Source organism: Calothrix sp. NIES-2098 (assembly GCF_963875125.1).
Taxonomy (GTDB): domain Bacteria; phylum Cyanobacteriota; class Cyanobacteriia; order Cyanobacteriales; family Nostocaceae; genus Aulosira.
This window is the reverse complement of the sequence record NZ_CAWNKJ010000001.1, coordinates 896,372-954,042: the sequence shown is the minus strand read 5'-3', so window position 1 is coordinate 954,042 and position 57,671 is coordinate 896,372. Positions and strand designations below refer to the sequence as shown.

Genomic DNA, 57,671 nt, shown 5'->3' with positions numbered 1-57,671 from the left:
GTCAACTGTTTTGAAACTTTAACTGGCGGTGCAATGGTCATACGATTAATTACCTTGCACGTCCCAAGTATTGATAGCTTGGGGTTGCCACCTATCCTCAAAAATATTGTTAATAAAAAACAAGGATTAATTTTAGTTACAGGCCCGACTGGTTCGGGTAAATCTACGACGATAGCGGCAATGATTCGCTATTTGAATGAGACAAAACAAAAACATATCATCACTATTGAAGACCCTATTGAATATGTTCACACTTCCCAAAATTGTTTAATTAGTCAACGAGAGGTCGGTTTGCATACCCATGATTTTCATGAAGCTTTGCGGTCGGCGTTGCGCGAAGATCCAGATGTCATTGTAGTGGGAGAAATGCGCGATCGCATTACTGTTGATACTGCCCTAAAAGCAGCACAAACAGGTCATTTAGTCTTAGGTACTCTCCACTCTAAAGATACGATTGGTGTTGTTAATCGCTTACTCAATCTCTATAATCCTGACGAGCAAGCAGTAATGCGGGTGCAAATTGTGGATTCCCTAGTTGCAGCAGTAGCCCAACGCCTACTCACCACAACAGATGGTGGTCGGACAGCAGCTATGGAAATCTTGATCAACACGCCTACCATGCAGGATTACTTACTCAAGGGTGAAGAAACAGCAGCCTATGAACTGATGGAAGCCAGCAGCAAAGACGGTATGAAAGTTATGAATGATGCCCTTTGCGAATTGATGTTAAACGGTCAAATTAGTATTGAGGATGCCTTTAACAATACTCCAGATATTGGTGATTTGCGTCGTCGTTCGCGCAACGAAGGTCTAGATCCATCTCATACCACTGGACGTAGTTTTTTCACAGCTTATAGCTACGGTTCACGCTGATAGCGGAAATTAGGTGGAGGCTGATGGAGTAAGAATTTTCTTACCCCGTCAGGTAAACTGCCTCTATTTAGACTTATGCCTTCTGTTTGGTCAGACTGCTCAAGATTGCTGTTTTATTCTTCTTGAGCATTCTGATACATTCTACTCATGTGTGCGGCGTTTTCATCATCTTGTCTGCCATGTATACTTGAAAACAGCATTTCCCAACCCTGGTAATGACCATCAAACCTCAGAAAATCCTGATATTAGCTGCAAATCCCAGCAATACATCACGATTGCGCCTTGATGAAGAATTGCGCGATATCAAGGAAGGTTTGCAAAGGTCGCTAAATCGAGAGAACTTTGACTTACGCTATGATTTGGCTGTACGTCCGAGGGATATTCGCCGTGCTATTTTGGATTATCGACCAAATATTATCCACTTTTCTGGGCATGGTGCGGGTATACAAGGACTAGCTTTTGAGGATGAAACGGGAAAAACACAGCTAGTTACGGGGGAAGCATTAGCTGGATTATTTGGACAGTTTTCTAAACAAGTAGAATGCGTGCTGTTGAATGCTTGTTACTCGCAGGTGCAAGCTGAGGCTATTTCCCAACAGATTAATTATGTTATTGGGATGAATGATGCAATTGGGGATAAAGCCGCAATTGAGTTTGTTGTCGGTTTTTACGATGCGCTTCTAGCTTATAATCCCGAATATGATGAAGGTGCGCCTGTAGAGTTTGCTTTTAATATTGCGCGAAATGCAATTCAGTTAGCTGGTGTATCTGGTGAGTTGATTCCCGAACTTAAAAAAAAACCAATTTAACCCCCCATCACCAAGCTTTAGCCAATCTAACCAACGTCCCAGAGTTACCACCGCACTTTTTACCCCGACCTGAAGAACTTGCACCCTTAAAACAAAAAGTATTATCTTCAACAAAGCAACCTGTGGGTATTACAGGTAAAACTCGCCGTGTTGGCGTGCAAGGCATGGGTGGAATTGGCAAAACAGTCTTAGCTACAGCTTTAGCGCGGGATGAAGAAGTTAGACAAGCGTTTCCTGATGGAGTGTTGTGGATAACTTTAGGACAAACGCCCCAGATTTTAACTTGGCAATCCTATCTGGCTTCAGCGTTGGGCGACAAGCAAGCGGCGTTTACCGAGGTGGGATTGGCGAAAGCGCAGTTGCGGGAGTTGTTTGCACAGAAAGCTTGCTTGCTGATTTTGGATGATATCTGGCGTTTGGATGATGCGACGGCGTTTGATGTGTTGGGGGAACGCTGTCAAATGTTAATTACCACCCGTGATGCGGCGATAGTTACAGGGTTGGGAGGGGAAGAATATCAGCTGGCGGTTTTAGGTAAACAACAGGCGTTAGAACTGTTGGCGAAATGGGCAAACCAGCCAGAGATATCGCAATCCAGCCCGCACAATGATGTCGCCTTGCAGGTAGTGCGAGAATGTGGCTATTTGCCATTAGCATTGGCGATGGTTGGCGCGATGATGCGGGGAAAACCGCATCATCGCTGGCAGAATATTTTAGAAAAACTCCGCAGTGCTGATTTAGAGAAAATTAAACAACAGTTTCCTAATTATCCTTATCCAAATTTACTCAAGGCAATTCAAGTGAGTGTGGACGATTTGGATGAGGATTGCCAACAGCGATATTTAGAGTTTGCGGTATTTCCGGAAGATACACCTATACCCGAAGCAGTTTTGCAGACTTTTTGGCAACCCTTGGGGTTGAATCAGTCTAAGACCCAAGATGTTATTGATGAATTGGTGAATAAATCTCTGGCTTTGTGGGATGAAGCGGGAAATTTGCGGTTGCATGACTTGCTGTTTGATTATGTGAGGAAGCAGTACGCGACATTAGCAACTGAAAGTGAGGGGATAAGATTTTTACATAATCGCTTATTAAATGCTTACAGTGAAAAATATCCCCAAGGCTGGCATAGTTTAGACAATGACGGCTATATTTGGGAGAATTTAGCCTATCATTTGCTGGCTGGGGGAGGGGAAGAAGAATTAAAACAACTGCTGTGTGATTTTCGCTGGTTGCAAGCGAAGTTGGAGAACATCAATATTAATGCTTTGCTAGCAGATTATGATTTTTTGCCGGAGGATGAGAATTTACAGTTAATTCAAGGTGCATTGAGGCTTTCGGCACATGTTTTGAATGAAGATAAACAGCAATTTGCGGGGCAATTATTAGGGCGGTTGCTGGGTTTTGAAAGAGAAGAAATTCAGAGATTGTTAACGCAGGTGCAGCAATGCAAAACCCCTGGCTTATTTCCGCAAACAGCAAGCTTAACTTCCCCTGGCGGTTCCTTAGTACGTACCTTAGTCGGTCATAGTTCCTATGTAAATGCGATCGCCCTCACCCCTGATGGCAAGTATGTGATTTCTGGTTCATATGACAAGACCCTCAAAGTCTGGAATTGGCAAACTGGTGAACTACTGCGGACTCTCAAAGGTCATAGTGACTCGGTAAATGCAGTTGCCCTGAGTGCTGATGGCAAATACGCGATTTCTGGTTCCTCTGACACCACCTTCAAAGTCTGGAATTGGCAAACTGGCGAACTACTGCGTACCATAGAAGGTCATAGTAGCTGGGTAAATGCAGTTGCCCTGAGTGCTGATGGCAAATACGCGATTTCTGGTTCCGGTGACACCACCCTCAAAGTCTGGAATTGGCAAACTGGTGAACTACTACGAACTCTCAAAGGTCATAGTGACTCGGTAAATGCAGTTGCTCTGAGTGCTGATGGCAAATACGCGATTTCTGCTTCCTCTGACACCACCCTCAAAGTCTGGAATTGGCAAACTGGTGAACTACTACGAACTCTCAAAGGTCATAGTGACTCGGTAAATGCAGTCGCCCTGAGTGCTGATGGCAAATACGCGATTTCTGCTTCCTCTGACACCACCCTCAAAGTCTGGAATTGGCAAACTGGTGAACTACTACGGACTCTCAAAGGTCATAGTAGCTGGGTAAATGCAGTTGCCCTGAGTGCTGATGGCAAATACGCGATTTCTGGTTCCTCTGACACCACCCTCAAAGTCTGGAATTGGCAAACTGGTGAACTACTACGGACTCTCAAAGGTCATAGTGACTCGGTAAATGCAGTTGCCCTGAGTGCTGATGGCAAATACGCGATTTCTGGTTCCTCTGACACCACCCTCAAAGTCTGGAATTGGCAAACTGGCGAACTACTGCGTACCATAGAAGGTCATAGTAGCTGGGTAAATGCAGTGACCCTGAGTGCTGATGGCAAATACGCGATTTCTGCTTCCCTTGACTACACCCTCAAAGTCTGGGATTGGCAAACTGGCGAACTACTGTGTATCATACAAGGTCATAGGGAATCGGTAAATGCAGTCGCTCTGAGTGCTGATGGCAAATACGCGATTTCTGCTTCCCTTGACTACACCCTCAAAGTCTGGAATTGGCAAACTTGTGAACTACTGCATACCATAGAAGGTCATAGTCGCTCGGTAAATGCAGTCGCTCTGAGTGCTGATGGCAAATACGCGATTTCTGGTTCCAATGACACCACCTCCAAAGTCTGGAATTGGCAAACTGGCAAACTACTGCGTACCATAGAAGGTCATAGTAGCTGGGTAAATGCAGTTGCCCTGAGTGCTGATGGCAAATACGCGATTTCTGGTTCCTCTGACACCACCCTCAAAGTCTGGAATTGGCAAACTGGGGAACTACTGCGGACTCTCAAAGGTCATACTGGCTCGGTAACAGCAGTCACCCTGAGTGCTGATGGCAAGTATGTGATTTCTGGTTCATATGACAAGACCCTCAAAGTCTGGAATTGGAAATCTGGGGAAGTAATTGCCAGTTTTACAGGGGAAAGTGCAATATTATGCTGTGCTGTTGCACCGGATGGGGTGAGAGTTGTTGCTGGGGATAAATCAGGACGGGTGCATTTTTTGCGGTTGCAAGCCACAAAAGAGTAATTCGTAATTAGGAAATGCGGATTTTGTTTGAGTCAGTTGTGGCGAATGGAGATAATATAGAGTCCGGTTAGGCAATTTTCATGGCTAGTGTTGCAAAACAAGCCGCGAATTGTGCGATCGCCTGTTTTAATTTCCTTCCCATCACCATCACTGTTGCTAATTCACTCATTAGCCGCCATCAAAGTGCGATCGCTCTTGCTCAAACGTGCAATTTCGAGGATAAAAGCTGCAATTGCCAGGCTCAAAGGCGCAACTTCGAGGATAAAAGCCGCAACCGCCAGCCTCAAAGGTGCAACTTCGAGGATAAAAGGTGCAACCACCAAGCTCAAAGGCGCAACTTCGAGGATAAAAGCCGCAACCGCCAAGCTCAAAGGCGCAACTTCGAGGATAAAAGCCGCAACCGCCAAGCTCAAAGGTGCAATCGCCAGGTTCAAAGGTGCAACGTTCACCTTCAGAGGTTTAAATTTCAACCTGAAAGCACAATTTTTACTCTTCTGAAGTAGACTGATGCGCTCAAATAGGAAATTGATTCCCCAAAGAAAGCGAAGAGGCAAGATTTTCAGAACTTTTGTGATGTTGGCAGTACCAACCCTCAGGATAAACTACAGATGCACAAGTGCGATCGCAGCTAAAATCAACATCACTGAAACTGCGTAACAATTCCAGCGTCAACTGTAAGGATAAAATATTATCTCAATATCCATCTGTTCGAGAAGCAGCAAGTAGCGTACTAAATGTAAATAGAGTGAAATTCTCCAAATATTTTTTATCACTCAGGTAGTGAGATAATTAAACCAAATTATTAATTACAAATTAGTAATTATTTGGAGAGATTTAGCTTATGCCATCCTTATCAGAACGGCTAGCTTGGGAAAGAAATCGCAAATTTGTTGGGCGAGAACAAGAGATAGCCTTATTTCAAAAAACGATTACTAAAACCGACTTACCTTTTAATATATTGCATATTTTTGGCCCTGGTGGTGTTGGTAAAACTAGCCTCGTACAACAATTTCAACGCCTATGTACGGAGCTTAAAATTCCATCTATTCATATTGAAGCCCGGAACTTGGAAGCTACACCAGAATCTTTCATCAGTGCTTTAAATGCCGACATGGGTTTACCAGAGAGTGATTCTCCCCTACAAATACTTGCGGCTAATGAAGAACGTCAGGTGATTTTTATCGACACTTACGAAAATATTTCCGCATTAGACGAATGGCTGCAAGCAGAATTTCTACCCCATTTATCTCTAGATACATTAATTGTTTTAGCTGGGCGGAATTCTCCTTCTGCAACTTGGCATAGCGATCCTGGTTGGCAAGCTTTAATTCATGTTTTACCTTTACGCAACCTCAGCCCAGAAGAAACTTTAGCTTATTTGCACACAAGAGATATTCCCGCTAACCATCACCAAGAAATTCTCAATTTTACTTACGGATATCCTCTGGCTTTATCCTTAGTTGCAGATGTCTTAGCACAAGGACAGGAAATTTCTTTTCCATTGGAAACTGCGCCAGATATTATTAAAACCTTACTAGAAAGATTTATCAAAGAAGTACCCACACCAGCACATCGCATGGCTTTACAAGCTTGTGCTGTAGTCAGGCTAACTACCGAAGCTTTACTTACTCAACTCTTAGAGTTACCCGATACTCACAATTTATTTGAGTGGTTGCGAGGACTTTCTTTTATTGAAACAGGACTATTCGGTTTATTTCCGCACGATTTAGCTAGAGAAGTTTTAATTGCGGATTTGCGTTGGCGGAATCCTGATATTTATGCCCAATTGCATCACCAAGCCCGTAGCTATTACAGCAAACGTTTAGGACAAACTCAAGGAGTAGAAAAACATCGCGTTTTATTTGATTATATTTTTCTGCATCGAGATAATCCGGCGATTCGTCCCCGTTTTACTTGGGGCGAAAATAGCAGTTTGTTAACAGATTCACTTAAGGAAAATGATAAAAATACAATTTTAGAAACCATCGCCGCCAATGAAGGCGAAGCATCAGCCCAAATTGCAGCCCATTGGTTACAGCGTCAACCACAAAATGTATTAGTATTTCGCGATTCTCAGCCTACCCCAGCCGGATTTGCAATTATGGTGGCGTTACATGAAGCGAGTAGCGAAGACATCAATATCGATCCTGGTACTATTGCAGCTTGGGAATATCTGCAAAATTATGCACCCTTACGCCCGCAAGAAGGCGCGACAATTTTCAGGTTTTGGATGGCGCGGGATACCTATCAAAGCGTTTCACCTATTCAAAGCCTGATTTTTGTCAATTTTGTGCAATATTTCCAAAAAACGCCAGGATTAGCCTACACTTTTTTACCCTGCGCCGAACCAGAAGAATGGACACCAATGTTAACATACTTCGATTTAGCGCGATCGCCTGCTGCTGATTTTACAGTCGGCGGACGAAATTATGGCGTATTCAGCCATGATTGGCGCGTAGTATCCCCCATTGCATGGCAAGAAATGTTAGCACAAAGAGAAATAGCTGCATCTGAGGTAGCCCCAGCTACAACTCCCGCTAGCCAACCACTATTAGTTCTCAGTCAATCTGGTTTTCTCGAAGCTGTACAAGATGCTTTGCGTAACTTTACGCGCCCCGATATATTGCATCAGAATCCTTTGTTGCGTTCTCGTTTAGTAGAAGAACAGGTTCCAGAATCAGGTAGTGTAGCCAAAAAAGTTGCAGCTTTACAAACTCTCGTCAAACAAGCAGCAGAATCTTTGCAATCATCACCCCGTGACGAAAAATTATATCGCGTCATCCATCGCACCTATTTGCAACCCGCACCAACCCAAGAAACAGCCGCCGAGTTATTAGATTTGCCTTTTAGTACCTACCGCCGTCACCTCAAAGCGGGGATGACGCGCATAGCAGAGATACTTTGGCAAAGGGAAATTAGTTAATTGTCATTTGTCCCCCTTGTCTCCCCACACTTCCCACACTCCCCACACTCCCTTATCCTCCTTCCCAGTTCGCTTGATTGAGCAAAAACTGAGCAAAAGTTGGACTGTTAAGTAAACAACGAAGCCAGACAAACTATAACTATCGACACAATCAGCACTTTGCAAGGAGAAATCAAATCATGATGAAAAAACACCACGCTGTAATTTTAACTGCGATCGCCACCCTCGGAATCTTTGCTAGCAGTACTTTACCCCTAAAAGCTTCTGCCCAAGAACTTAGCGACAGTGAGACTCAAGAACTCAATCAAGCCTTACAAGAGTTAAATCAAGCCTTACAAGAACTCAATCAATCTCTAGAAGCCAGTCAACAACCTTCTCAGCCACAAACTAATCTCAATTCTCCTCGCCCAGCTACAAAACCACAGCAGACATCAAAAGGTAAACAATGTCGAACTGTATTGCAACCGCGCACGTTTCTCGGTAATGGAGGGTTGTATGGTGCGCCATCTGTCACCTTTCAAACATACACAGTTCCAGTAAAAGTCTGTAAATAGAAATTTGGCAGATTATTGAGAAATCAAAGCCACTCGGATCGCATTGGCTTAATTCGTAATTATTTATTTTGGAGAATATCATCATGTCATCAGAAGTAATTCAGAAAGTTATTGCTGAGTATTTTGCTGCTACCCGCGCAATGGATTTAAACACTTGGTTATCAACTTTTGCCCCCGATGCTATTAGTTATGAACCGGAAAGACCAGCACTTACTAATCACGACGCTTTGAGCAAATTGTTTCAAGATATTGCTGGTTTATTTGAAAAAGTGGGATTGCAAGAAGAGAGTATTTTTATTACAAATAATCAAGCTGCTGTAAAATGGACTGGTTATGGCATTGGTAAAAATGGTCGTGAAGTGACATTTGAGGGAATAGATATTTTTGAGATAAACGAGCTAGGTAAAATTCAAAAAATGTGGGCATATTGGCATCCCGCCGCAATGATTGCGCAATTACAAGGTAATTTCTAAATGAAAAATTATCGTAGTGGGGGCTGAAGTTCTCGCTACGATAGCATATTAAAAAAATATAATTATGTTTCATAAATCTAAAAAAATTTTATCCTGGCTGGTAATCTTCCTGAGTATCATCAGTTTATTTCTCAGTTCTTGGATTATTATTCCGGCTCCTAATATGTCTTTACTACCCCTAGGGGTAGGAGCGCCAGAAGTCAGTCCTTGGTTATTGATATTAAATTTATTTTCTTTTTTATTAGCTTTTTTCTTTATATATCAGCGTCAACTGAAGCGTTTAGCTTGTATTTTTAGCTTAATCGGATTACTGATTTGTAGTTCCGTTTTAATAAAGATTGCCCCAACCGAAACACAAATGGCACAAGCCATGAAATTAGAATTAGGTGAAAATTATTTAGCGCAAATACCTCCACAAGTCAGCGCTAAAATGCAATCTCAGCCCTTTTCTTTAGTTAACAGCTTTCGAGGTATTTCATTAGAAAAAATCCGTCACAAAAGAGAGATTATATTTGCTACACCTGCGGGAGTTCCTTTAGAAATGCAAGTTTACCAACCGCCAAAAGTAGGGAAATATCCAGCATTAGTAGTAATTTATGGTGGAGCCTGGCGAAGTGGAAATCCTAGCGCTAATCCTGAGTTTAATCAATATATGGCGGCTCGTGGATATACCGTATTTGCAATTGATTACCGACACGCACCTGAATATCAATTTCCCGCACAGTTAGATGATGTGCGTACAGCCCTCAATTTTATTCGCCAACACGCCACAGAATATGAAGCCGACACAGAAAATATGGTACTTTTGGGACGTTCTGCTGGCGCACACCTCGCAATGCTAGCGGCTTATCAACCAGATGCACCACCGATTCGTGCTGTAGTCAGCTACTACGGGCCTGTGAACTTGACTGAAGGCTATAATACACCACCGCGACCTGACCCCATCAATACCCGCGCTGTATTAAAAGCTTTTATTGGTGGTTCGCCGCAAGAGTTACCACAGCAGTATCAAATTGCTTCGCCAATTAGCTACGTAAATCGCTCTTTACCGCCAACATTATTAGTTCACGGTAGTCGCGACCATTTAGTAGAAGCCAGATTTGCTAGACAGATGTATGAAAATTTACATAGATTGGGTAAAACTGCGATTTTGTTAGAAATACCTTGGGCGGAACACGCTTTTGATGCTGTATTTAATGGTGTGAGCAATCAATTAGCGTTATATTACACCGAAAGATTTTTGGCTTGGGTGTTGTTCAATCGATAATTTGATTATCAACAGAACCATTTACTAGAAATAATATAAATGCGATCGCACTTGGATAAATCTTCTCCCACTGTATGTTGATATTTGGGAAAAGAGATCCAAGTTATAAATTTTGGCGTATATCGCTTTCAAAATATTGGATTCCTAGCATTATTCTAGGAATCTCGAAAATATTGCTGCAAGGGTATAGGGACAATTATTCCCTCATATCCCTAGATTCTCATGCTTTGGCATGATTCTCAACGAACAAAAGTAAGTAAAAAGTGAACAGTTATTGGTCTGGAAAGTGAGCAGTTAAATTCAACACAATACAACTATCAAATCAATCAAGTTTGATTTTGAGCAGTAACTAACAACATTTTATCGGAGAGAAAAACATGATGATTGGCAAAATGAAAAAAATTGCGGGTATTGGTTTATTAGCTCTAGGCTTAACGGTGAGTTTAGCGACTTTAGCACCAAAATATGTGACCGCTTCCGACCATGATGATGGAGAAGTTGACACCAAAGGTCGCAATGTGAATTTAACTGATTTGTATGTTTTCCGCGAACAAGACCAAAACCCAGCAGCTCGTCAAGATGACTTAGTATTTGTGATGAATACCAATCCGCGATCGCTGGCTCGTCAGCAGTATTATTTTAGTACTAATGCGCTGTACGAATTCAAGGTCAGCCGCGTCGCTCATAAAGATGCAACTCCCACGGGGAAGGAAGATGCAATTCTGCAATTTCAATTTAGCGCCCCTAACAGCAAGGGAGAACAAGAATTTAAATTAACTGCGATCGTAGATGGTAAAAAAAGATCGGCTACAGGTAAAACTACACCATTAAGTACAGATCCACAAAACCCAACTGTTAATAAATTATCTTTAGGTGACACTCAAGTCAGCGTGTTTGCTGGGTTACGCGAAGACCCCTTCTTCTTTGATGTGGAACAATTCTTCCGCGTGCGTGCAGGTGCTTTGGGTATTGGCCCCGCCGTCGGTTTCCGTCCCGCCAACCAAGCAATTGATTTTGCCAAAGGATACAACGTCAACTCAATTGTGGTGAGAGTACCGCGTTCCTTTTTGGCAGGACACTCCAAAACTACAACTTTCGATGTTTGGGAAACTATCTCTGTCCACAACCCACGTAATGGTAAATTTCAACAAGTTGAGCGCCTAGCACGACCGGGTATTAATGAAGGCTTGATTGTCACCAACGATTTTCTCAACGCTTTTAACAGCATTCCTCCTACTGCTGATTTAAGTTCCGCCGCCGCACCTGTGGGAGCAGAAGCGAAAAAGACACTTAAAGCTTTGGGTAACGACGACAAACGCGCTGATGCTCTCCTCGGCGCATTCCTCCCCGATGTTATGCGAATTGATACCACCGTACCTAGTGGTTATGCTAACGCTCTCAATGCTAAAGGCAGCCCTATAGCTGGCCGCAAAATTACAGACGATGTTATTGATATCACTCTCAGCGTCCTAACTAACGGTGCAGTCAAAACCGATAATGTCTCTTATGAAGGTACTCCCGGTAATCCATCTCAAGGACATAAACCGTTAGAGTCACAATTTCCTTACTTAGCATTACCCAACTAGGAAGAGGCAGGAGGTAGGTGAGTCCACTTGCCGTCTACAGCCCTTCGGGCATCCTTCGGCGGGCGGTTTCCGTCACGATGGCAAAGTGGCGTTAGCGCAGCGTAAAGCCTTCGGCATAGCTTCGCTTAGAGCGACGAAGGAGCGTCACCCGAAGGGGAGCAGGGGGAAAAGAAAGCGGCATTGCTGAATTAAAGTATGAAATTTTCAAAGTTCTCATCAATCAACAACGCCAAAAATTTTACGAACACCTGTAATCTCTCCCCTACCTCATCTCTGCGTTCTCGGCGTCTCTGCGGTTTAAAAAATTAGCACTTAACTATGACATCAACTGTTCACAAATATCAACCAAAGATTTTCAAAGCTCTATGGTTGCTGCTTATTCCAACGCTACTAGTACCCATATTTCCATTTTTACATTTCCCATCTGCCAAACTAGCAGCACCCTATGGCTATCCGTTTTCTCCATCCTTACCTGGGACTGATGACCGTCGTGCCAACTTAGAAGCGGAAATCACTTTTTATCAAGAAAAAGTTCGCCAAAATCCCCAAAGTGGCTTGAATTTAGCATCTTTAGCGCAATCCTACTTGAAGATGGCAAAAGCTACAGGCGAAAGTAACTGGTACTTACTAGCAGAACAAGCCGCCAAGCGATCGCTCTCCAATTTACCTTTTAATAATCATAGTGCGGCGATCGTGCTTGCCCGTGTAGCTCAAGCTAGGCATGACTTTACTGAAGCTATTCGCCTATCTCAGCAAGTATTAAAGTTGCAGCCTCGTAACGATAATGCCTTGGCTATTTTAGTCACATCTAACTTGGCAATGGGTAAGTTGTCAGAGGCGAAAATTGCCGCCGACGCTTTAGTCAACAAAATTCCCACCCAAAGCAGTTTGACTTTACAAGCTTTGGTACTGACTGCCCAAGGTAAAGATGAAGCCGCAATTGATACATTTAAATTGGCTTTATCAGTAGAGGAACCGGGCGAAATCGGCAGTTCAGCATCAACACGAGTGTTACTCGGTCAGTTTTACTACAAACACGGACAATTAGAATTAGCCGAACAACTCTATCAAGAAGCACTGCGGATTTTACCTCGATACCCTCTAGCATTGCTGCATCTGGCAGAATTAGAAACACGCAAGGGAAATTACCAAAAAGCAGCCAGTCTTTACGCTCAAGTTTTGCCGAACAACCAAAAAACCTCAACGATTTTTGACCATGCTGTGTTGCGAGGTCAAGCCAGAATTAAGCAGTTACAAGGTGATACACTCGCGGCGAGTAACTTGTTAAACCAAGCAGAAACCTTACTCCGTCAGGAAAACGCCGCCGGACACACTAACGGTTCCTTCGGTCATCGTCGCGAATTGGCACGATTGTTATTAGATAAAAACCGTCCCCAAGATATAGCGGAAGCGTTATCTCTGATGCAGGCAGAAGTCAGTATTCGCCGCGATGCTCAAACTCTAGATACCTTAGCTTGGGCGCTTTTCCGTTCTGGACGTGTCAAAGAAGCTCAAGAAATTATTCAAGAAGCAGTGCGATTGGGTACGCAGGATGGCAGTATATTCTACCGTGCTGGCATAATTGCCAAAGCCTTGGGCAATCAAGAACAGGCTGTCAGTTATGAAAAGTTAGCGCAGAAAGTTGACCCGACCTTTGATGAACAGGCGCGGCGCACTTTGGGGTTGGGATTAGAAAGTTTAGGATTTTAGAAAGATGAAAACTACGTGGCGCAGATATCGGCTTTTAATTGTCTCTTTTTTGGGCGCACTGTTATTATCAATTACTTGGGCTACTCCCAGTCAAGCACATTGGGCAGATTTAGCAGTAGCGGAAATAGCGGTAGACAAGACACAAACCGCAATGACGCTGACATTTCCTACAGGCTTGGTAGCTTCAGCTGATGATAACCGTGATGGACAACTCTCTGATGCGGAAGTTTCTCAACATCAAACAGAACTTGAGCATTTTTTAGGCGATCGCATTCGTCTGGTTAACGAACAAGGACAAGCGGGTGTAGTTGCAGTTACCTCATCTAACAATTTACCACCAAATATTCAAAGCAATGCCAACACTCACACTACCTTAGAACTCACCTACACTTGGACACAAGCAGTTACCGGACTGACAATTAATTACAATTTATTTTTGCCCAATGTTCCTACAGCTCGTTGTCTAGCTACTGTCATCCAAGCAGGAAAAACTCAAAACTTAGTATTTACACCAGAAAAACATGAGTTTTCTTTAATTAGTGGTTCATTATGGCAGCAAGTTAGCAGCTTTGTTGTATTGGGTGTAGAACATATTCTTTCTGGTTATGACCACGTTTTATTTTTAATTAGTTTGTTAATGGTGGGTGGTGGGTTAGGCTATTTATTAAAAGTAGTAACTGCTTTTACAATCTCTCATTCTGTCACCCTATCGTTAGCGGTACTTAATATTGTCACCCTACCCGTACAATTTGTCGAAAGTGCGATCGCGCTGACTATTGTTTATGTAGCAGTGGAAAACTTTTGGTGCAAAAGTTTAAGGTGGCGCTGGTTACTTACTTTTAGCTTTGGACTCATCCACGGACTTGGTTTTGCAGGTGTTCTTAAGGAAATTAATATTCCCCAATCCAATTTGGCTGTATCGCTAGCTAGCTTCAATATTGGTGTAGAAATTGGTCAACTAGCTATTGTATTAACCGCGTTTTTCGTACTACGAGTATTGCAAAAACAACCTTGGGAATTAACTTTTCGCCGCTTTGTATCTGCCTGTATTATAGCTGTTGGGTTATTTTGGTTTGTCCAAAGAGCTTTTGGGTTATCCTAGGCGGTAATATCGGGTTATTAACTAATTTTCCGTACTCCAACCTAGAGATGTGGCTATTTGACTCGCTAATTCTAGCGGATTGAAAGGTTTAGCGATCGCATTTGCCATTCCCATCTGTGCATAACGACGGCGATCCGCAGCCTGGATTTTCGCAGTTAACAAAATCACGGGAATATCTTTAGTGGCTGGATTTGCTTGTAATTTCTCAAATGTAGTAATCCCATCCATATCTGGCATCATCACATCAAGAAGAATGGCATCTGGTTGCCAAGTTTCGGCTTTCATTATGCCTTCTTTTCCCGAACTCACCGTCATCACTTCCCAAGCGGCGACGGTTTCCAAGCAAATTTTGGCAACTTCTTGAATGTACTCTTCGTTATCAACCACGAGAATTCGCTTTGTTTTCATTGCTACCACCTTATTGTTGATTTTGTGTAATCCGCTGAAGTAGCTCCATTACGCGCTGTTCAAATTCTTGGGTTGTCACACGTCCTTTGGTTAAAAATTCTGTATGTCCTAATTTAAGTCGATTGCGTTCCGACTCATCCAGATCGGTAGCTGAATAAACCACCACAGGAGTGCTACAAAGTCGATTGTGCTGTTGTAACCAATCTACGACTGTAAACCCATCGCTTTCTGGCAGAATTAGGTCGAGAATAAGTAAATCTGGGTTGATTTCTTGGCTGAGGTGAATTGCTTCTCGTCCAGTTTGGGCGAGGAAAGTTTCGATGTCGTGTCTCTCAAACAGGGTGATGAGCAATTGTGCCAAATCGTTGTCGTCTTCGACAATGAGAATGCGAAATCGTTTTGAGGATTTAGCCACTACTTGTCTGAGTGACTGCAATAGATTACTTTCTTGAACTGGTTTACTTACCCAATCAACAAAGTCTGCACTGGGTTGACTGTTGAGGTTTGGTTTGTAGACACTACAAATCACAATCGGAATGTCCTTTGTATCTGCCTGCTCTTTTAATACTGCCATTGTTTCCCAACCATTCATACCAGGCATTAATAAATCCAATACAATTACATCTGGACGTAGAGTTGCGGCTAAAGCGATCGCTTCTTGACCGGTAGGCACTGTGACTACGCGATATCCTCCTGATTTCAGTAAATTTTCTAGCTCTTTACAAATTACGGGATCGTCATCACAGACTAGCACTAGCCGCGATTGCTCAGTCCGCAATTCAGCAGAGCCATTGTAGTGCGCAGCTTGTTTGAGCAGCTGGCGTTGCTGAGTTGTATATGCGAAATCTGGAGTCTGGGGCGATCGCTGGATGGGTAGGGTGAAGTAAAAAGTACTACCTTGTTCTAAAGTACTTTCAACCCAAATGCGTCCGCCATGCTGTTGGACAATGCTTTTGCAAATTGCTAAACCCAAACCAGTACCATCATGGTTGCGGGAATCGGAAGAATCAACTTGTTGAAAGCGCTCAAAAATACTGTCAAGCTTGTCGGCGGGAATACCGCGTCCGGTATCTTTGACTGTAAATACAACTTCATCGCCTTGTTGTGCTGTTACCAACCAAACTGTTTGTCCCGCAGTCGAGAATTTAATGGCGTTACTCAGCAGATTCGTCAGAGTTTGAACAATGCGATCGGGATCTACCCATAGTTCAATGGGTAAGCTAGAAATCGAGAGTTTTACCTTGGCTTTGTCGGCTAGGGGCTGCATGATATTCACTGCTGACTCAATCAGATCGGGAACAGTGCAGGTTTCTCGTTCCATTTTCACCCGACCCGACTCGATTCTTTCGATATCCAGAATGTCGTTAATTAGCCGGACTAGGCGATCGGTACTATCAGTAGCAATTTGTAGTAGGCGTTTTCCCTGCTCCGATTCTGCTGGAAGCAAACCACTGGCTAACATTCCTAAGGAACCGTGAATCGAAGTTAGGGGCGTGCGGAGTTCGTGACTGACAACAGAGACAAACTCATCTTTCATACGTTCGATTTGCTTTCTATCTGTAATATCTCTTAGAATTACAGTATAATAAAATTCATCTCCATTATCCACTTTCGAGATCGAAGCTTCTGCAGGAAATTCTGTACCATCCCGACGCCGACCAAATATTTCCTGGCGTTCTCCCATCCGCCGGGCTAGGCTGGGAGATTTGCCAAAGTCAACGACATGGTGACGATGAGCCTGAGCAAAGCGCAATGGTAAGAGTAAATCCAGCGATTGCCCGATCGCTTCTGGGGCAGAATAGCCAAAAATCTTCTCTGCACCTTGGTTAAATAAAATAATTTTTTGTTCGGCATCGATAGAAATAATGGCATCATCAGCAATATCTAAAATGCGGGCAAATTTTGCTTGCGAGATCCGCAGTTGTTCTTGTATCCGCAGGCGTTCATTCAGTTCTGCTTGTAATTTGCGATTGAGGCTAATTAATTCAGCAGTCCGTTCGGCAACTCGCAATTCCAATTCATTATTAGCTTTATGCAGCAGTGCTTCAGTCCGTTTGCGTTGAGTAATATCGCGAGCAATAAATTGAGCTGCTGGTTGACCTTGATAGGTAAAGGCTGCGGCGGCGATTTCGAGGGCGATCGCAGTTCCATCTAACCGCAGAAATTCTTCTTCATGCAAAGAAACTGACTGTTGCAGTTCTTTGAGGAGTCGCAAATATTCCGCGATCGCCTTCTGGGAGTTGGGGTGTACGAAGTCAAGTATATTTTTACCCAGTAATTCTGCCGCGACTGTGGCACCAAAAAGTTTGATTGCAGCACTGTTGACAAAAACGAAATTACCGTCAAGTTCAATAAAAATTGCTTCTGGACAAAGTTCTACTAGCTGTTGATAGCTTTGCTGACTTTGTTTAAGTTCCGTTTGCGCGAGTTGGCGATCGCTGCGATCGCGCAATGCCATAATCCCATAAGCTAAATCTGCGGCTAGTGCTTCCAGTAATTGCACTTCATCCGGATCGAAAGCTTCTGGTTCGGTGGCGTAAATATTCAATGCTCCAAATACTTCACCATTAGCGATTAAAGGTAAAGCAATTGATGCTGCATAGCCTTGCTTAGTTGCCTGACATCGCCAAACTTCGTAATTGGGATCGGTTAAAATATTCTGGATAATCGAGGTTTGACCTGTGCGGATCGCTGTTCCCGATGGACCTCTACCGTGAATTGTATCTGCCCAGGTGAGGTTGAGCGATTGTAAATATCCGTCTTCATAACCTGCTTGCGCCACTGGGCGAATAGTTTTTTGCGCATCGCGTTCGGCAAAACCAACCCACGCTAGACGATAGCCGCCAACTTCCACAATCATTTGGCAGATTCTCTCAAGCAAATCTAACTCTTCCTTAGCGCGTACCAGCACTTGAGAGCAATTACTCAACGCCTGAAGTGTTCGATTTACCCGCCGAATTTCCGTTTCGCTGCGTTTATGTTCTGTAATGTCTCGCGTAATTGCTAACTGCACAATTGCACCATCTGCTTCGTAACGCAGAGGTACAGCGTGAGTTTCCATCCACCGCCGATGACCTTGGCAGTTAATTATCTCGAACTGTATAGTACCCTTATTACCCTGACAAATACTTGCGTGGAATTGGCGAAATGCTTCTCGATCTTCTGAGGCAATTAAAGAATAAACAGACTTACCAATTACAGCAGCAGTACTCTCAGCCTCTAGCATTGCCAAACCTGCTGGGTTAATTTCCAACAAAGTGCCATCAGCAGCAATCAATTTGACGCATTCTCCCTCGGCATCAAAAATAGCACGCCAGCGATTTTGTTGTTCGGTAACTCCTGCCTTTTGGCTATTAGTCACGCGCCTTAATAACTTAATTCGCTCTAAGCGATTAATAATCCGGGTAACGAGTTCTGGCCCGACTATCGGTTTACTCACAAAGTCATCAGCACCAACACTAAATACGCGATCGACAATTTCAGCATCGCTATGAACGGTGAGAAACAAAATTGGTAACTCACTCCAATGGGGATCGTTGCGTACTACTTTGCACAATTCAATTCCATTGGTATAAGGCATTTCCACATCTAGAATCAGCAAATCTGGAGAAACTGCTTCCAAAGTTGACCAAAACTGTCGCGGATCTTCCAGCCCAATTACTTTTAGCCCCCAAGGACTGAGTAAAGTTTGTAACAATGCCAGAATTTGCGGATCGTCGTCCACAGCTAATATCTTCGCTTCCGCATGGGGAGATTGTTGCAGTACTTGAGTAATTGCCTCTAACACCTGTGACGCAGGCATGGGCTTCTGCAAAAATGTGTGTCCGCCGTTACGAGCCAGTTGCAAACGGTTAGTAAAATCGCTCTGTTCGGTAATAACTAACACTGGTACAGGAGGTTGGTGTTGGGAAAGTTCTGCAAGTAGGCTCCAACTTTCCTCTTGATTGCTAGAAACACTGGGATCGAGCAGCACTACACTAGGATGCTCTCGGTAGATTATATGGCGAGCATTTTCCAGACTGGTGGCAATTGTAACTTTAAGTTTCCATTGAGCAGATTCTTTTTGGAGATTTTCTGCTAAAGTAGGGCCGCGATCGATGACTAAAACTAAAGGAACGTCTTCGGCCGTAGCTAGCGGCAATGTCGATTCGTCTTGTTTACTCTGAATTTCTTGACGTAATTGCTTCACCCAATTTTGTAATTTGCCAATCTCTGATGGCGTGAAGGTTTTTTCAGATTTCAGTAGTTGTTCAATTTTACGCGCTAGTTTCGAGCCGAGGGGCAAGCCAAATGTACCCAAAGATCCTGCCAAGGTGTGGGCTTCTTGAGCTGCTTGCACGCGCAATTCTGAATTTAAAATATTGTGGATGTATTGCTCTATTAGCTGCACCTGCGAGTCCACTCGTCCTTGAAATCGCTGCCAAATTGCAGCGACGGCTGCCAGTGTTTGTTGCTGTGATTTATTATTAGTACTTGCAGATTTTGCCCGATCTATTTCTGCTTTATTTCCTGGCTCTTCTGCTGTTTGTGGTTTGAGTCGATAGCCAATACCATAAACTGTTTCGATTAAATCGTTAGGCGCTCCCACATTGCGGAGCTTCATGCGCAAGCCTTTGATATGAGTGCGAACTGCTTCTTCACCAGGAGTATCATCATAAGACCAGAGATGTTCCAAAATCATGCCGCAACTAAATACCCGGCGACTGTTGCGCAAGAAAAGTTCTAATAAGGCGTATTCTTTTGGCGTTAAAGCAAGTAAATCTCGCTCGTAGGTGACTTCACAGCTACTAGGATCGAGGCGTAAATTGCCCCACTCTAGTACGGGTTGCGATGTTTTTCCACCCCGACGTAATAAAGCACGCACGCGAGCCACTAACTCTTCTTCATCAAAGGGCTTAACTACATAGTCATCTGCACCTGCATCTAGCCCAATTGCCTTTTCGTGGCTGCTATCACATCCTGTTAATAACAGGACTGGCATTTGCAAACCTTGGGAACGTATATGACGACAAAGACTGATGCCATCTAGCTTAGGTAGCATGACATCCAAAAGCACTAAATCATAGTCGTAAGTTTCAATTAAATCCTGACCAGCGATACCATCAGTAGCAACTTCGACTGCATAGTTTTGGTTAGTGAGAATTTCGCTGAGTACCTCTGCAAGTAACTCGTCATCCTCTACAACTAAAATCTTCATATCAAAAGCTTTTTTGAGATCGGTGTTTTTTAGATAACGAGCAAAAAAAGTTAAATTTAAAATAAAAAAATTAATATTAATGTTTGGCTTAAACGAATATTAAAGGATAAATCTTAGAATAATTTACTTTGAGGTAACAAATATCAACATTTATCAATCTCTAGAATTTTTTAATTAACTTTTAGATACCAAATAGGCCATATTGTCAGCAAACGCCTGGATGTTTCTATCTTAAATTTTAGATAAATATAGAAATTTTGACATTAGGAATACAAAAGTAGAAAAATTTTATCTAAGTGGGAGTATAGCCTGCGATCGCCAAGCCCATATTGAGAACTATTTTCATAGATAATGCCCTTACTGTTGTGTAAGGGCATTAAAATGAGTCTATTTTTGGAAAAATCTCTCAAACTATGCTGTTCGAGAAGTTTTTTGTCTCTTGCGCTTAATCCACCACCCGAAAGCGCCAGCAACCACCGTACCACCAAGAGTTAGGGGTTCTGGAACCGATGATGATTCCAGCGCAATCGAAGTAGTAATTGAGAAATTAGACTCTGTGGTGTGGCGTTCTGCAAAGAAGAGATTAAAATCATAGGTTTTCCCAGGTGTCAGACCCAGAGTATCAAGATTCACGCTTTGGGACTCGGCTTTGTGAACTCCGCCAAGATCTATAACAAGTTGTTTATTCAGGAAAACCCACAGATCGTCATCTCCAGTAAATTCAAAGGTTTGTCCAGGTTGATAAGTAAACTGGGAAGCGATCTCATAGGTAAAGTGATAGTTATGTACGCGCCCCTGATTGCCGAATAGCTGATTATCAATTGGAAAAAACGAATTACTGCTATAAGTGTAAAGACCACTATTTCCAATTTCATTCAGTGTAATTGTATGCTGCTTGCTAAGATTTACACTAGGAACATCTCGATACCATTGGTCAAAGGCAGCTTGACCATGAGTTGTTGCAGTACCTAGGCCTCCAGCATAGACTGGCTTATTGTCTGCACCAAGTATTGATTGCACAATACCTTTATCGGGGCCAAGTTCCTTTTCAAAGTCTGGATGGGTATCGTTAAAGTCTCGAATGATTCCTGTCAAGTTGATAGTCGCCGCGTTAGCTGAAGAGGTAGCGAACATCACTATCAGACCTGCACCCAAAGCTTTCAGTAATACAGTGGGTTTCGTCATAACTTAATTTCTCCAAAGTGGTGATGGTTGAAAGCAGGATCGAAATTTTGGTAGCACCTGGAAAAAAATATCTCAGACAAAAAATTACTAACTGGAAAACATTGAGGTTCAGCAATGAAACAGTCAGCATTTGCAAGAACACTGTTCTTGTAAACCTTTTGTGGGATCAAAGGACTGTGTCCGCAGAACGATCTCAAGACTCAGGCTCAGTATAAGCCCCCAGAGATAAGTTTTTATATATAGCTGCTAGTTGCGATCGCCAGATATGATTCCTGTATTGAAATACACTCCCATAGATGATTGAAAACTAAGCAAATAGGTTTTTAGTACCTTACTTTTAAGTTGTATGTATGACTCACAATGAACATCGCGTAAAATTATACACGTATATTACGGTATGCCTCTGGTATATTACTAGTTGATTTTATGGATAAGATGCTTGGTAAACAATAGAAAACAATAAGTATATAGTTTTTTCATAAAAAGATACATAAACTTTTTCTACTAATAAAAGATTTAATAATTCAAATTTGGACAATATTCCGATAAAGCGATCGCCTAAAAGCTTAGTCAATAACTCATTCGCAATTGCAAATAGTATTACTATCTACTGTTTAAAATATATAGAAAAGTAAAACGGGCATCGCCACCAAAACGCTGATGTGGCAATGCCCGCCCGATATTAAAAGTTACAAAAGTTAATCTAGGTAGTGCCTAACTGAGTATTCACTGCCAGATATAAAGCAGAACAAACAAAACGATCCAGATAACATCGACGAAGTGCCAGAACAACGAAGTTGCATTCACACCGAAGTGGCCAGAATCGTAATTACCAGGAATAAAGGAGCGAACTAGAATAATTAGTTGCAACAAGATCCCAGTAAGCACGTGCAAACCGTGGAAACCTGTCAGCAGGTAGAACATCCCGCCAAATACACCGGAAGTAAAACCAAAGGCGAGGCTGTTCCATTCAATCGCCTGTCCTACTAAAAAGTAGCTGCCCATAGCCATTGTAGCTAAGAGAAACAGACGAAATTTCATTAAGTCATGACGCTGGAGAGCGCGTTCTGCTAGGTAAATCACAAAGCTACTGGAAACCAGAATCGCGGTGTTAATTGCAGGCTCTTTGATTTCTAACCCAGAAACACCAGCTGGTAGCCAGTTAGGAGTTGTGATTTTATAAACAATATATCCAGCGAAAAAACTCAGAAAAATGACGCTTTCGGAAATTAGGAAGACAATAAAGCCGAACATCTTATTGCCTTCTTCGTCGTGGGTATGTTCGCTACCTGTGTGGTGTAACTCCCCAGATGAAAGATAACTGTCCATTGCTAAAATTCTCGTTGACGTTGCAGAAGAGGGTTGAGGTAGAGAGGGAAAAATAAACGAACCACAGAGAACGCAGAGGGCACAGAGAAGAGGTAATTATTAAGTGCTTTAGCTAAACTCTGCGCCCCATTGCGTTTAAAAACTTACTCCTTTATTTCCTCTGCGCAATTAAAGGTTCCGACTTACCGTAGCCGTAAGGTTCGCTAATCACGGTAGGAATTTCTTCAAAGTTTTCTACTGGGGGGGGTGAAGAAACTAACCATTCCAACCCAATTGCCCGCCAAGGATTATCAGGTGCTTTCTCACCATGCATCCAGGAAACTACCATATTGAAGATGAAGGGCAAGGTAGACATTCCTAACAGGAAAGAACCAAGGCTAGCGATGATATTCCAGAATTCATACTCTGGGGCGTAGGAAGAGACGCGACGTAGCATCCCTTGCAAACCTAAGGGGTGCATGGGCAAAAAGTTGAGGTTAATACCAATGAATGTCAACCAGAAGTGCAATTTGCCCCAACCTTCGTAGTACATCCGACCGGTCATTTTCGGGAACCAGTGGTAAAAGGCTGCATACAAGCCCATTGTCACCGTACCGAAGAGTACATAGTGGAAGTGTCCCACCACAAAATAGGTGTTGTTGACGTGAACATCAACAGGTACGGAGGAAAGCATGATCCCAACGATGCCTGCAAAGACGAACAAAATCAATGCACCGAGGGAGAAAAGCATGGGTGTAGTTAGTCGCAGCTTACCACCCCAGATAGTTGCAACCCAAGCAAACACCTTAATACCAGTGGGTACAGATACCAACATCGTTGTCAGCATAAATAGCATCCGCATCCAAGCAGGTGTACCGCTAACGTACAAATGGTGTACCCACACAATGGCGCTAACTGCTGCAATCAAGATCGATGAAATAGCAACTACTTTGTAACCAAATAGAGGTTTACGGCTATAAACAGGGAAGATTTCTGAGAATATGCCAAAGATAGGCAGAATAATCACATAAACAGCAGGGTGGGAATAGAACCAGAAATAGTGTTGGAACATAACTGGATTCCCGCCTTTACTGGGATCAAAAAAGGCAGTACCAGCAGTCAAGTCTAGTAGCAGCATGACTGCACCAGCAGTTAAGGCAGGTAGACCGAATAGTTGGATAATCTGAGCGCTAAATACAGCCCAAACGAACAGAGGCATCCGGAAGAAGGTCATACCTGGTGCCCGCATCTTAACGATGGTGGTGACAAAGTTAACTGCCCCCATAATTGAGGAGACACCAGATACTGCCACTGCCAATAACCAGATGACTTGACCGTTAATCAAATGACCTGTGGGGTTTTGCAGACTGACTGGTGGATAAGCCCACCAACCTGCTTGGGCTGGGCCGCCAGGAACTAAAAAACTACCCATCAATAAAATCCCGACTACTGGCACCATCCAAAAAGCAACGGCGTTGAGGCGGGGAAAGGCCATGTCTCGCGCCCCAATCATCAAGGGCACTAAATAGTTAGCAAAACCAACAAGTGATGAGCGTACAAGGGACATCCACAGATCTTGTAAGATGAAAACTTGAGTTCCTTTGACATCAAAAGTATATTTATTCTTGAGATAAAGATACTTTCATATACTCCATAGTTGAATTCTTTGAGTATTAATAAATGGTGATTCCGTTCAGGATAAGTTAACCCATATTTTGAGAGAATATTCGATTTGCGCTGCTTATCGTTACCTCAATTCTGACAACTATCTATGTCATTTTGAAATCTTACTGAGTTTTTATTAACCCAAGTTGCTAGTTATAGGGAAGAGCGATCGCTATGTGTCCATAAAGCAATAAAATCCCCTCCAAGAACCCTTTGGCTAGCAACCAAATAATTTGATAATGTGTTTGCAAGGGCAGGTTGTTTTGCTTGGCGGTATCGTCTCTCCAACTCATCAATACTAAGATGCTCTTCGATTTTGATTCGTTTCGGCATTGCGATCGCCCTTTGACTGCACCTTTCTCTTTTATTATGGTTGATTACCCGGACTTCATATTATATCATGTCCGTTTTAATACTTGTCATTGCGACCGTAAAGCCTTCGGCATAGCTTCGCTTAACGCTGAAAGCGTTCCCCGCCGTCAGGCGTTCTCGAAGAGTAGGGTAGGGAAGCAAGCGCAGAGACATTGTGATTGCTACTCTACCCTTCGGGAACGACTACTCTGCGAGAACGCCTCCGGCGAACGTCGAACGAGAAGCCGCTAGCCTGCGGCAACGCTTCGCGAACGCGTCTACGTTCCACTCGCGGCGGACATATCGCAACTAATTTAGCGAACATGATATTACTACCTGATTTCCCAGCCTGTATCCCTTCGTTCTGGGCGGGATGTCGGTAGATCGCATCTTAATTTTCTAAAATCCTCTTGCCTACCTGAGCAAATAATGTCAGGAATCAAACCAGATTCCTCTATAAATTTACAATTATTTTTATCGCGATTTGTTAAAAAAATCTGACATAAATCACTCTTGAGAGTTAAGCCTAACGAGCGATCCCCGGATGACAAATTTAGTTGTTAAAGAAAACACCGCTTTTTTACGGGAGATTCCATCGCTTTATTTATAATAACTCTCAGCAAAATCTCACAGTAAATCTCACTAATTTATGGGAAATTAATACAAATTATCGGTAAACATATCGAGATAGTAAACTTATAAAAACCCTTATAAAACCCTATTGACTGTTAAAAACTATCAGTCTAACGTGATAGATAAGTCCTCCCAAGGACGAGTCACAATACATCAGCTATTTAGGAGGTTTTCCTATGATGATGATGATGATGAACGAATCCATGACCACTGAAATGCAATCTTGCATGGACGCTTGCATGGAATGTCATAAAATGTGCATGGAAGCTATGACCAGCTGTATGTCTATGTCTAAAGGCAAACAGATGGACATGAACATGATGAGCATGATGGGCATGATGCGCGATTGCGCTGAAATGTGCATGATGTGCATGAACATGATGATGAGTGGTTCCGAGTTCATAGGACGCACTTGTATGTTATGTGCCGAAATGTGCGATCGCTGTGCAATGGCTTGCGAACAAATGAGCGACAATCCTAAAATGATGGAATGCGCTGCCGCCTGCCGCAAGTGTGCTGAAGCCTGCCGTTCGATGCAAATGATGCCTGCTTAATTTTCATAACTCGCAGAAGTTACTCTGCAACCTAATATTCAAGCGCTCAGGCTCAACGAGTCTGGGCGCTTGAAGTATATTTAGAAGAATGAAACACCTTAAATCGCGTTCTCAAGATTTGCGGAGTTTGTTTGAGAACAACATCACAATTGAATACGTCGCAGAACCCCTCAAAGCAGTGTCGGCAGAAGCTGAGGTAATACAAGTGTTGCAATGGATGCAAGCACGAGACTTTGATGTAGTTGGTGTGGAGTTGGGAGATACTATCACTGGCTATGTAGAACGCGCCAGCTTGCTCAAAGCCACATCAGGGAAGACATGCAACGACTATCAGCGAGTATTTCATCCTAGAGAACTCATTGCTATTTCCACCCCACTGATGAAATTGCTACCAATTCTACAACAAACTCCCCGATTATTTGTGCTTGACTGTAATCAGGTGACAGGAATTATTACCTGTGGCGATTTGCAAAAAGCACCTGCACGAATGCTACTGTTTGGCTTAGTCACGCTATTAGAAATGAATTTGCTGCGACTTGTGCGACTTTACTATGCTGATGATACTTGGCAGAAAGTTTTAAAGCCAGAACGTTTACAAGTTGCGCAAAGATTATGGCGTGAAAGTCAAGAAAGAAACGAAGCTACAGATTTGTTAGATTATCTGCAATTTTGCGATAAACGCGAGTTAGTTTTAAATCAACCAGAACTGCTTGAGCAACTTGGACTAAAATCAAAGCGATTTGGAGAGCGTTTTCTTAAATCTGCCGAACAGCTACGTAATCGATTAGCACACGCACAAAATTTAGTTAGTGGTTCCTCTTGGATAGAATTAATTTCCCTCGCAGAAGCAATGGAAACATTATTAATTCGCTGCGAGGAAATTGAGTGATATTAATAATTCGTAATTCTTAATTACAAGGGATAGACAAATCATCGTGAAAATTGTAAGTAGGGGCACGGCACCTAAAATATTTTTCACAACTAGACAATCTTACTAGCGCCGTGCCCTTACAAAGACCGAACTATATTGGGCTATAGTTGTTTTGCAATGTAGAAAATTCAACGCTAGCACTAATTTTAAAAGATGCTAAGGGCACGGCAACTACAAACTTTTAGTATATCAAATTATCTTACTAGCGCCGTGCCCCTACGAAGAATTGATGTGTTGCAAACATTATTTGAATTGGTATTATTAATGAACAAAATTGTTATGTAGAAATAAAGAAGGGAAGAAGACGCAGGGATACAGGGAAATAATAAATAACAAATGACCAATAACAACTGAGGATAACTATGGATGCTCAACTAACCAGTAATGAAATTAATGCGACACGGGAGTTATTGGCAAATTACGCTCCCGGAAAGCACGCATTAGATATTTTAGAAAAACACAACGGTAATTATGATACTTCCTTCAATGAATTGTGGGTAGAGAAAAATGGGGTGCTAGTAATGCCAGAGGGTAAATCGCTTTGGCAGACGACGCTGAAAGTATTGCGTCAGGAACTCTGCGGTGATGATGGCTTTCGCGGACAACTCAAAGAATACACTAAAAATCCGGGAAGTGCGCCTTTGCTGACAGGGTTGATTGTCTCCCTAGTGGGTGTAGCAGCAGCGCATGGCTTACCCCTCGATCCTGCCATTGCTACTGTTATTGTTTTATATATTCTCAAAGTCGGACTCAATATATTTTGCGACTACACCGAACCACCTGCTGGTAATTCTGGCACTCTCCCGCCTGCAAACTAATGTGCTGACATACCGCACAGTTAGCGGCAAAGTTGCCTGTTCTGGCTCAACATTCAGAGTAATTATAGAACGTAAGTAGCAAAAGTCTGGGCATTCATGGCAAACATCTTGAGGTAATTGAGCGATGAGTTCATGTTTGTCATCAATATCTTGGTATTTGTGGCAAATGTCTTCATCTTTTCGATAAATAAGACGATATTCATAGTAAAGACGATCGCATTTATCGTAAATGAGTCGATCTTCTTGATGAATAAGACAATATTCATAATAAAGACGATCGCATTTATCGTAAATGAGTTGATCTTTTTTATGAAGAAGACGATATTCATAATAAAGACGATCGCATTTATCGTAAATACGTTGATCTTCTTTATGAATAAGACAATATTTATCGTAAAGACGATCGCATTTATCGTAAATGGGTTGATTGAGTTATCACTCCAAATCTTCATTACCTGACTCAAAACGCTGCTGCACTTCCTCTACCGACACCCCCAAAATCTCGGACACGGCTGCTAATAAACTCTCATCCTGAGTAACTTGGTAGAAACGGGCAAGATTACGAAGACAAATTCCTAAACTATGCTCATCATTAAACTCGACAGAAATCTGTAAAGCTTGCAGATAATTCGCTTTCGCTTTTTCCAGTTCCCCTAATTCTTCTGCAAGTGTACCAAGGTTAAAATAGGTGCTGGCACACTCATAGCGATCGCCAAATTCGATTTTAATATCCAAAGCCTGTTGATAATTGCGCCTCGCCTCTTCAAATTCCCGCAAATTTTGGGCAACAATTCCCAAATTGTGGTATATCCTAGCACAATGATAGCGATCTCCATATTCGATACAAATATCCAAAGCCTGTTGATAATTGCGCCTTGCTTGTTCAAATTCCCGCAATTCTTGGGCAACTACTCCCAACTGGTGGTGTGTGCTGGCACAAGCATAGCGATTGCCATATTCGATTGTAATATCCAAAGCCTGCTGATAATTGCGCCTTGCCTCTTCAAATTCCCGCAATTCCTCGGCAAGCCTTCCTAACTCGTGGTAGGTGCTGGCACAATTATAGCGATCGCCATATTCGATAAAAATATCCAAAGCCTGTCGATAATTGCGCCTTGCCTCTTCAAATTCCCGTAAATCTTGGGCAACACTTCCTAAGTGGTGGTAGGTGCTGGCACAACTATAGCGATCGCCATATTCAATTTTAATATCCAAAGCTTGTTGATAATTGCGTTTTGCTTCTTCAAATTCTCGCAATTCTTCGGCAAGTTTTCCCAACTGGTGGTATGTGCTGGCACAATTATAGCGATCGCCATATTCGATACAAATATCCAAAGCCTGTTGATAATTGTGCCTGGCTTGTTCAAATTTATGCAATTCTTGGGCAACTCTTCCCAACTGGTGGTATGTGCTGGCATAACCATAGCGATCACCATATTCGATTTTAATATCCAAAGCCTGTTGATAATTGCGCCGAGCTTCTGCAAATTCCCCCAACTCTTGGGCAATAATTCCCAATTGGTGATAAGAAACAGCCTGCCAAAGTTGTTTTTGTTTTTCTTCAACACTCTCTAAGGCATCACAAATTTCCAAAGTCTTTTCATAAGACTTTCTAGCTTGTTGGTACTGCTGGGCATTCAGTTGACAACTACCGAGTCTTTCAATTGCAAATGTTATTTGATAACCTAATTCACCTTTGATAAAGGCTGAGGGATAATTCTCTAAACGCTGACAAACTGTTTCTGCCAACTTCAGGTTACTTTGGTTATCACTAACTAAATCAAAGTACTGCTTTAAACAAAAATATATGCTAATACTTTCTTGCTTCTCTAAACAAATCTGCAACGCATTGTAGAGATTTTCATATTCCAGCCTACAAAAACCTATCCCCAATTGTCGTTCTTGAGCATTTTTAGAATCCATCAACTGCTGATAGAAACTTGCCAAACCTTGATAGTGGTTTTTAAATCCCTCACGCAAAGCTGCACGAGTTGCTTCATCGAGAGTTTCTAACTTGGTCTTCAAAAAATACGGAAAAACAGGTTGAATCGTCAACAAGCGCGGTTCTTCATCCATTGGTGAAAGCAAACCCCAGTTAATCGCCTCTTGAATTGCATCAGTAAATTTATCAAAGGGATAATCTTTTAATGGCTCAAAACTTTTTAAGTGCTCAATATACTGGGGAATATATAGAGCGCAAATAAACTTACTAAACTGAGCCAAACACAACAGCAATTTTTGCGCCTCTGCCGATAAATTACTGTGAGAATATTCTACACACTGCAAAATACTTTTAGTCTTATCTTCACTCCCCGTATCTAAATCCACATCCCCAGCTTGCAACCCCTGCAAAATCTCCTGTGGCGATTGCTTTTGCAAATTTGCTAACACAACTTGCATCGCTAAGGGATATCCTGCTAACAAATTCATCAATTTCTGAAAATCCCCATCTTGGCGAATATCAACAATGCGGTGTGGCGGTACATTCCGTTCTAAAATCTTCTCTGCTAATTCCGTCCTGGCTTCTTGATCTAACCCTCGCAACTCATAAACATTTTGTTTAAATGTGGTAGCTTGCAACCAATCTTCCCGACTGCGTGAACCTAAAATTACCTTGGTATTTCCACCTTGTAAACGCCCTAAAAAATCGCGGATTTGATTGCGTTCTATCTCTGGTAAAGTATTTTGAATTGCTAGTTGTTGCCCTGTCACAGATTCTAAGTTATCTAAAATCAAAGCGTAAGCTTCAGCCCGCAGTTTTGCGACTAATTTTTGTACCTGCGCCGCCTGACTCATTGCTTGAAAATTAGCTTGTTCAAATCTGCCATATACCTGCTTACCAATTTCAAACAAAATTTGTGTGAGTGTCCACGCTTTTTCGTCATAGCCAAAATAAAAGACATTCTTGACAAAATTGGTGCGTTGCCACCATTCCCGCAGATAAGTTAATAGGGTAGTTTTGCCCGTTCCCCCCATTCCCTGCAACAGTAAAATGTTATGCCTGAGTACAGCTTTCTCAATTTTGAGAATCTCTAAATCCCGCCCGACAAAACCATATTCTGGCAAGAGGAAACGATACTGACTGCCAAAAGTTTCCCAATATTTTTCTTCTTCCTCTGGTGTAAACTGGCGTAAATTAAAATTCACTGTCTGATTGCAATACACCACAGGTAGCAACCAATCTTCTAAATCAATCGATTTATTAAAATAAGCTTTGCGCGATCTGTTATTAAATAATTCCCGCCTACTCAAGCGAATCGCCTCGGTGATGGGTTGGTTATTAAATAAATGGCGATAAAGCTGTTCCATCATCAACTTAGCCGCCGACACGGTGACAGAATAGCCCATCGCCACTACCATCTGCATTCCCGCTGTCATTAACCGACTTCCTAAGCTGGTTTCCCGGATATCTTCGTCGGGAGTGGAGTTCTTCACCTGCTTCCCTGACTGACAAGCATTGAGAATACAAACCGGAATTCCCTTCCCTGTGAGTAAATCTGCTAACTCCTGCGCCTCGACCAAATCAACTTTTCCCTGAGTCTCGCCCTCAAAAGATAAAAACGCCCTCACGCCGTCAAATTTCTGCAAATCATTCCGCCCATAGCGCCTTTGATATAAATAGCGTCCGGGTTTGCTGGGTTTTTGTGTCTGTTCATAAGTCATCAGCGCCCCATGACAATCTAAATGGATGACATGGTAATATCCCGCACCTTTAGCTTCTAAATGCTGCGATAAAGCTTGGTAAGTCCCTGGACGCAGCAATTCTACATTCACCCGCAAGTGGCTATTTTCAATCAACTCTATCAACGGGCGAGAAATTGTCCGATAACCTACGTCCTGTTCTTCATCTGGACGCGCCACCACTACTAACAAATTAATCACTGGGGAAGTTTGCACTTCTGCATAGATGGGTGCTGGTTGGTTACGCTTACGCACCATCACACAATTCACTGCTAGGGGACGGGGTAAATCTTGATCGCGCAATGCTTCCCAATGCAGTGCTTGAAATTCTGGTGTTTTACCGACAATCTCAATTTGTAATTGACTTAAATTACTCCGTAAGCGTTGATAGGCGCTGTAAGCATTGAAATCAACTCGAAAAACTTGCTCAAATAGCTGTTCTCCGTAAGTTTTAATACTAGCTGCTGCTGCTTCTGCTTTTACCGTATCCAGCAGGGGAAAAATCAACCATTCCTCAAAATACCACTCTAGTTGTTTTTCTACCTTGGGTGTAAAAGGGTCAGTAATTTTGACTAGATAATCTCCTCTACCATCAAAACTGAGAATGGCATTAAATCCACCTTCTGTTGTCGATTCTTCCCGAATAGTGATAATTGGCATGGTGCAGTCTGCTTGATGCTAAATGCGATTCGCCTAGTCATATACTACACAACAGATTTAGCGATCGCCTTTGGGTACTTTGTAGAACGATACCGTTCAGTTAAGGATAAATGTAGATAAATGTAGGTTGGGTTGAACGAAGTGAAACCCAACAAAGCGCCGAAAATGTTGGGTTTCGTCCCTCAACCCAACCTACGCCAAATCAGTTTTTTAACGCTAACTGAACCGTATTGCTTTATTTATGTTTAACTACTTATTAATACAACTTGATACTTTATAAACACCCTCTAATTACGAATTACGAATTATGTTGACTTTCCCTGTTTATATCGGGATAGGTTCGTTGCGAATTCATCCGCATATTTTATTTGAATCTTTAGCTTATACTACTGCCTTTCGATTATTAATTCGCCGCGTTCGCAAAGATTCTATTGCACCTAGCCAACGTAGTTCGGTAATAGTTGGTGGTATGGTAGGTGCTTTAATTGGAGCCAAAATGCTTGTTTGGCTGCAACATATTGATTTAATTTGGCAAAATCAACAGCAATTACTTTTACTATTACTGCAAGGTAAAACAGTTGTCGGCGCACTTTTAGGCGGGTTGATTGGTGTAGAAATTACCAAAAAAATTTTTGGTATTCATCAATCTACAGGTGATGTATTTGTTTATCCTTTAATTTGGGGAACAGCGATTGGTAGGATTGGTTGCTTTCTGACAGGGTTGAGCGATCGCACTTACGGTATCGCTACAAACCTACCTTGGGGGATAGATTTTGGCGATGGCGTTCACCGTCATCCTACACAATTATATGAAATCTTATTTTTAGGATTATTAATTTTATTTTTGCACTTTCGCAGCCGCTATCAATATCACAATGGTGATTTATTTAAATTTTATTTAGTTTCCTATTTAGGCTTTCGTTTTCTGGTAGATTTCATTAAACCTGAGTTTCATCCTTTCTTAGGATTGAGTGCTATTCAACTTGCTTGCCTATTAACTATTTTGTATTACCGCCGCAGTATTACCCAGATGTTTCAATTTAAAAATTGATTGCAGATTATACATTATTTTCAATAATCGTCAGGTGCGCATTGCCCACCCTACAAAAACTACCATGCCTACTCGCAATTATCTATTTTACGGTTTAACTAATAGTGTTTGCTCCAAATGTTTAGTTAAAGTAGAAGCCAAAATCATTTTTCAAGATGATTGTGTTTACCTAGTTAAACATTGTCCCACTCACGGACGGGAAGAGGTTTTAATAGCTGATGATATTGAATATTATAAAAAGTCATTAGAATTTATCAAACCTGGGGATATGCCCCTCAAGTTTAATACTCCTATCAAATATGGCTGTCCTTATGATTGTGGACTTTGCCCAGATCACGAACAGCATAGTTGTTTAACATTAATTGAAGTGACAGATCGATGTAATCTTTCTTGTCCAATTTGTTATGCTGATTCTGGCGCGGAAGAAGTTTCCCAATTATCTCATCAACCACGAAAGCATCGCAGTTTAGCGCAAATTGAAAGCATGATTGATGCGGTGGTAGCAAATGAAGGCGAACCGCAGATAGTGCAATTAAGTGGTGGGGAACCAACCATTCATCCTGAGTTTTTTCAAATCTTGGATATTGTCAAAAATAAGCCGATTAAGCATTTAATGATCAATACCAATGGCGTGATGATTGCTAAGGATAAATCTTTTTGCGATCGCTTGAGCCAATATATGCCAGGAATTGAAATATATTTGCAATTTGATAGCTTTGAAGCCGACGCTTTAAAAGAGTTACGCGGTGCAGATTTACGGAATGTGCGCGAAAAAGCAATTGCCCATCTCAACGAATATAATATCTCCACTACTTTGGTTGTCACCTTGAAAAAAGGATTGAATGACAACGAAATTGGTAAAATTATCGAGTATGCTTTACAACAAAAATGTATCCGAGGCGTGACTTTTCAACCGATACAAGCCGCCGGAAGATTAACAGGATTTGACGCCAAACGAGACAGATACACCTTAACAGAAGTTCGTCGCTCAATTTTAGAACAAAGTCCTTATTTTAAACCTGAAGATATTCTTCCAGTTCCCTGTCATCCCGATTCTTTAGCGATGGCTTATGCATTGAAACTCAATGGTAAAGTTATACCTTTGACTGGGTTAATTAATCCAGATGTTTTTGTCAAAATCATGCCGAACAGCGTGCTTTACGAACAAAATGAAGACCTGAAGCAGCAAATTTTTCAATTATTTTCTACCAGTCATTCACCAAACTCTGCGGCTTTATCACTCAAGCAACTTCTATGTTGTTTACCAATGATAGCCGTACCAGAAGGGATTAATTACTCCAATGTATTTCGAGTAATGATTGTGCAGTTTCTCGACCCTTTTAATTTTGATGTTCGTTCGGTTAAGCGCTCTTGTATTCATATTGTGCATCCAGATGGTAGGATTATCCCATTTGATACTTTCAATATGTTTTACCGCGAGGGTAGCGCTGGATCTCACTTTGTGAATAACCGTCCCTCGTGAATTTAATCTATCGGCGTCATCTACAGGGCTAAATTAATGTCTCAAGGAAATGAAATTTTAAATATTATTTTAGGGATATTTCTTTTATTTGGGCTACATTTATTAGCAGTAGGTATAATCTTTTTGCTAGGCTGGGGTTATGGCTTAATATTTGGCTACAGTAATTATTATTATTTAGGAATTTGGATTATTGGTAGTTGGGGATTTTTTCTCTGGCAAATGTTATATGTCATTCCCCTTTGTATTTGGCTAAGACGACAACAGCGTTTGGCAATGATGAAAGGGGTAATTATTGGTGCAGTAATTACTGCTTTATTGAATGGTACTTGTTTTTTACTACTATTTACTAATCGTTAAGCGTCTGTAGGTTATATCATATTCGTTCAAACGCCTGTCATTGCGATCGGAGAAAAGCAATCTCAACAACACTGCGAGTGCTTCGTTCCACTGCTTTTCACTCGCAATGACGTATCATAAGTAATTTGCCAGCCATCATAATTAGTCCTGATTACGAATTTAGATTCCCGACTTTGTAGAAAAGTCGGGAATTTTGCAGCCTATCAAAATTAATGACATGACGCAATAGGTGAGAATTTGGGATAGTGAGGGGTCTGATAACAAGAGTGTCACGCTAAGTTGACACAAGCGAACAACTTTGTCACCTTACCCATCGTCTTGATTGCTAGAAATCATCCAACCTAATATCCTTCCAAATTTCCGAAACCTGCCAGCCTGTGTTACCAACTGATAGGACTACAGGATTGTCGCGTAAAGGAATATAGTTAGGTTCTCTATTCTCTACATCCAGTACTGGTCTGTTATCCTCCACCGATTCCGGAAAATCGATAGTATCATCCTGAAGATTTTGTTCTTCTGTTTCCTCCATAATCTTAATTTTCTTGAGTAGGAGTTTTTCAGATTTTTTGATCAGTTTCATCATTTATCTACTTAGAATTTTGAAACATGGACACTCAGAAATGAGAATCTTCTTGATTCTGAAAGAGGATAACATAATCTTTTCAAAATCTTCAGAAGATTCGCAAAAAATTTTATGGGGTATATTGTTGAATAATTTAACCAAGACTAACTAGGATACAGCAAATTTGAGAAAAATACGAGCATTTTTCTTAACAATGGAAAAGCAACGTTTCCCCAATCTTTAGGACTTAAGCATGAAACGAAAAATCAATGGCTTTGGGTTCTATGAGATTCTGCAATAGCCAATGTTGGAGGAGAAACAAAGCTGCTAATGCCGTTTCACTTTAAATAATGATACACGTAGGCAAGCAGGGGGGCAGGGAGCATGGAGCAGGGGGGAAAGAATTAGAGATTCATCATGTGTATCAGATATTTCGGGAAATGGTATAAGCTTTTTATCTATCGATCGCGTTTGAGCGATAGGCATGATTTGCTGTCAATCTTTCACTTCATTCGCACACCTAAGAACCTGAGGTGTGTGACAGCATCAGCATCCCAAAATTTTGTGATGGCTTTTTAATTGCTTATGTAAAATTAACTTTACATAATCTTTACTTTGCATAAGCCTTTCACTAAAGGTTGATAAGTAATTAAATGTATTGCAAATACTTACTACTTCGGTGATTCAGGCAGCCAATTTCAATTGAAGTTAAAACCTAGCAACTATACCGCAGAGCATCAATATTTAATTACCTGGATTCGATCGTCTCTTGGCTTTGATATCAAAAATCTAGTTGATAAAGCCGAAAAATACGATGTTTGTTTTGGAGTTGAGATCGGTATTGATTTTGGAGTTTACATAAATTAATGAACCTCAACATAGATAAAATCTTTTCATTGCTCATGAGTCCAGCACTCAATGAGTTTCAGATATGGGCTTTGCAGCGCCCGAATAAAAGCATTAGCAAAACAATCCTACCAATTATTAGTTTTGTCGAAGGCCTAATTGCTAATGAACCCACATACCTAGATGCCAAGCGGCTGGCTTTTGGATCTAACTTTTGCTGTGCTGGACAGGTAGTATTAGGAGAATTCAATACCCTAGAAACGGCGCTGACTTCACCGCAAGCACGCACATGGCAACTGGGAACTTCAGTACTAGATGCAGATCAAGCTCCTAACCACGATGTTGATGAAAGAAATGTTTTCTTACTTTCTTTATCGGACGAGGAGGCTGGCGGTAGTAGCGACCATAAAGCTTTTAGGCAATGTATGCAAAAATACACCCTAAATGCTGCGACAACAGAGCGTCAACGCGATGCGATCGCCAAAAAATTGCTCGATAAGTTAGCAGCAGATTACTTAGAAATGCCGCATGGTATGGGTGGAGAGTTTTTCTCTGACGAAAAGCGGGGTTGGATGGGGTTTATAGTGCGATATATGCACTATGTGCTTTTTGGGCTTAACCCGGATGATGAACAGTCAATAAATTTGCTGACGGATTTATACTACACGCGCATGAGTCCGTTGCATTATTTGGCTGGTATCGGTAGCCTGTTGCAGAGTCAAAGCCTGAAGGGACATGGGAATCTCTTCGATCTGATCGAGCAGGCGGCGACTATTTATGAAAATTCTCCCGCCCTAGCAGACTTTGAGGAGAACAATCCCGAATACAACAATATGACTCGGCGCGAACTGGCGAAGCTGATGACAGCTATCATGGGTATCGCCGCGCTGCAAGGCCCGTTGCATCTTGGTTACACGGCGATGGGTTATCGTCCCCTTCCTAACTATAAAGGCAGACAGACAGCCGATATTGATTTGACCCGTTATTGGGATGAACTCGATCTAGACGATCGCGAAGCTGTAAAGCTCTATCTTTTAGAGTGCGCCCGACTTTGGGCACCTGTAAGCGCTACGCATCGGATAGCAACTGAATCCTTCACAGTGAAAATAGCTGGCAAAAAACGGACGTTCCCCGCAGGTACTAAGGTACTGATACCAATGAGTTTGGGGCTGCTGGATGAAGGGTTTTGGGGATCTACAACCTACGAATTCAATGCACAACGCCAGAACCTTTGCCCCTTCCACATGGGCTTTCATGCTGTAGGCGATCGCAGTGCGGGGCGCATCTGTCCTGGTAAAGATGTGGCGCTAGATATGCTTGTGGATGTCATAACTACTCTCGGTAGAGTGCGCCGTTCTTCTTCATCTAATTCTTTGGCGATCGCAGTAGAATCTCCCGAAAGTAACAAAACTGCCATATTGACCAATTAAAGTTACGGGATTCTATTAATCCAACCTGATTTGTATATCAATACTTTCGCCAAAATCAAACTGTGCGAACCAATACTATTTCCCCAGCCTGTAAGGATTTCATCTGACGCAGGCAAGTTCTGTAAGTTTACCCTAGGCTTTCAGCTGCGGGTGTTGCCTAAAATTGGTGAAGGTATTGTTATATACAACGCCAAAGGCTCGATCTAACTTTTAACTTTAAATTAGCAAAACTATCATGACTTCCAGTGCAAATCTACCGTTGAAAACACCTGAGTTTAGCCAAGAATACCGTTTAGGGTTGGTCGTTTACGGAGGCGTTTCTCTAGCTATTTACATGAATGGTGTATGCCGAGAATTTTACAACGCAGTGCGAGGTCGAGGCATATATAAGCTAATTAAAGCACTGACAGATTCTGACATTATTGTTGATGTAATCTCCGGGACATCTGCTGGGGGTATTAATGGTGTTTTGTTAAGTTATGCTCTCACCAATAGCGATCGCGAACTTGTAGTGGATTTTCAGGATTTTGCAGAGATTTGGCGAGAGAGTGGTGACATTAACCAACTCTTACGAGATCCTAATTCTCAAAAAGACATTAATTCTATTTTAGATGGTGAGGGATATTATCAAGATCAACTCACCAATGCTTTCAATCAAGCATGGGAAAACAAGAAACCTGCACCTAAAAAAGATGAGTGGTTTTCTGATTCTAGCGAACTAGATTTATTTGTCACTGGTACAGATACATTAGGTAAAGTATACACAGCTTTTGATAATACAGGTTCCTTGATTGAAGTTAAAGATCATCGCGCTGTATTTCAACTCAAATATCGTCGCGGTCGCAAGCATCCCTTCTTACCTAAAAAATCACCGGCTGCTCACACCGCATTGGCGAAACTATGTCGAATCACTTCTTGTTTTCCTGTGGCTTTTCCTGTAGTTACTGTTGAGTTAGATAATCCAGATTTACAAAGTATTGACACAGAAAAATTAGCTGCTATTCTCCAAGATACTCAACATCAAGATTATAAAAAATATTTTAATTATGCAGTAGATCGGCATTTGGTGAAATGGGGACAGCTTGATAATCGAGAACTACCTGCTATTAAGGATACTGAGAATGGTCATCGCCTTCATTTTGTAGATGGTGGAGTTTTAGATAATCGTCCTTTTAGTTATACAATTCGCGAAATTTATTATCGTACTGCTCATCGTCCAGTAAAACGTCGCTTATTCTATATCGATCCTACTCCCGATCAATTTTTGGGTAGTCCTAAATTTAAGAAAATGGCTCAACCCAATATTTGGAAAACAGTTTCTGATTCGCTAGTGGGATTACCTCGATATGAGAGTATTTCCAATGATTTGCAAGAAATTAAAGAGCAAAATCAGCGAGTTTTACGGTATAAATTCTTGCGTGCTACTGCTGAACGAATGGGAGAACAAAGACGAAATACTGTACAATTCAAAGATTATCAACCCTCTGGTGATGAAGAACGCCGACAACAAATTTACTTGCGGTGTCGGCTTGTGGGGTTACGCGATCGCATTCTACCTTTACTCTTGAGAATCGATCGAGTCAGCACTTCTGCTGAAAACGGTCAGCAAAATCACAAAAAACAAGCAATTTTAGAGACTGCTGCTCAAATTCTGACTACATATATTACAGATCGGGAAAAGCAGGAAGAACGTGAAGCTTTTCTGCATGATTTTGGCATTCAAATTCGTAATTTAGATGTTGATTACGCTCTTAGGAAACACTTCTATCTGCTAGAAAAAATCTGTCAGTTTATGGTTGCTCCTCAATATCAGCAGGATGCACCAGTGCTCAAGCAATTAGCAGATAAATTGAGTCATCAGGTAGAACTTTTAGAGATTATTCAAGCAGCTTTAGAAAGAATGCTGCAATCAGAGCCAGTGAGTCAAAAATTTTACAGTCTGATTGCACAGGCGCAAGGAAATCGAGAGCAAGCACGCCAGCAAATTTATAACTATTTATTGGGGTTACATCGGTTTTTGTTGGATACCCAAGATTTACCGGAATTCATACCAACAGACACATCAACTTATACGGCTGAAGATATTGATGAGTTAGAACAGCCAGAAAAAATTGTCAAAACTGACTTTTTTAAAAATTTACCCTATGCCCTTATTCCAGAACAAGAGGAATTAAACGAACAAGATAAAAGGCTAATTTCCGATAAAGTATCTGATGTCTACTCTCGACTTAAACACAGAGCAAAGTTAGTAGAACCAAACAAATTAGCAGAAGATAATTCGCCATACAATTTAAATGATGAGTTTAAAAAAAACAAAAGCTTTGAGAATAATGGCGTCCCCTATTGCAGTATTTTGTTTAAGGTAGAAGAAGCAACAGAAAAATTGATTAACTCCAGTCAAATTGCTCTTGTTAAAGAGTTACTTGGCTATTTTCAGGGTTTCCGTTATATGGATGAGGAAGTTTATTCCTATGAATATCTTTCTAATATTCAAGCCAAAGAACAACTCGAAATTATCAGAATTAGTCCTGATGTCGCTCAGTTTGGTTTTGGTAAAGGTAAAGGATTAGAAGAAAAATTAGCAGGCGATCAACTATATGCTTTTGGTGGCTTTTTCAAAAAATCCTGGCGTTCTAACGATATTTTATGGGGACGTTTAGATGGATTAAACCGCATCGTAGAAGCCTTGCTAACCCCAGATGCTTTACAAAATTTCTCTGGTTTCTTAAGTCGTCAACTAAATGATAGGGAAGAGACAACCCAACAATATTTGAGTCAGCTAGTGGATGAAGCGCTACCAGAAGCAACACCATCGGAAAAAGCAAGCATTATCCATTATTTAACAAAGCTAGCTGCGCCAAATCAAACCCTAAAAGGCGAAGAATTATCCAACTTCCTAGATACGATTGTGACAGTCGGACACAGAGCAATTCTCAAGACAGATTTAGAAAAAGTATTGGAAGATGCGAACCAGCAGATATTAAAAGAACCAGAAAAAATCGATGATTATTTTCGCAATCAATACCATATTGGCTTAGAAAAACTAACTAAGAGTATTCCGCCAATTATTCTAGAAGATTTAGCAGCAAGAACAGGCTTAGTTTTACGCAATATTCTTAAATCACCGCCCAGTGGTCGCTACCTTAAGAACAGTAGTTCTTTTCGATTTATCACTCGGCTACTACAGATATATTATTTTTGGGTGCAAACCAAGAAACACAAAATTTCATTACTCTCTACTCGTTGGCGATCGCTTACTTCTGTTATGAACAAATTACCATTTCTTGTGCTTTTTCTCGGAGGGACTTTTGCTATCCTGAAGTTGCTTCAAAACTAATGTCTTTTGACAAAAGTCAACAGTTCAGACATATATGTAGAGTGGGCAATTTCCACTCTACATATAGATTTTTTAAATAATCGCAGAGAATTATTATCTTCAAAAATATTCGAGTTGGTCAAATTCTCAGTCAGAAATTATGCTGCACGCGTAGCTTAAACAAACTACACAATTAGTATTTATTCTACTCAAATAAAATTAAACTGACGCTCTAGACATCATAATTACTTCATCATAGTTTCAAGCTGCAATTACAATTTTGTGGTTTTAGCTATATCTTTCTTATATAGTGGAACTAATTACTACCTCTAAAGTCGTATTTATTTATAAAAAACTTCAGGAATCAGCGAATAAGATATGAAATTTTCACTTATTAATACAGCAGTAGTCTTAGCCTCGATCGGTATAGGGTTGTCACAAACTGCTGACGCTAAAATTCCCAGCACAAACAACGGACAATTACTACAAGAAGTTGCGGTACTGCGATCGCAAGGGCCACGCGGTTTAGATAAATTTCTTAACACTCACGCCCAGGAACTTAAAAATCCTTCACCACAGATGCGCGAGGCGTTAGATAAGCTTTGCCAACAACGGGATTGTTATGCTTCTAAGCTTTATTGGTACACCGATTTAGAACAAGCTAAAGCCGCCGCTAAAGCGAGTAATAAACCTATCCTCTCACTACGTTTGTTGGGCAATCTCGACCAAGATTTAAGCTGTGCTAATAGCCGCTTCTTCCGCGTTTCTTTATATCCCAATGCGGAAATTTCCCAATTTTTACGCGATCGCTATATTCTACACTGGCAATCTGTACGTCCTGTACCCAAAGTCACTGTAGATTTTGGCGACGGACGCAAGCTAGAACGCACCCTTACAGGTAATAGCATTCACTACATTCTAGATAGTTCCGGTGAGCCAGTTGATGCGATTCCCGGTTTATACGGGCCGCAAGCATTTTTACGTCAGTTAGTCGCTGGCGAGAAAGCAGTTAAAGAATATAGCAATTCAAGAGGTGTAGTACGTGCTGGCTTTTTGCGTGACTACCACCGTCAACAATTAGCTTCTACTCAACGCCAATGGGGAGCAGATTTAGCAAAATTAGGTATCAAAAACCTCCCTCGTCTTGTGGAAATGCCTAATGAGAATGAAACACCTAGTGCTAGCGTGGCTGGTACGCTAGCTGTTAGCAAGATGCGAGTTGAATCTCCTCTACTACGAAACATCACATCTGCTAATAATAATCAAGTCGCACTCCAAGACATTACTGACTCGGCAACATGGCAGCGAATTGCCCAACTCTACACCAAAGATGCAAAGTTAGACAATAACAGTATTTCATTAATACGTAACAAACGTTTTCAAGGAAGCAATTCTGATAATTTAAACCGTGTTGTTGGTAATTTTGAGGCAGCAATGGCATTAGATTCTGTGAGAAATGAATATACATTGCACAGCCAAATTCATCAGTGGTTTATGCAAGGTAATGAAACTAATGATGTCAGTAAGCTGAATGAAAAAGTTTACAGCGAATTATTTTTAACTCCTAATTCAGATCCTTGGTTGGGGCTGATGAGCAGTGAAAGTTACAGTGCGATTGATAATGATGGCATTCGCAAGTAGTTAACAACAAACAAGATAAATTTTGTCAGGGCACAATATGATTGTTGCCCTTACTCTTATCTTGATAAATCTCTCACTTATTTGTTATGAGTGATGCGTGTATAGTCAGATATAAATATTGCTTTGTGTTTACACACAAAATTAATGCAATACTTCTACGTTGATAAAATAAGAAATACAAACATTCTCTAGAGTGAGGAGAATAGAAAAATGAAACTCGAAGAGTTAGAGCAACATCTTCTTGCTCTGAGTCCTAGTGAAAAAGTGCAAGCTATTCAATTATTAGCTCAAAGTCTTGGGAGTAGTTGGCAAGGGATTGAGAAAACTCCTAGAGTTTGTGGTGGAGAAGCTCGCATCGCTAAAACTCGTATTCCCATTTGGGTACTTGTGGAAGCTCGTCGTTTGGGATACAGTGATGCCGACCTTTTAACAAGCTATCCAAACCTTACTAGTACCGACTTAGCGAATGCTTGGACATACGCAGAGGCTCATGCTGATGAAATTGAACTGGCTATTGTCCGTAATGAGGCTGCCTAGCTAATGGCACGTTTTTATACAGATGAGCAATTTCCATTTCCCGTCGTAGAAATATTACGTACTTTGGGGCATGATGTTTTGACAGCCCAAGAAGCAGGCAATACAAATCAAGGAATTCCAGACGAAGAAGTGTTAGCTTTTGCTATCAGCCAAGAACGCTCAATTTTAACCATTAACCGTGATGATTTCATCCGCCTGCATCGCCAAAATTATAACCATTCCGGTATTATTGTTTGTACTAATAATCGTAACTGGGAGCAGTTTGTAGGATGCATTAATGAAGCTGTAACAGCAGAAGAAACTTTAAAAACAAAATTAATTCGTGTTGTTCGCCCTGCAATTTAAGCGAAAAATTTTGTAATAGAAAGAACATTCTTTTTATCTAGATATCTGCTGCTTAACCCAAGTGCGAAAAGCACGCATTGTCGCGATTTGTCCAGATTTTTTGCTTTCTATAATAAAGTTAGGAATCTCCTTAACTCGCACGGGAACAAAGGTAGGGCTAATTTCAGCTTCTAAATATTTGTTACCAGAAAGAGTGTAGATTCGCAATACTGTTCCGTTGTATCTCCAGAATTCAGGAACACCCATAGAAGCGTAAAGGCTAAATTTATCAATCTTGGGTTTAGAATATTCAACTTCCAGAACTAAATCTGGAGGTGGATCTAAAACTAAATCTATATGTTCTTTATTTCTGACTAGCAATTCATTCTGAATATAGTAGCTGCTATCTGGTTCTGCACCATGTTCCAACTCTTCTCGCGTCATTGTTAAAGAACCAGTGCTTTTAACTTCTAAACCCAATTCTTCACACAGCACAAGAACAAAGCTCTCTATTAAACGATTTGAGTTCTCATGCGGCATTAGTGGGGTCATGATTTCTAATATACCTTTTTCATACGCTAGCCTAGTGTTGCGCTCATTTCCCATATCTGCCAACATGGCTTTAAAAGTCTGCCAACTGATACCTTGCAGTAAAACCCTACTTTCTGCTGGGGTTACTATTGCTACCATGTTATGATGACCATTGCTTCATGTTTATTCAATTTTAAACTCCAAAAAATTATAGTAGGCAATGCTATCTCTAAACATTGCCTAAAAGCGCCTCATCTCAATATTTGAAATCAAGTTGGATGCTTGGGAATATCTTAACTCGCTGCTAAATTACCCCAACCTACATAAGGTAGCTTTGCCGCAGTTTCCCGAACTTTATCGGCATTAGCTACTAACTGACCGCAAGCATCCCAAGTCCCAGAAGTGAAGGTGCTTCTTGTACCTTCATTAATAGATATGGGAGTAGTGTAATCATCAATTTGTACTTGCAAGGTTTCCAGATTTACTGTCACCGATACTTGGGGATTGTTAGCTACTAGTTCTTGCAGCTTTTTGATGGTGGTACTATCAGCTGTTACGCAAGGAATACCCATCGCCACGCAGTTACCGAAAAAGATTTCAGCGAAGCTTTCACCAATTAAGGCTTTAATTCCCCATTTCGCAAGCGCTTGGGGTGCGTGTTCCCTTGATGAACCGCAGCCAAAGTTGCGGTTAACTATTAAAATATTCGCACCTTGGTATTGTGGTCGATCGAAGGGATGTTCGCCTTTGAGTGCTGTGCGATCGTCGATAAACGCACCTTCACCTAATCCATCAAAGGTGATGGCTTTTAAATAGCGGGCGGGGATGATGCGATCGGTATCTATATCATCGCCTACTAAAGGTACGCCGCGCCCGGAGACTTGTTTAACTTCACTTACCATAAATTTATTTGGAAACGAACCGCGAAGGACACAAAGAACACGAAGATAGAAGAATTGCAGAGAGTTGTGGTATTAGTTTTTTAGGTTATGTTATGTCGGATTTAGATACCCGACTTCTTGTAGAAGTCGGGTATCTGGGCAATTAAATTAATTAAAGCAACTCTCGCACGTCGGCGACTTCGCCTTTAATCGCAGCAGTCGCAACCATCGCCGGACTCATCAGCAGCGTGCGGCCAGAAGCTGAACCTTGTCTACCTTTAAAGTTGCGATTGGAAGAAGAAGCGCTGATTTGTCTTCCTTGCAGTTTGTCTGGGTTCATGGCTAAACACATAGAACATCCTGGTTCGCGCCATTCAAATCCAGCTGCTTGGAAGATTTTATCTAATCCTTCGGCTTCTGCTTCTTTTTTGACTCTCTCGGAACCAGGAACGACAAAGGCTTTGACTCCCTCTGCAACGTGGCGACCTTGGGCAATTTTCGCCGCTTCCCGTAAATCGCTGATTCTACCGTTGGTGCAACTACCAATGAAGCAGACATCAACTTTAGTGCCTTTGATCGGTTGACCGGGAAACAAATCCATGTAATTGTAAGCTTCTTCCGCGACAAATCGGTCTTCTTCTGCCAGTTGGTCGGGCTTGGGTATCAATTGGTTGACGCCGATACCTTGACCGGGGGTAATTCCCCAGGTAACTGTGGGGGGAATTTCCGCAGCATCGAATACCACCACATCGTCGTATTCAGCATCGGTATCACTCTTAATAGATTCCCACCAAGCCACAGCTTTATCCCAATCTGCGCCTTTGGGTGCGAAGTCTCTACCTTTGAGGTAGTCGTAGGTGACGCGATCGGGGTTGACGTAACCACAACGCGCCCCGCCTTCGATCGCCATATTGCAGACGGTCATCCTCTCTTCCATATTCATTTGCTCAAAGGTTGTACCTGCGTATTCGTAGGCGTAACCTACACCACCTTTAACGCCTAAGGTGCGGATGATATGGAGGATGACATCTTTAGCGTAGACACCAGGGTTGAGAGTGCCATTAACTTCAATTTTGCGGACTTTTAATTTCGACAGGGCCAGGGTTTGGGAAGCGAGAACATCGCGTACTTGGCTAGTACCAATCCCAAATGCGATCGCCCCAAATGCACCATGACTAGAAGTGTGACTATCACCACAAGCAATGGTCATTCCTGGCTGGGTAAGTCCTTGTTCTGGAGCGATGACGTGGACAATACCTTGACTGCCAGAACCTATATTGTAAAAAGTTATGCCATTTTCTTGACAATTCTGCTCTAGCGCCTGGATCATTTCCTCTGCCATCTTATCGACAAAGGGACGTGCCTGATTATCTGTAGGCACAATATGATCCACCGTAGCTATAGTGCGCTGAGGAAACAGTACTTTTAAACCTCTTTCCCGTAACATCGCAAAGGCCTGGGGACTAGTGACTTCATGGATGAGGTGAAGCCCGATAAATAGTTGCGTTAGTCCTGATGGCAGTGTGCCAACGGTATGTAAGTCCCAAACTTTATCGAACAGGGTGCCTTTGCTCATACATCAATCGTTATTTAACGAGTCAGAGTTTTTATACTATCAAAAAAGCGTTAAGCTTTTGCTAGCTAATTGTAGGTTAGCGTACATATTTATTGTATTTATTATTGGTTAAGGTAAGGCAGAGGCTGCCGATCGCTTAAATAGTCTGAAAGCAATTGTACTTACATCATCGATTGTTGTTATCCATAATTATCTTGAAAGCGCGATCGCCCACTTTTAAAAGTGTCAAAATCAAGTAGGCGATTCTGAAAAACCATCTGGAGAGCAACTTGCCTAACTCGATTCAATCCATCCAACCACCACTAAAATTTATTCCGCCGCGCTTTCACGCAGTCATACTCCAGATTGCTAAGTGGTTGCTGCCATTGATGTTGCGTTTGCGGCTGCGACCCTGGTTGCCAGCAGGTATTATCCAGATTGAAGCTAAAAATGCTGAGGTGTTAGCCCAGCTATATGAAAAGTTCCAAGCGGGCAAAATTCGCTTTTTGCTGGCGTTTCGGCATCCAGAGGTAGACGATCCTCTGTGTATGTTCTATTTACTTTCGCGGATTGTGCCAAAAGTCGCGCGTCAGCAAGGAATCAAGTTGCAATATCCGGTTCACTCGCACTTTCTCTACGATCGCGGTATGACTTTGTGGGCTGGAGACTGGCTGGGTTGGTTTTTCTCTTTGCTGGGAGGTGTCGCAATTCGTCGAGGTAAGCGATTAGATAGACAAGCGATCCAAACAGCACGAGATTTATTTGCCAATAGTCAAATGCCAATCTCAGTTGCACCTGAAGGCGGTACTAATGGTCATAGTGGCATTGTGAGTCCCTTGGAACCTGGTGTTTCTCAACTGGGGTTTTGGTGTGTAGAAGACTTAGCCAAAGCCAACCGTCCTGAGACTGTGTTTATTGTACCGATCGCTATCCAGTATCGCTACGTTAACCCACCTTGGTCAAAACTGGAGCGCCTGTTAACTAAATTAGAAGCTGTTAGCGGTTTACCAGCCTTACCAGTCGAGAATGGTATGAATGGGGAGTCAGAAATTTACAATCACCGCCTTTGTCGGCTGGCTGAACACGTTATTTCTGAGATGGAAGAATTTTATCGCCGTTTCTATCATCAAAATCTCCCTGCTGTTCCCGATCGAGATATAACTTCCCGTCTGCACCGCCTGCTAGATACTGCTTTACACGTGTCCGAACAATATTTTAATATCCAGCCACAGGGAAATTTTATCGATCGCTGTCGTCGTTTAGAAGAAGCTGGTTGGAGTTACATTTACCGGGAAGATGTCGCTGATATCGCGGCTTTATCACCCCTCAAACGCGGTTTGGCAGACTGGATTGCCCAAGAAGGAGATTTGCGAATGCGACATATGCGCTTAGTCGAAAGTTTTGTCGCCGTCACCGCCAGCTATATTCAGGAACAACCAACTGCCGAACGCTGTGCTGAAATCACGCTACTGATGTTTGATATGCTATCGCGAATTAGCGATCGCAAAACCCCCGCACGTCCCCGCTTAGGTTGGCGAACAGCACAAATTAATGTAGGCGAACCAATTTCTGTTACAGAACGCTGGGCAAATTCTCAAGGCGATCGCCAAGCATCTCGAAACGCTACGAGTCAGTTAACACGAGACTTGAAAAATGCTTTAGAACAGTTAATTGCTTAGTCGAGAGTCAAGGGTCAATTGCAATTAATTAAAATCCCTTTTTGTCAACATCTTCCTATGAGGATGAATTGCTATGAGCGATCGCAGCAAAATTTAACGTTCGCCATATTCCATGCCATTAGCCTCAGCATAGCGATGCATAAATCGCATAAATCTTTCCCAACGGTCATCTTGCTCAATTTCCAATTTACACTCGACTCGCTGTAGTTCATCCCCTTCATCACCGCCAAAAATGAATCGAGTAGAAGCAGGAGTAATATTCATTTCGCCTTCTTCATCAGTTAACCGCAAGGAATTCAAAGATGGTTTGGTAAAGCTGTTAAATCCTTCCAAGGCTTGCAATTTCTCAAAAAACATTACAACTATGCGTTTACCAGTGCGGACTTCACGACGTAAACTGACATTGCTCAGTTCTTCAAAAAGTCCGGCAAAAAATTCGATTGAAGGTGTAGTTGTTGTCATGTTAAATGAAGGATGAAATGTAAAGTATGAATAAGCAAATTGGGAATGAACCATTCCATTTTCATTTTCATCCTTTAAGCGAATTACTTCGCCTTTTTTTCATACTTCATGATGTTTTTGTTAACTTGTATTTAATACAGTTTCTCTAAAATCCTGTTACTCTTCAATCTCTTTGCATCTTTCTCGCTTCATCAAGATGTTTTGTTGTCAACGTCAATATATAAACAAATGTAAAAATAATCCCCGCGCTTCTAGCGCTGGGGAGTGTGAAAATTATCGCCAGTTATCTTTAATTGCGCCAACCTACTTATCTAGGTGGATAATACTGGGGATTCACCATCGGCGATGATGGATAACCAGGATTAAGCATGGGATTTACCATACTGTTGGGATAAGGAGACACAATTGGGGGTTGATAACCATTCATGGGTATGGTGTTGACCGTACTGTTGTTGGGCATGGGTACGGTGTTGACTGTACTGTTGTTGGGCATGGGTACAGTATTGACTGTACTGTTAGGTACAGGAGGAGCCATTACTGGTGACTGAAAACCAGTTGCAGGCGGCATATTGGTTGTTGTATTACTGGGTATGGTTGCATTTTGGCTAAATTGCTGGTAAGCGGCGCGAGAAATTGCACTAATGAGCTTTTCGGCGCGAGCATCGTTATTGGGACGTTGTACCATCACTGAAGCTATGTAGCGCTTGCCAGTTGGGATATCAACTAAACCTGCATCTGCCAGCATTGTGCCAATATCGCCTGTTTTATGGGCAATACTCGCACCTGCTCCTAAACCAGAGGGTAGTAAATTATCTCTTTGGGTTTGGCGCATGATATCAAGCAAGCGATCGCGCGATCGCATATTCACCAAATTCCCCTGATTTACCATCGCCAACAAAGTTGCCAATTCCTTGGGACTAGTAGTGTTTGTCCCTTGTAAATCTGGGAGTTGATTGCGAATTGCGGTAGTTGTCAAACCCCAGCTGCGGAAACGTTGGTTAAGTGCTTCTATCCCTCCCAGTCGCGCAATCAGCATATTTGTGGCTGTATTGTCGCTGATGGTAATCATCTTCGTGACGACTTCTAAAGCTGTGAACTGAGTTCCAGCTGGCTTGTATTGCATATTTCCGGAGCCACCAGCAATCATCGGTTGCTGCATGGTCAGCATTTCATCCAGGCGGATTTTCCCTGCATCTAAATCTTGGAAAAAGGCCACCAAAATTGGGATTTTAATTGTACTGGCTGCGGGAAAACTAGCAGCGCTATTCACATCTACATAAGCGCCTGTATCCAAATCTACTAACAAAACTCCCGGTGTCAGATTTGGATTTGCTGCCACCAGGTTTTGCACGGCAGTTTTTAAGGAGTTAATTTCTTGAGATAAATATAAGCCAGAAGGCGTTTGTGCAGTTGGAGTAGGTTGGGGTTGGGATTGACCAGCATTACTATTAGATGAAGAAGTTGGAGTCATTCGCGTAGCTGGGTCTAATACAGACAACACCGTACCCATAATCGCGCCGATACCAACTCCCACGATCAACAGCCGCATGGTATACAGCAGGGTTCTTGCCATTGGTTTTAAACGTGTCTTGCGCGATCGCATGGCTGTTTTCGGCGACCCATGCCGATCGATCCGTACTGTCTTCATCTTCACAGCACTGGATTGTACTTGAGGAGTCATTACCTTGGTTCTAGGTATTGGTTTCACTGCTGCTGGCATGACCAACCCCGGTCTTGACCTGGATACCCCAGCCGCCATTGGAGAATGATTAGCACTCTTCGTTACCCGTGTCAGCGTAGCTTCTTTAGCGACAGCACGCTTTTGGTTAGGAACTTTCACTTTTTTTTGTTCCGCGTTTTGAACTTTGCGCGGACGCTGGCGGCGGTTTCCGGGTTGACGCCGCGAGAAAGCTCTTAGTTTGTCACTTGATTCTGACACCCCTACTCCTTGTGACCCACTCGATTTTTTTCCTGCTGACTCCCGACCCAAAACTCACTCCTCAAGTACCTTTACTTTAATACTGAAAACACTTTTTGCCACTAAGTAGCATTTTTGTGTTTAGTTTAGGCCATATTATCTATTTTGGGGGGATGAATGCGTACATATTAAGCGATGAATTACAAGATTTCACGATCGCTCTGGCTGGTAATTGCCCATTCTACTTGCCGCAAAATCCCTCGCAACATAGCTACTTCAGTCGTTTGCAGGTGTGTACGGTTATATAGTTGCCGAAATTTTTCCATTCGGCTAGCTGCGGTATGCGGATAAAGATAACCAATTTTCAGCAGTAAAGATTCTAATTGTTGATAATAAGCTTCCACCACATCCCAAGCAGCCTGTTCTGTTGGTGGTGACTCAGTTGCAGATAATTCCGGAGATTGTGCCAGTTCATAACAGCAGATAGCCACGGCCGTAGCCAGATTCAGGGATTGATAACTCTCATGTGTGGGAATCATCACAAACCGTTGAGCATAATTTAATTCTTCATTGCTTAATCCCCGATCTTCTCTACCAAAAATCAGCGCGACTGGTTTGTCTAATTCTTCTAATAACCAAGGTAGTGCCGTGCGGGGGTTTTCTAAAGGCGTGTCTGTACTGCGAACTCTGCCGGTAGTGGCTATTACCCTGACACATCCCTGCAAAGCTTCAGGTAATGTTGCTACTAAGACAGCAGATTCTAAAATCTCTTTGGCATGAACTGCCATTTTCATCGCTTCCATTGACAGCGGATCGCATTGGGGATTGACTATTACCAAATGATTAAGTCCAAAATTTTTCATTACCCTAGCGATCGACCCCACATTCATTGGACCAGCTGGCTCCATCAAAACAATTCTTAACCCAGCTAATCCCATTTCTTACCTCCTCATACCTATGCAAAATAATTCTCGGTATTATAGCTGCTGCTCAAGAGTTTCCTGGGAATTATTGTAGCTGGGTCTAAAACTTGATTTCTTAAGAAATGTAAAACAAGCCGATTCAAGCAATTATTTGCGCCATAATCTTGGGATTGCTCACGGGTTTCTCACATTTCAACTCTAAGATTTTCAAGTTAAATAAGGCTGACTCTCAAAAATACTGAGTCTCATGTTGGTTAGGCAGAAAATTCGATCGCCAAGGCATTCTACCTTTAATTAATTCCTATAGCTGGAAAATAGACAGGGAAAAACAGGGATAAAATTTTGGTGAGTTACTACTGAGTAATATAAATTAATTCCCCTGCAAGTGTTGCAGAGGAAACAAAATTACGGCGTATATATTCCATTAGTTTAAATGGTGTTGTACTGCCTTTGCGAGCAACTCCATGAATATATAGTTTTCTCTAAGATGGATAAAAAACTATATTCTCAGGCTGTAATCTTTACATCTCTTTAAAAGTAGCTTCTAATGCACTAATGTCTAACAAAAAGGTGTAAAGTTCTGTTTGAGATATTCAAGGTTTAGATTTTTTGGTCAAAAAACTCACATGAATCTATCTTGTTTTCACGGGTAAAAGTCTTTGAAAATATTGGTGGCGATCGCTATGAACATTTTATGAGAGGTATGTAAGTATATAATATTTCTTCTAGTACAAGGTTATTGAGTTATATTAGAGACACGATCGTCTAAATTACTGAACTTTCAATACCAAATAGCATACTAAGTAACCTGTATCCAATATGGTATTAATCCCTACAAGAAGAAAGCAGCAAATTAGTTTAGTTAGGTTAATAATAGAAGATACTTCAAGTTCTACTTATAAGGTAGTTTGTATAAAAAATTAGGAGCTTCAAAAATGTCCCTGAGAAACAAACCATCCGGTTTGATGAAATCCACTGCTAAAAAAGTTGCTCGCGCTCAAAGGGAGTGTGAAATCAAAAGAAAACTTGCCTCCTATGATAACGAGAAAGCTTTACAGGAAAAGCCAAATCAGCCTAAGGATAATTACCTAGAGCAACGTTTATCTGATGTTGATGATATTAATGATGAGCTAGCAGAATGGATACATCAGTTGCAAACGCTATTAGAACATAGTCTCAAGGCAGAAGATTCAGTTTCATTTGAACACTTGCGGATTCGGGAAACATTTCCCCCAATGGAACTACCGCAGGAATTATTAGCAGAATCAAAAAAGCTACAATTTTGCCAGCCAAAATCTCCTCCTAAATGGCTCATGAGACTGCTGCCTTTCTTAGAAAAGCATTATATAAATTCACTTAAAAAAGCCGAATTGAATTATCAGATGGCGCAGAAACAATATGAAGAAACAGAATCTAGCCGCCAAGTATCTCTAGAGCATCTTAAAGCAAATTATGAATGGAAAAAGCATAGTTTTATTTTAGATATTAAAAAGCGCAATGCTGAGATAGATGAATTAGCAGCAGCTTACCAAGACGGAGAGGCATCTGCTGTAGAAATTTATAATGAGATGGTATTAGAACGTTCGGAATATCCAACCTTGGAAGAGTTCCAATACATCTCCTATACAAATGAAGACAAGGTGGCGTTGCCCCAACAATTCCAAGTAGCTTATGTACCCGAATCTAAACAGTTAAAGATTGAGTATGAACTGCCCAAGGCTAAAATTATCCCGACAATAGCAGAGGTGCAATACGACCATAGTAAAGATGAGATTCGCGGCATAGCTAGAAAGCCAGTTGAAATTGAAGAGTTATACCAAGATATAGTAACTGCGATCGCTTTGCGCACGATTAACGAAGTTTTCACCGCAGATCTAGCTCAACATCTAGATACAGTTGTATTTAATGGATTTGTGCAAACAATTGATTCGACCACAGGAAAGCATTCACAAATCTATTTAATATCAGTGCTAGCTACCAAAGATAGTTTTACCAGCATAGATTTTAATAATATTGATAAACTTACTTGCCTGCGAAATTTAGGGGCACAGATTTCATCTTATCTAACTGCTATGCAGCCCGTGCAACCAATTGTTGATTTCAACATGGTAGAAGCAAAGTCAGCGCCAAAGGAAAACATTCATTTAGTACGGGAGTCATCATAAATAGATCGGCGTAATTTAAAGATAATTAGCGTACCCCTTCGAGGAAGCAATCTACGCGTAGCGTCTCCGACAGGAGAGGGCTGTCATTTGTTATTTTTCAATCACTGTTTTAGTTAAAATTAAAAGATATTGCAAAAATGTTTGACTAAATGCCAACCCGCGAACAAGCGATCGCTTCAGTGTGTGTCTGTCAATCACTTTCAGATATGCTACAGCCTATACACTTATTTAGATATGATGCGTTATATAAACATATATTTATACTAGCCGGGATGAATGAAGGCATAGAAATTATTATTTTGGAAGATGGAAGTTGGGAGTTTTACGAAGATGACTCAGCCTGATTTTACTAAAATGACTCGTCAAGAATTAAAAGCTTATATACGACAACACCCAACTGATGATGAAGCCATCCGAGAATTATTTGTGAATCGTCGCAGTCCTGATGCGAAAACCTATCCGTTTCCGTATAACATGACTAAAGAAGAGTTAACAGAGATTTTCCGACCCAAAAATCATAACTAACTGCTGAAGATGGTGTTGTGGCTTGGGCTACTTGTGAAGACGATCGCTTCAGTTTGTGTCAGCTAAAAAATCAACAGCGCACCCCAACCGCAGTACAATGTCCAGTGGTTTGATTAATAACGCCACAACCTGCGCCAATGAGAAGATCCAGAAAAGTTTGGTTGCACAAGACATTAAAAAATCTTGTCATTGTCATACTAGTGTTGGGTCTATCACTAGTGGGGTTTGCCACCCATACTGTACGTCAATCTTTTCCTCAAGACAATGGGGCGATCGCTCTTTCGGGACTAAAAGCTGAGGTAACTGTCCAGCGCGATCGATGGGGAGTTCCCCATATTTACGCCGCCAACTCCCACGATCTCTTCATGGCGCAAGGCTACATCCACGCCCAAGACCGCTTTTGGCAAATGGACTTCTGGAGACACATCGGTTCCGGGCGACTTTCAGAAATGTTTGGTGCTTCCCAAGTAGCAACTGACAAGTACTTGCGGACAATGGGTTGGGCTAGGGTAGCACAGCAAGAAATCGCACAAATGAATGCAGAGATGAAAGCATATCTAGAAGCATACTCTGAAGGGGTAAATGCTTATCTAGCAGAGCATCAAGGTAGCGCCCTGAGTCTAGAATATGCTGTGTTGAAACTGCTGAATCCTGGGTATAAACCTGAACCTTGGCAAATGCTGCACTCCTTAACTTGGGGTAAGGTTATGGCTTACGACCTGGGCAGAAACTTCGAGCGAGAAATTGAACGTACCATTCTCCTCAAAACTTTAAACTTGGCTCAGGTAGAGGAACTTTTCCCACCATATCCCCAAGATTTACCAGTAATTTTACCAGACCAGCAAAAAAGAAAAACAGGGGAACAGAACAATTTTGATGAGACAGAATTAATTGCCTCTAGTATTCAAAAAGAAACCGCAGCAATTACCCCAGCCTTAGAATCAATCGCCCAACCAATGCTGGCTTTAGAGGAATTAATTGGTTCTAGGGGTATTGGGATTGGCTCGAATAACTGGGTAATATCGGGGAAACGCACCACTACAGGTAAGCCGATATTAGCAAACGATCCGCACCTAGCAGTACAAATGCCTTCTATTTGGTATGAGGTTGGTCTGCACTGTACGCCCAAAAGTGAGGAATGTCCCTATAACGTCACAGGCTTTTCCTTTGCGGGGATGCTAGGAGTAATTATCGGTCATAGCGATCGCATTGCTTGGGGCGTGACCAATGTTGAACCAGATGTGATGGATTTATACATTGAGAAAATCAACCCCAATAACCCCAACCAGTATGAGGTAAATGGGAAATGGGTAGATATGCAATTGGTGAAAGAGACAATTCAAGTGGCGGGGAGTCAGCCAATTGTCCAAACAGTGCGCTACACCAGACACGGCCCTATTCTCTCGGATGTCTCACCCAACTTGCAGCAATTCCCAGCAAATCACGGAGTAGAAATCCCGTCAAAATATGCCGTTTCCCTGCGTTGGACAGCTTTAGAACCTGCCACATTGGGGTATTCTATTCCTTTATTAAATCGCGCCCAAAACTGGCAAGAGTTCCGCACAGCCGCGAAAAACTTTGATGTCCCTGCTCAAAATTTAGTTTATGCTGATGTTGATGGCAACATTGGCTACCAAATGCCTGGTAGATTCCCGATTAGAGCCAAGGGCAATGGACGCTATCCTGTACCTGGTTGGACTGATGAATACGAGTGGTTAGGCTATATTGACTTTGAGCAATTACCCAAAAGTTTTAATCCACTCCAAGGTTACATTGCTACAGCTAATAATTTAGTACAAAATAAGTATCCTTATTTGATTACTACAGACTGGGTTTATGGCTACCGCGCACAGCGGATTGTCGAGATGATTTCCCAGTCAAATCAACCTCTATCTCTGCTGGATGTCGAGTCGATACAGGGAGATAATCGAAATTTAAATGCCCAAACTCTATCACCCTTATTTGAAACTATCTCTTTCGATACTCCCCGCCTAGAAGCAGCCAGGAAATTACTTCTAAATTGGAATTTGCAGTTAGAAATGCCCTCATCGGCAGCGGCTTTATTTGAAGTATTCTGGAAACATTTGCTAGCAGATACTTTTCACGATCAGTTACCCAAGGAATACTTTCCTGATGGTGGCGATCGCTGGTATGAGGTAGTTAAAAATCTTGCCAAACAGCCAAATAGTAGCTGGTGGGATAATCTTAGAACCCCCAAAGTCGAGAATCGCGACCAAATTTTGCGACAAGCTTTTACCGAAGCTGTCAATGAACTCGAACATATTCAAGGCAAAGACCCAAAATCTTGGAATTGGGGTAAATTACATACTATTACTTTTCGCAATGCAACCTTAGGTAAATCTGGCGTTATACCTATTGAAGCTTTATTTAATCGTGGTGCTTTTGCTACGGCTGGTAATGGGGAAACCGTCAACGCTAATCGTTGGCAAGCACACAAATCTTTTGAGGTGACGGATATTCCTTCCCTACGGATGATTGTTGATTTAAAAAATCTTGATAATTCGGTAGCAATTCTTGCACCCGGTCAATCAGGTCACGCCTTCCATACTCACTACACAGATATGGTTGATACTTGGCGCAAAATTGAATACCATCCCATGCTTTGGGAACCGCAGACTGTAAGTGCTAACACTGCTGCTTCACTAAAATTAATTCCCAAATCGGGGACTTGAGCAACGCGAATATTGTGCTGAGTTGTTTAATTTGCAACACGCAAGTATGTAACTTTAAACTGCAATAAATTAGTATAACTTAATACTATTGACCGAGAGTATGGAGTATAACGTATCTTGACCAATACCTAACTCGGGATTTTGCAAAATCTAGTCGAGAAAATAATGATTAAACAAAGTATTATAGTTTCTGGAGCTACTGCGATCGCATTACTATTTGCAGGCTGTGGAGAAAGTAAGGTTGCTCAATGTAACAAAATAGTTAAGGTAGCAAATCAGGCAGTTACAGTAGGTCAAGACTTTGGTAAAAATCCTAATCCTCAGAAAGGTTCTAAAGCTTTAACTGAAGTAGCCGCCAAGATAGACACAATTACCACAGAGATGAAAGGGCTAGAAATCAAAGATGAAAAATTACAAGGCTTTCAAGGGCGCTTTCTCACTTTATATCAAAGTACTAGCAAGGGTTTAAAAGATACGGCAACAGCCATAGATAAAAAGAATTTAAAATCAGCAAATACTGCTTTAGCATCTTTGAAAAAGAATAGTGGCGAAGAAACTAAGCTAGTTAATGAAATTAATACTTACTGTTCTGGTAAATAATTGTGATAGCAATTTGAAAAGTATACGATAGAGGGGTAGGGGCACAAAATTTTTGTGCCCTTTTAAATTGGGATTAGATAGTAGTACTTGTAGGGTGGGCAATGCCAGCCCTTTCAACGCGAACAAATGAACTACTTCATGAATATCTGAAACCCAACCCCAGTAAGGAATGTGAGGTACGACTTCGATGTATCCTCAACATATTCAACTGTTTTGGGCATCAAAATGCTATCCGCCATCTTTGAACAATTTGTGCAAGAAAGTCCAATAAGTGTGATGGCACGAGGATTAATGGAGCGAGTATTCGCCCCAGAAATCATGGATAAATTATTTGAAACCCATGCAAAAGTCCAATACC

44 protein-coding genes (2 of these 44 running past the window's edge) are annotated in these 57,671 nt (G+C 41.8%); 29 read left to right on the top strand and 15 right to left on the bottom strand.

Going from position 1 to position 57,671, the window contains the following annotated elements; genetic code table 11:
- From AACU33_RS03965 to AACU33_RS03955, 3 genes are all read left to right on the top strand, one after another.
- On the top strand, positions 1–873 hold the 3' portion of the coding sequence (locus AACU33_RS03965) for a type IV pilus twitching motility protein PilT (protein ID WP_096587142.1). Its footprint begins 333 nt before the window's first position; only the last 873 of its 1,206 coding nucleotides appear in the window; its start codon lies off the left edge, out of view; its stop codon occupies positions 871–873.
- Positions 874–1,088: 215 nt separating this feature from the next.
- Positions 1,089–1,682: a CHAT domain-containing protein gene (locus tag AACU33_RS03960; protein ID WP_096587141.1), complete on the top strand. Its 594-nt coding sequence runs from the start codon at positions 1,089–1,091 to the stop codon at positions 1,680–1,682.
- Between the two features lie 122 nt (positions 1,683–1,804).
- Positions 1,805–4,828, top strand: a complete 3,024-nt coding sequence (locus AACU33_RS03955) for an NB-ARC domain-containing protein (RefSeq protein WP_096587140.1) — start codon at positions 1,805–1,807, stop codon at positions 4,826–4,828.
- A gap of 161 nt (positions 4,829–4,989) precedes the next feature.
- On the opposite strand, the gene AACU33_RS03950 is transcribed toward AACU33_RS03955, so the two are convergent.
- Positions 4,990–5,277 carry a hypothetical protein gene (locus tag AACU33_RS03950; RefSeq protein WP_096587139.1) on the bottom strand — a complete coding sequence of 96 codons (288 nt, stop codon included), beginning with the start codon at positions 5,275–5,277 and terminating at the stop codon, positions 4,990–4,992.
- 392 nt (positions 5,278–5,669) lie between these two features.
- On the opposite strand from AACU33_RS03950, the gene AACU33_RS03945 reads away from it, so the two are divergent.
- The 7 genes from AACU33_RS03945 (at position 5,670) to AACU33_RS03915 (ending at position 14,443) form a co-directional block, all read left to right on the top strand.
- Positions 5,670–7,751: an AAA family ATPase gene (locus AACU33_RS03945; RefSeq protein WP_096587138.1), complete on the top strand. Its 2,082-nt coding sequence runs from the start codon at positions 5,670–5,672 to the stop codon at positions 7,749–7,751.
- A gap of 179 nt (positions 7,752–7,930) precedes the next feature.
- Positions 7,931–8,305 carry a hypothetical protein gene (locus AACU33_RS03940; RefSeq protein WP_096587137.1) on the top strand — a complete coding sequence of 125 codons (375 nt, stop codon included), beginning with the start codon at positions 7,931–7,933 and terminating at the stop codon, positions 8,303–8,305.
- 83 nt (positions 8,306–8,388) lie between these two features.
- Positions 8,389–8,778, top strand: coding sequence for a nuclear transport factor 2 family protein (locus tag AACU33_RS03935; RefSeq protein WP_096587136.1), 390 nt, complete (start codon positions 8,389–8,391; stop codon positions 8,776–8,778).
- A 64-nt stretch (positions 8,779–8,842) separates the two neighbouring features.
- Positions 8,843–10,045, top strand: a complete 1,203-nt coding sequence (locus AACU33_RS03930; RefSeq protein WP_096587135.1) for an alpha/beta hydrolase — start codon at positions 8,843–8,845, stop codon at positions 10,043–10,045.
- A 377-nt stretch (positions 10,046–10,422) separates the two neighbouring features.
- Positions 10,423–11,631, top strand: a complete 1,209-nt coding sequence (locus AACU33_RS03925) for a DUF4331 domain-containing protein (RefSeq protein ID WP_339375748.1) — start codon at positions 10,423–10,425, stop codon at positions 11,629–11,631.
- A gap of 318 nt (positions 11,632–11,949) precedes the next feature.
- On the top strand, positions 11,950–13,341 hold the full coding sequence (locus tag AACU33_RS03920) for a tetratricopeptide repeat protein (RefSeq protein WP_096587134.1): 1,392 nt from the start codon (positions 11,950–11,952) through the stop codon (positions 13,339–13,341).
- Positions 13,342–13,345: 4 nt separating this feature from the next.
- Positions 13,346–14,443, top strand: coding sequence for a HupE/UreJ family protein (locus tag AACU33_RS03915; RefSeq protein ID WP_096587133.1), 1,098 nt, complete (start codon positions 13,346–13,348; stop codon positions 14,441–14,443).
- A 21-nt stretch (positions 14,444–14,464) separates the two neighbouring features.
- Here AACU33_RS03915 and AACU33_RS03910 read toward each other — a convergent pair whose 3' ends face one another.
- From AACU33_RS03910 to AACU33_RS03885, 6 genes are all read right to left on the bottom strand, one after another.
- The gene (locus AACU33_RS03910) at positions 14,465–14,851 is read right to left on the bottom strand and encodes a response regulator (RefSeq protein WP_096595121.1); all 387 of its coding nucleotides are present in this window, start codon (positions 14,849–14,851) and stop codon (positions 14,465–14,467) included.
- A 10-nt stretch (positions 14,852–14,861) separates the two neighbouring features.
- On the bottom strand, positions 14,862–20,048 hold the full coding sequence (locus tag AACU33_RS03905; RefSeq protein WP_096587132.1) for a response regulator: 5,187 nt from the start codon (positions 20,046–20,048) through the stop codon (positions 14,862–14,864).
- A gap of 411 nt (positions 20,049–20,459) precedes the next feature.
- On the bottom strand, positions 20,460–21,233 hold the full coding sequence (locus AACU33_RS03900) for a PEP-CTERM sorting domain-containing protein (RefSeq protein ID WP_096587131.1): 774 nt from the start codon (positions 21,231–21,233) through the stop codon (positions 20,460–20,462).
- A gap of 726 nt (positions 21,234–21,959) precedes the next feature.
- Positions 21,960–22,562: a cytochrome c oxidase subunit 3 gene (locus AACU33_RS03895; RefSeq protein ID WP_096587130.1), complete on the bottom strand. Its 603-nt coding sequence runs from the start codon at positions 22,560–22,562 to the stop codon at positions 21,960–21,962.
- 151 nt (positions 22,563–22,713) lie between these two features.
- Positions 22,714–24,108, bottom strand: a complete 1,395-nt coding sequence (locus AACU33_RS03890; RefSeq protein WP_339375747.1) for a cytochrome c oxidase subunit I — start codon at positions 24,106–24,108, stop codon at positions 22,714–22,716.
- 251 nt (positions 24,109–24,359) lie between these two features.
- Positions 24,360–24,539, bottom strand: a complete 180-nt coding sequence (locus AACU33_RS03885; RefSeq protein ID WP_339375746.1) for a hypothetical protein — start codon at positions 24,537–24,539, stop codon at positions 24,360–24,362.
- Between the two features lie 830 nt (positions 24,540–25,369).
- Here AACU33_RS03885 and AACU33_RS03880 point away from each other — a divergent pair.
- From AACU33_RS03880 to AACU33_RS03870, 3 genes are all read left to right on the top strand, one after another.
- Entirely contained in the window at positions 25,370–25,744 is a 375-nt protein-coding gene (locus tag AACU33_RS03880; protein WP_096595120.1) for a four-helix bundle copper-binding protein, read from the top strand.
- Between the two features lie 88 nt (positions 25,745–25,832).
- Positions 25,833–26,633, top strand: coding sequence for a hypothetical protein (locus tag AACU33_RS03875; RefSeq protein WP_096587129.1), 801 nt, complete (start codon positions 25,833–25,835; stop codon positions 26,631–26,633).
- A 404-nt stretch (positions 26,634–27,037) separates the two neighbouring features.
- Complete coding sequence (locus tag AACU33_RS03870; RefSeq protein WP_096587128.1) at positions 27,038–27,493, top strand: hypothetical protein; 456 nt, start codon at positions 27,038–27,040, stop codon at positions 27,491–27,493.
- Positions 27,494–27,928: 435 nt separating this feature from the next.
- Here AACU33_RS03870 and AACU33_RS03865 read toward each other — a convergent pair whose 3' ends face one another.
- Entirely contained in the window at positions 27,929–31,834 is a 3,906-nt protein-coding gene (locus tag AACU33_RS03865) for a tetratricopeptide repeat protein (RefSeq protein ID WP_096587126.1), read from the bottom strand.
- Positions 31,835–32,144: 310 nt separating this feature from the next.
- Between AACU33_RS03865 and AACU33_RS03860 the strand changes: the two genes are divergently transcribed.
- From AACU33_RS03860 to AACU33_RS03850, 3 genes are all read left to right on the top strand, one after another.
- Positions 32,145–32,885: a prolipoprotein diacylglyceryl transferase family protein gene (locus tag AACU33_RS03860; RefSeq protein WP_096595119.1), complete on the top strand. Its 741-nt coding sequence runs from the start codon at positions 32,145–32,147 to the stop codon at positions 32,883–32,885.
- Positions 32,886–32,949: 64 nt separating this feature from the next.
- A complete protein-coding gene (locus AACU33_RS03855) occupies positions 32,950–34,368 on the top strand; it encodes a radical SAM protein (protein ID WP_096587125.1) in 1,419 nt (472 codons plus the stop codon).
- Positions 34,369–34,404: 36 nt separating this feature from the next.
- On the top strand, positions 34,405–34,725 hold the full coding sequence (locus tag AACU33_RS03850; RefSeq protein WP_096587124.1) for a hypothetical protein: 321 nt from the start codon (positions 34,405–34,407) through the stop codon (positions 34,723–34,725).
- A 325-nt stretch (positions 34,726–35,050) separates the two neighbouring features.
- Here AACU33_RS03850 and AACU33_RS03845 read toward each other — a convergent pair whose 3' ends face one another.
- Positions 35,051–35,305, bottom strand: a complete 255-nt coding sequence (locus tag AACU33_RS03845) for a hypothetical protein (protein ID WP_339376488.1) — start codon at positions 35,303–35,305, stop codon at positions 35,051–35,053.
- 884 nt (positions 35,306–36,189) lie between these two features.
- Between AACU33_RS03845 and AACU33_RS03840 the strand changes: the two genes are divergently transcribed.
- The 5 genes from AACU33_RS03840 to AACU33_RS03820 all read left to right on the top strand — a co-directional run bounded on the left by AACU33_RS03840 (position 36,190) and on the right by AACU33_RS03820 (position 43,402).
- Positions 36,190–37,563, top strand: coding sequence for a cytochrome 450 (locus AACU33_RS03840; protein ID WP_339375745.1), 1,374 nt, complete (start codon positions 36,190–36,192; stop codon positions 37,561–37,563).
- Between the two features lie 235 nt (positions 37,564–37,798).
- Entirely contained in the window at positions 37,799–40,900 is a 3,102-nt protein-coding gene (locus AACU33_RS03835) for a patatin-like protein (RefSeq protein ID WP_096587121.1), read from the top strand.
- Positions 40,901–41,257: 357 nt separating this feature from the next.
- A complete protein-coding gene (locus AACU33_RS03830; RefSeq protein WP_096587120.1) occupies positions 41,258–42,520 on the top strand; it encodes a hypothetical protein in 1,263 nt (420 codons plus the stop codon).
- Between the two features lie 210 nt (positions 42,521–42,730).
- Positions 42,731–43,057, top strand: coding sequence for a DUF433 domain-containing protein (locus AACU33_RS03825; RefSeq protein ID WP_096587119.1), 327 nt, complete (start codon positions 42,731–42,733; stop codon positions 43,055–43,057).
- Between the two features lie 3 nt (positions 43,058–43,060).
- Entirely contained in the window at positions 43,061–43,402 is a 342-nt protein-coding gene (locus AACU33_RS03820) for a DUF5615 family PIN-like protein (protein WP_096587118.1), read from the top strand.
- Positions 43,403–43,435: 33 nt separating this feature from the next.
- Here the strand turns inward: AACU33_RS03820 and AACU33_RS03815 are convergent, their stop codons facing one another.
- Positions 43,436–44,071 (bottom strand): Uma2 family endonuclease, encoded by a 636-nt coding sequence (locus AACU33_RS03815; RefSeq protein ID WP_096587117.1) that lies wholly within the window; start codon positions 44,069–44,071, stop codon positions 43,436–43,438.
- Between the two features lie 134 nt (positions 44,072–44,205).
- Positions 44,206–44,814: a 3-isopropylmalate dehydratase small subunit gene (gene leuD, locus AACU33_RS03810; protein WP_096587116.1), complete on the bottom strand. Its 609-nt coding sequence runs from the start codon at positions 44,812–44,814 to the stop codon at positions 44,206–44,208.
- An 8-nt stretch (positions 44,815–44,822) separates the two neighbouring features.
- On the opposite strand from leuD, the gene AACU33_RS03805 reads away from it, so the two are divergent.
- Positions 44,823–44,960, top strand: coding sequence for a hypothetical protein (locus tag AACU33_RS03805; protein ID WP_339375744.1), 138 nt, complete (start codon positions 44,823–44,825; stop codon positions 44,958–44,960).
- A gap of 5 nt (positions 44,961–44,965) precedes the next feature.
- Here the strand turns inward: AACU33_RS03805 and leuC are convergent, their stop codons facing one another.
- Positions 44,966–46,369, bottom strand: coding sequence for a 3-isopropylmalate dehydratase large subunit (leuC, locus tag AACU33_RS03800; protein WP_096587115.1), 1,404 nt, complete (start codon positions 46,367–46,369; stop codon positions 44,966–44,968).
- A 269-nt stretch (positions 46,370–46,638) separates the two neighbouring features.
- Between leuC and AACU33_RS03795 the strand changes: the two genes are divergently transcribed.
- Positions 46,639–48,027: a 1-acyl-sn-glycerol-3-phosphate acyltransferase gene (locus tag AACU33_RS03795; protein ID WP_096587114.1), complete on the top strand. Its 1,389-nt coding sequence runs from the start codon at positions 46,639–46,641 to the stop codon at positions 48,025–48,027.
- 93 nt (positions 48,028–48,120) lie between these two features.
- Here the strand turns inward: AACU33_RS03795 and psb28 are convergent, their stop codons facing one another.
- From psb28 to AACU33_RS03780, 3 genes are all read right to left on the bottom strand, one after another.
- Entirely contained in the window at positions 48,121–48,489 is a 369-nt protein-coding gene (gene psb28 / locus AACU33_RS03790; protein ID WP_096595118.1) for a photosystem II reaction center protein Psb28, read from the bottom strand.
- Positions 48,490–48,796: 307 nt separating this feature from the next.
- Positions 48,797–50,428, bottom strand: a complete 1,632-nt coding sequence (locus AACU33_RS03785) for a serine hydrolase (protein ID WP_339375743.1) — start codon at positions 50,426–50,428, stop codon at positions 48,797–48,799.
- A 179-nt stretch (positions 50,429–50,607) separates the two neighbouring features.
- Positions 50,608–51,345 carry an RNA methyltransferase gene (locus AACU33_RS03780; RefSeq protein ID WP_096587112.1) on the bottom strand — a complete coding sequence of 246 codons (738 nt, stop codon included), beginning with the start codon at positions 51,343–51,345 and terminating at the stop codon, positions 50,608–50,610.
- A 920-nt stretch (positions 51,346–52,265) separates the two neighbouring features.
- Between AACU33_RS03780 and AACU33_RS03775 the strand changes: the two genes are divergently transcribed.
- The 6 genes from AACU33_RS03775 to AACU33_RS03750 all read left to right on the top strand — a co-directional run.
- A complete protein-coding gene (locus AACU33_RS03775; protein ID WP_339375742.1) occupies positions 52,266–53,495 on the top strand; it encodes a hypothetical protein in 1,230 nt (409 codons plus the stop codon).
- 149 nt (positions 53,496–53,644) lie between these two features.
- A complete protein-coding gene (locus AACU33_RS03770) occupies positions 53,645–53,839 on the top strand; it encodes a DUF6888 family protein (protein WP_096587110.1) in 195 nt (64 codons plus the stop codon).
- Entirely contained in the window at positions 53,826–54,020 is a 195-nt protein-coding gene (locus AACU33_RS03765) for a DUF6887 family protein (RefSeq protein WP_096587109.1), read from the top strand. The genes AACU33_RS03770 and AACU33_RS03765 overlap by 14 nt, the downstream gene beginning before the upstream one ends.
- Positions 54,021–54,157: 137 nt before the next feature.
- Positions 54,158–56,713 (top strand): penicillin acylase family protein, encoded by a 2,556-nt coding sequence (locus tag AACU33_RS03760; protein WP_096587108.1) that lies wholly within the window; start codon positions 54,158–54,160, stop codon positions 56,711–56,713.
- A 165-nt stretch (positions 56,714–56,878) separates the two neighbouring features.
- Positions 56,879–57,313, top strand: coding sequence for a hypothetical protein (locus AACU33_RS03755; protein ID WP_096587107.1), 435 nt, complete (start codon positions 56,879–56,881; stop codon positions 57,311–57,313).
- A gap of 225 nt (positions 57,314–57,538) precedes the next feature.
- Positions 57,539–57,671 carry the 5' end (the start) of a transposase gene (locus AACU33_RS03750; protein WP_096587106.1) on the top strand. Its footprint extends 1,244 nt past the window's final position, so the window shows 133 of its 1,377 coding nt (coding positions 1–133); it begins with the start codon at positions 57,539–57,541; its stop codon lies beyond the right edge, outside the window.

Bases quoted from the DNA above. Each gene is read 5' to 3' on its own strand.
- AACU33_RS03960 (WP_096587141.1), top strand. From the start codon at position 1,089: ATGACCATCAAACCTCAGAAAATCCTGATATTAGCTGCAAATCCCAGC.
- AACU33_RS03945 (WP_096587138.1), top strand. From the start codon at position 5,670: ATGCCATCCTTATCAGAACGGCTAGCTTGGGAAAGAAATCGCAAATTT.
- AACU33_RS03940 (WP_096587137.1), top strand. From the start codon at position 7,931: ATGATGAAAAAACACCACGCTGTAATTTTAACTGCGATCGCCACCCTC.
- AACU33_RS03935 (WP_096587136.1), top strand. From the start codon at position 8,389: ATGTCATCAGAAGTAATTCAGAAAGTTATTGCTGAGTATTTTGCTGCT.
- AACU33_RS03930 (WP_096587135.1), top strand. From the start codon at position 8,843: ATGTTTCATAAATCTAAAAAAATTTTATCCTGGCTGGTAATCTTCCTG.
- AACU33_RS03925 (WP_339375748.1), top strand. From the start codon at position 10,423: ATGATGATTGGCAAAATGAAAAAAATTGCGGGTATTGGTTTATTAGCT.
- AACU33_RS03920 (WP_096587134.1), top strand. From the start codon at position 11,950: ATGACATCAACTGTTCACAAATATCAACCAAAGATTTTCAAAGCTCTA.
- AACU33_RS03915 (WP_096587133.1), top strand. From the start codon at position 13,346: ATGAAAACTACGTGGCGCAGATATCGGCTTTTAATTGTCTCTTTTTTG.
- AACU33_RS03910 (WP_096595121.1), bottom strand. From the start codon at position 14,851: ATGAAAACAAAGCGAATTCTCGTGGTTGATAACGAAGAGTACATTCAA.
- AACU33_RS03905 (WP_096587132.1), bottom strand. From the start codon at position 20,048: ATGAAGATTTTAGTTGTAGAGGATGACGAGTTACTTGCAGAGGTACTC.
- AACU33_RS03900 (WP_096587131.1), bottom strand. From the start codon at position 21,233: ATGACGAAACCCACTGTATTACTGAAAGCTTTGGGTGCAGGTCTGATA.
- AACU33_RS03895 (WP_096587130.1), bottom strand. From the start codon at position 22,562: ATGGACAGTTATCTTTCATCTGGGGAGTTACACCACACAGGTAGCGAA.
- AACU33_RS03890 (WP_339375747.1), bottom strand. From the start codon at position 24,108: ATGTCCCTTGTACGCTCATCACTTGTTGGTTTTGCTAACTATTTAGTG.
- AACU33_RS03885 (WP_339375746.1), bottom strand. From the start codon at position 24,539: ATGCCGAAACGAATCAAAATCGAAGAGCATCTTAGTATTGATGAGTTG.
- AACU33_RS03880 (WP_096595120.1), top strand. From the start codon at position 25,370: ATGATGATGATGATGAACGAATCCATGACCACTGAAATGCAATCTTGC.
- AACU33_RS03875 (WP_096587129.1), top strand. From the start codon at position 25,833: ATGAAACACCTTAAATCGCGTTCTCAAGATTTGCGGAGTTTGTTTGAG.
- AACU33_RS03870 (WP_096587128.1), top strand. From the start codon at position 27,038: ATGGATGCTCAACTAACCAGTAATGAAATTAATGCGACACGGGAGTTA.
- AACU33_RS03865 (WP_096587126.1), bottom strand. From the start codon at position 31,834: ATGCCAATTATCACTATTCGGGAAGAATCGACAACAGAAGGTGGATTT.
- AACU33_RS03855 (WP_096587125.1), top strand. From the start codon at position 32,950: ATGCCTACTCGCAATTATCTATTTTACGGTTTAACTAATAGTGTTTGC.
- AACU33_RS03850 (WP_096587124.1), top strand. From the start codon at position 34,405: ATGTCTCAAGGAAATGAAATTTTAAATATTATTTTAGGGATATTTCTT.
- AACU33_RS03845 (WP_339376488.1), bottom strand. From the start codon at position 35,305: ATGAAACTGATCAAAAAATCTGAAAAACTCCTACTCAAGAAAATTAAG.
- AACU33_RS03840 (WP_339375745.1), top strand. From the start codon at position 36,190: ATGAGTCCAGCACTCAATGAGTTTCAGATATGGGCTTTGCAGCGCCCG.
- AACU33_RS03835 (WP_096587121.1), top strand. From the start codon at position 37,799: ATGACTTCCAGTGCAAATCTACCGTTGAAAACACCTGAGTTTAGCCAA.
- AACU33_RS03830 (WP_096587120.1), top strand. From the start codon at position 41,258: ATGAAATTTTCACTTATTAATACAGCAGTAGTCTTAGCCTCGATCGGT.
- AACU33_RS03825 (WP_096587119.1), top strand. From the start codon at position 42,731: ATGAAACTCGAAGAGTTAGAGCAACATCTTCTTGCTCTGAGTCCTAGT.
- AACU33_RS03820 (WP_096587118.1), top strand. From the start codon at position 43,061: ATGGCACGTTTTTATACAGATGAGCAATTTCCATTTCCCGTCGTAGAA.
- AACU33_RS03815 (WP_096587117.1), bottom strand. From the start codon at position 44,071: ATGGTAGCAATAGTAACCCCAGCAGAAAGTAGGGTTTTACTGCAAGGT.
- leuD (WP_096587116.1), bottom strand. From the start codon at position 44,814: ATGGTAAGTGAAGTTAAACAAGTCTCCGGGCGCGGCGTACCTTTAGTA.
- leuC (WP_096587115.1), bottom strand. From the start codon at position 46,369: ATGAGCAAAGGCACCCTGTTCGATAAAGTTTGGGACTTACATACCGTT.
- psb28 (WP_096595118.1), bottom strand. From the start codon at position 48,489: ATGACAACAACTACACCTTCAATCGAATTTTTTGCCGGACTTTTTGAA.
- AACU33_RS03780 (WP_096587112.1), bottom strand. From the start codon at position 51,345: ATGGGATTAGCTGGGTTAAGAATTGTTTTGATGGAGCCAGCTGGTCCA.
- AACU33_RS03775 (WP_339375742.1), top strand. From the start codon at position 52,266: ATGTCCCTGAGAAACAAACCATCCGGTTTGATGAAATCCACTGCTAAA.
- AACU33_RS03770 (WP_096587110.1), top strand. From the start codon at position 53,645: ATGCCAACCCGCGAACAAGCGATCGCTTCAGTGTGTGTCTGTCAATCA.
- AACU33_RS03765 (WP_096587109.1), top strand. From the start codon at position 53,826: ATGACTCAGCCTGATTTTACTAAAATGACTCGTCAAGAATTAAAAGCT.
- AACU33_RS03760 (WP_096587108.1), top strand. From the start codon at position 54,158: ATGAGAAGATCCAGAAAAGTTTGGTTGCACAAGACATTAAAAAATCTT.
- AACU33_RS03755 (WP_096587107.1), top strand. From the start codon at position 56,879: ATGATTAAACAAAGTATTATAGTTTCTGGAGCTACTGCGATCGCATTA.